Below are 47,812 nucleotides of genomic sequence, written 5' to 3'. Positions count from 1 at the left end.
TACCAACGGCTAAAACGTTTTTCACTCATACCGCTGTAACGGTTCATATTTCTATAGGTTGCCTTGCCTTGAAATACGATTAGTGTCGCCAACAATGCCGCTATAAATGTGCGTTGAGGCTTATTAACATTGGACATTGAGCGTAAAACCGTTTTTACTATGCTTTCCAAAGATAGATTCCTGTGACAATACGACTTTGATAACCGCATTCTCGCAGTTTCTATCTTTGGTACAACCTACCACTCTCAGCCAAAAACTGTCTACAGTATTGTAAGTTGATTGTTATTCTTATGTTGAGTGTGATCTAACAGTCTTAAAAGCTTTTTGGTTGAAACATTTGTGCAATATATTTAATTTGCCACAAAGTCTGATTAATACCTGTCGAACACGCTGTGAATCCCTCCTTGGAAGCTCGGCTGCCGCTTCCTTGCGGCAGACGGTTCACAGGTATTATCCAGACTTTGTCTAACCCCTGCATATTTGGAAGATACTACAAAAATGCGATGATTAGGTGTGTTGGTGTTGAACTGGTTGGTAAAAAATAGACTGTTTATTTTTGTAAATAAATATTAACAACTAAGCTTTCTAAAGCTGTATTAATCTTAGTAAAACAGATAGTTGTTTTACTCTGAGGTGCCTTATGAAAACTATTTCATTGTTTAACCATAAAGGGGGCGTAAGCAAAACAACCACGTGTTTTAATTTAGGATGGATGTTAGCCTCAAAAGGCCACAAAACATTAATAGTTGATGCCGATCCACAGTGTAATCTAACGGCCTTAGTGCTTGACTACAGGGATATTGAAGATAAAGAAATATATTATAAAAATAATTTTGGTTGTGATATTTACTCAGGAATAGAATCTATAATTAATGGGGAAATAAGGGCTGTAGAAGCTGCTAAACCTAGTATTACTCCAAATAATAGTTTAAGCCTGCTGTGCGGAAATATTCGTTTAGCAGAAGCTGAAACACAAATGAGCGTAGCTCTAAAAGCTAGCCAATCTATCCCTGCAATAAGGAATATACCAGGAAGTATCGGTGAACTAATAAAAAAAACAGCTAAGCAACATGATTATGAATATATTCTTATTGATATGAGTCCAAGCGTTGGGGCTCTAAATGAGTGCTTACTTATGGTAAGTGATTATTTCATAATACCTGCATCCCCTGATTTTTTCTGTGCTCAAGCTATAAAGTCATTGACAAGCGTTCTCCCTCAATGGAATGCAGATATTGAAAAGTTCAGAGATAGTACACTTCAATATGCATTTCCTAAAGAACCACCGAAATTTTTAGGATATATTGCACAAAGGTACAAACTTTATAGTAAAGCTCCTGCTAAGTCCTTTCAACGTTGGATCGATGAAATAGATGAGCTAGTATCAAATACTCTGGTTCCATCCCTCAGAAAGGTAAATATGACAATTGATGAGGCTTCTTTTAGGGATACTCTTCCTAATAATAACTTATACAACCTAACAAATATATCTGATTTCAACTCACTTATTGCGCAGTCTCAGAAACATAACGTACCGATATTCGCTTTGACTGATGATCAGATAGATCAACAAGGCAATGTTTTAAACACAATGAAAATCAACAGGGAAAACTTTAATACTTTATTTTCATCTCTAGCTGAATCAATCATAAATATAATTAAATTGAATCAAAAAATATCCATTTCAAAGTAAAAAGTATTAACTTTATATTACTTGCCTAGACCAGTGAAAATTAGCTGTACTATATCAATGTATGTTACGGATAAGACAAAAATTGGGTAATGCTCGTCGAACTGTTTGCCGCAAGGATGCGGTAATCAAGCCTCCAGGGAGGGATTCACGGTGTGTTCGACGAGCGTTATCCAGTTTTTGGCCAAAAGGTGATTTAAAAACACCACAAATAGCTTTAAGTCCATGAAACGTAAAAAAACACAGCAGTATACCGTTACTCTAGAATATTAAGGGTATTTTTTAGCAAATTCTTGGTAGTTGAAGCCCGTAAGGTACGTTAACTATTCTTCTGGCACCATACCGGGTTTTTAAATGTAAGTGGTTAATTGAAAATGCTGTAACTTCACCAACGATTTGTGCATGTTGGCCTAAGGGATGTTGCTGCATTAACTGTAAAACAGTTTCAGCGTGTTGATGGTCTACAACAAATACTGCAAGTCCTTCATTGGCTAAAAACAAAGGATCAAGGCCAAGTAGCTCACAAATTCCTCGGGTTTGAGACCGGACAGGTAAGGCAACTTCGTCTAATTCAATAGTGATATTTGAAGCTTGAGCAATCTCAGAAAGCACACCTCCGATCCCTCCTCTCGTAACATCGCGAATACAGCGAATATCATGAGTATGTTGCAATAATAACTGATTAATCAGAGGGTATAAGGCAGCACAATCACTTTGTAAGTCTGAATGTAAGCCCAGGTTATCTCGTGCCAGCATAACAGTAGCACCATGATCACCAATAAAACCACTCACTAAGATTTTATCTCCTGGCCGAGCATTTGCTGCGCTTAATTGAATGGACTGAGGTATAACGCCAACACCTGTAGTATTAATGAATAATTTATCAGCCATCCCTCGTTCAACGACTTTAGTATCACCGGTAATAATGGAGACACCCTGCTCTTTAGCTGTTTTTGCCATTGAATATACAATTTCTTCAAGTAAAGTTAGTGATAACCCTTCTTCAATAATAAAGCCTGCACTTAAATAGAGGGGTTGAGCACCACCAACAGCTAAGTCATTTAGCGTGCCACATACTGCTAATTTGCCAATATCTCCTCCAGGAAAAAACAAGGGGGAAACGACATAGCTATCAGTGGTGAATGCCAAACGATCACCTTTAGCATGTAGTTCGGCAAGAGGTATTCGCGCTTGGTCTTCTTTTTGCCTTAATGGTTTATCGTTAAATGCTTTAAGAAAAAGTTTATCGATAAGTTGCTGCATGACCTCACCACCAGCACCATGAGCAAGAGTAATGATTTGGTCATTGCTCATGATACTACCCCTGTTTTGCCTTTGTAGATGAGGAATAAAAAGCAGCACAAGCGCCTTCCGAAGATACCATAAGACCACTCTGGGGGTGGTGGGGAGTACATTTATTACCAAACCAAGGACAGTGCTGAGGTTTGAGTGATCCTGTTAAGACTTTTTTACAGTAGGTTGGATCTGACTCTTGCTTTGTGCAATATTTTTTTTCTAAAAGCAAAGTTGCATCGAGTGACCGGTATTGCGGGCGAATGCTAAGCCCTGATATTGGTACTAAGCCTAAACCTCGCCATTTTGCATCTACTCCAGAAATAAAAACTTCATTGATAGCCTGCTGAGCAGGTTGATTGCCGGTTGCGGATACAACATGAGAATAAGCATTTTGAACAGCATATTTCTGCGTTGAAAATTGTTGAACTAATTTGTACAGAGCATGCAGTATATCTACTGGTTCAAAGCCAGCTATAACCAGTGGTTTATGGTATTTTTGGACAATGGGTTTATAGGCTTGTACGCCAATCACCATACTGACATGCCCTGGTCCTAGAAAACCATCCAGCTGGATTTCCTGTTGCTTAAGTAGTGTCATCAGCACAGGTATAAGACAAATGTGGTGACATAATACTCGAAAATTGCTGATACCCTGTTGCAAAGCCATTTGGAGAGTACATGCTGTACTGGGAATTGTGGTATCAAAGCCAATAGCAAAGAAGACAATTGTTTTATTAGGATAACTTTTAGCAAGTTTAAGCGCATCTAAAGGTGAATAAATGGTGTTAATTTGAGCTCCTTTTGCTTTGGCATCGAGTAAGCTGTGCTGACTTCCAGGTACCCGCAATGGGTCTCCAAAGCTAACCAGAATATGATTGCTATATTCCGCTAACGCCACCGCTTGATCAATGGCATGTGTGGGTAACACGCATACTGGGCATCCTGGCCCGTGAATTAGCTCGATAGACGACGGGAGTAGTTGATTAAGCCCAGTATTCACAATGGCATGAGTATGCCCGCCACATACTTCCATGATCTGTAAAGGGCGCCCTAAACGTTCTGCTACAGGCGCTGCTTTTGCTTGGATACATTTAATGAGTCGATTAACACGGTGAGGGTCACGAAAGTTCATTGCCTGTTTCATAACAACCCCCCTTAATCGTTATTTGCATCAATACCATCAAGGGATGCTATAAGTGCTAGGGTATCCAGTGCTTCTTGTTGGTCAATAATTGCCATTGCAAATCCAACATGTAGAAGCACCCATTCTCCTATTAAATTATTAATAGATTTGCCTTGTAATGACAATAATGAAACACAGGCTTCTCTGCGGACACCACCGGTTTCAACTAGGGCTGTGCCATTCTCTTTATCAAGAATGGAGATAACTTTTGCTGGAATACCTAAGCACATAAATGTCCATTGTTTTTAATTTCAGTTTGGGCTAGAGCTACAGCAATTTGCCCTAGCGCTATACCACTATCATTACAGGGTATTTGTTGTGAGGTATAAACAGTAAACCCCTCAGATTCAAGCTTGTTCTGTAGTGTCGAGAGTAAAAAAGCATTTTGAAAGACGCCACCACTTAGTGCAATAGTATGAAATAGTTTTCCCTGCTGCTGAAGTGAGATTATTGTTTGAAAAACACCCTCTACAAAGCTGTTGAGGAATATAAATGCTAACTTAGCTTTCTTTTCTTTATTATTTAGCTGCTCTATTAAGCAATACCAAAGTGGAGAGGAATCTAATAATAAGCGTTTGTGCTGCGGGATAATTTTAAAAAGCTCAGTAGGTGTCGCCTGACCTTTATAGTACGAAGCAAGCGCTTCCAGCTGCATGGCTGCTTCACCTTCAAAGGTCTGTTCATAGGGCGCAATATTTAATAATGCCGCAACAGCATCAAATAGCCGCCCTACTGAGCTGGATAAAGGGAATCGATGTGAGAATTTTAATAGTGTATCTATTTCTTCCTGAGCAATGTTTTGAGTAGTTAAAATGTTTTTAGCTTTCTGTAAACAGTCACTTTGAGCTAATAACGCAATTAAGTTGCGCCATGGTTGTTTGTTGGCTTTATCGCCGCCTAACAGTGGAAAAGGCTTTAGGTTGGCGACACGCTGAACGGAAGCGTAATCCCCCAGTAAAAATTCACCACCCCAAAATGTGCCATCATCACCAAAGCCTAGTCCATCAAAAATAATGCCTAACACAGGTTGATCGGGTAAAACCTGATTTTCAAAGAGACAGGAGGCAAAGTGAGCATGGTGGTGTTGAACCTGGATAATAGGCGTTTGATATTTTTCTGCGATTTTTCTTCCGAAATGACTGGAATAATAGTCGGGATGAGAGTCAACAACGACAGCTTGAAGGCTGTTTTCTGGTAATTTTAATAAAGTTTGCATCTCTTCAAGGTTTTGTTGCATGGCCTGTAAACAGGCTGAGTTTGCAAGGTCACCTTGATATGATGACAGAAAAACGTTGGCTCCTATCGTTATACCAACGCAGTTTTTTAAGTCTGCGCCTAGGGCTAGTAAGTATTTTTCTTTTAATAAACCATGGTCAAGCTGATCAGGTATTGGTAGTGAATCAGGCACAAAGCCTCGTGCACGACGCATCAGCCGAGGTTTATTATTGATAATGTTGATCACTGAGTCGTCACATCGATGGTTAATGTTTCGATCGTGGAGTAGCCATCCATCCGCAAAAGGTTTTAACTGTTGTAATGCGAGATTATTGGTTATACATATAGGTTCCCCTGGAGGATTGGCTGATGTCATAACCAATGGTTTTTTGATCAAATCAAGCAATAGCCAGTGTAAGGGAGAATAGGCAAGCATGACACCAAGAAGATGTTGTCTTGGGGCAATCTCAGCAGGTAATGCTTGAGTTAAGTATGTTTTTGAGAGGAGTACTATCGGAGCCGGTTTACTTTCGAGCAGCTTCAGACATTGCTGCATAACATTTGATGTGCAGGAAAAGTAAGAATGTATGTGTTGTCTATCTTTAAACATAATTGCGAGTGGCTTGCTGGGGCGTTGTTTGCGTGTGCGCAACAGTCTTATCGTTGACTCATTAGTTGCGTCGCACACTAAATGAAAGCCGCCAATACCTTTTATAGCAATAATTTTTCCTTGGATTAATTGCTTAACACATATTTTCAATGAATCCAATATTGTACGATGGGTCTTACCTTCTTCTCTTTGCTTGATGTTTTGTTGAAACCAAATAGCTGGTCCACAGGTTGAACAGCAAATTGGTTCCGCATGAAATCGTCGACTTAATGGGTTGTTATACTCAGCCTGGCAGTCAACACACATGGGAAACGCTGCCATAGAGGTATGTGTTCGGTCATAGGGTATATCATGAATTATGGTATAGCGTGGACCACACTGAGTGCAATTAATCAGCGGGTACTGGTATCGACGATCAGTTGGATTTATTAACTCTTGAATGCAGGCTGGGCAAATAGCTAAATCAGGCGGAAAAGAGAGCGTACATTCTTCCCCCTCAGACAAGCTGGGTAATATCGAAAAGCCATTAGGTTGTACTAAAAATTGATAGGGCTCTCGCGTTATACTTTCAATAAAGCCTGGACGAGGACACTGCTGAATAAGCCGCTGAGAAAAATGTTCAACCAGTGAAAAATCAGCATTAAGTTTTATTTCTACACTGACAGCGGTATTTTGGACGCTCCCACATAACCCAAGTGATGTCGCTAAACGAAAAACAAACGGACGAAAGCCAATACCTTGTACTCTGCCTTTAACATCCAGTTGAAAACCATTAAGTTTTGATGTCACAACGTATGTGATTTACCTTTCACTGTGGGTGGACTGTAGGTTTGTTATTTTCTTATGGTATTAGTGCTGTTTGCGCCATTGCCAAACCATGAGTGTGATTAACCCAAATAATAAAATAAAGATCAAACCATGCTCTGGCTCCACTAAGTAATGTAACCATGCATTTAAATCAAAAAGACCATGATTGGGGTGACCAAGGGCAGGAAAGGATAAAATACATAATACACTTAAAATAATTACTTTAATATTCACAGTAGCAATCCTTGCATATTTTTTCATGAGTATGTTGACAACTTTCCTAATGGATACCTCTAATAGGTTGATCATACGATACATGTAGCTTATTAGTATTATATTTATTGTTAATTTTCCCAAAGGCTGCATAACGCTCGCCGTACATGCCGTGAACCCTTCCCTGGAGGCTTGATTGCCTCGTCCTAGCGGCAAACAGTCCGGCGAGCATTATCCAGCCTTTGTCTTGTTAGATTGTACATCGAAGTATCGTTATTATTTACTTACATATCATTTTATACAATTTCGCGCAAATGGTGGGCAGTCTATGGGAGACCGCTTCACTGAGCTGGTGGTTATATGCATTAAAATTACAACCTGCAATCGTCACTATATCAATACAAGGTGTTGGTGCGTCCGATAGGGTCAACAGCTCAAGCAATGAGGTGACATTACCACCATGTTCAAATGCTCGATTATTTACTTGGGTTTCTGAAAACAGGTGGGGATCGATATTAAGATAACACGTTAATTGCCCTGCTTGTGATGGGTTATTCACTGCATCGATCATAATGACTTTATGGCAGTGAAAAAAACAAGGAATTAGCGTTATTCCTCCTGTTCCACCATCGATTAACTCAATATGAGGTGGCCATGTATACTGATGTTGCAACCGGTTAAAAATATGAAAACCAATACCGTCATCGCCATGAAGAGGATTCCCCAAACAAATAATCCGAACTATCTTTTCTTTAGTCAGCACTTGATGTTGTGTCTAAAAAAGTCTTTGTTTAAATCCAACTTTGCCCAAGGTCTGTATAACTCCCATCCTTTATCTTATACCCTTCACGAATGATTTCTAGGTTTTGTTATCTTCACTCCTCACTCCAATCACCTATTAATACAGGCTCATGGGTAATATAGGCTCATGGGGCTTCGTCACTCGATGGCCGTACCTAAAAACCATTCGTATTGGGTATATGTCCTACAATATTATAAATCTTAGTGTCTATTTAACCGTGACTGGATGATTGCAGAAAGTGAGTTTGCAGCGTTTGAATTTGTTTGTGAAACAGGCGCAGGGAGCGCCGCTAGCAGTAAAGACCAGGGATGGTCTTCTGCTGCGAGAAGAACACACTAATTCATATGCTACATTAATACTGTGTATCCACCATGAACTATAAACTGGATTGTCGTTCACTGAGATAACTTACCATGGTATTTAATGTGGTGATTTTATTGTAATCCATTTCAGGAATATTGATATTCAACTGCTTGGCAATAGACTCCAAGAGTCGTAAGAAATCCATGGAGTCTAAATCAAGCTCATCGCGCATATCTTCATCTGGGTCTAAATCATCAGTATCACTATCGGGTGCAATGGCTTTAATTCGTTCCAAAAGAAAATGTGTTAATGCTGCTTTATCTTTCATACTAGTTGCTCCGGCTTTTGCAATAGTTTATTAATTTTATTTAATAAGCGTGCGCCATCATGTCCATCAGTAACTCGATGATCAGCAGCAAGGCTGATACTGACAATAGTCACCGGTTTAATATGCTGGCCTTCGACCCAGGCGACTTCACGGACACGGCCGATGCCAAGCAATGCCACCTGGGGTGGAAAAATTACGCCTAAAATAGAATCACTTCCTCGGTCACCTAGGTTAGAAATCGTGATGGTGGCATCTTGCATTTCAGACATTTTTAAGTGCCCTTCTCTGGCCCGAATAACCTGGTCCTTTAATTTATCCATCATAGACACAGGTGACAGTGCCTCTGCATTATGAATAGCTGCCACCATCAATCCACCTTGACGCAGGTTAATTGCATTACCTAAATGCACCTGTTCAGCAGGCTGAAACTGGTTATTTTGATAAAAGCCATTAAAAGCAGGAAACTTCTGTAGTGCTTTTGCAATGGCGCAATATATTAAAGCATTAATAAGTATGCGGCTTTCAGGTTGCCGGTCTTCATTGTACTTTTTTAACCACTGTAAGGCATGGGTTAAAGAAATGTCATGGCTTAAATAATAATGAGGAATTTCACGCTTGGATTGGCTAACCACTGCAGCAATTGCTTGACGCATTTTTAGTGTATTAACGTCTTGCTCGATGCTGCGAGGTGCTGCTGTGGGTGTAGTGACGTTTAATTGCTGTTGATCAGCTTGAATGTAACGCTCAAGATCTGCCAATACTATTGCACCATTGGGTCCCGAACCTGCTGGTAATGCACCCCAGTTAATACCCTGCAGCTCAGCTTGATAACGTGCAGCTGGAGAGATTAAGGGGGAAGTCTGATGTCCCTGATTTGCAGATAAAGCAAGGTCTGGCTGACTCGCAATGGTTGCTGTTGTCTCTGGTGGTGGTGAACTGATATGAGCCGCTTGATCAGTTTGTAATGGGGTGGCTGACTTCTCGACAAGTGGTGCCTTTACTGGTGGCGCTTCTACTGCAACATCACCTAGTCGCCTTAATGTTGCAATAGGTTCACCAACAGGCACTTCACTACCAGGCTCAATAAGTAGCTGCTCAATAACACCATCATCAAAAACTTCCATATCGATTAAGCCCTTCATGGTCTCAATCGTGGCAATGATTTCGCCTTTATGTACGGTATCACCAGGTTTTACATTCCACTCTGTTAGTTTGCCCTGCTCCATATCTGCACCGAAGGAAGGCATAGTGATGGTTTTCATCGATACATGATCTGCTTTGCTGTTGTCACAATCTGTTCAACCTGTGGGGTGGCGGCTTCTTCTAGGTGCTTTGGATAAGGTATAGGTACTTCCTGACTACAAACACGTTGCGGAGGAGCATCTAGCGTCCAAAAACAGTGTTCTGCTACCAGTGCACATATTTCTCCGGCAAGGCTACCTGTTCGCCATCCCTCATCAACCACGAGCAACCTATGGGTTTTGTTAACTGACGCAAATAGTGTTTCAGTATCAAGTGGCCGTAAACAGCGCAGATCGATGACTTCGGCATTTATTTGTTGCTCAGCCAGAGCGTGAGCAGCCTCTAGTGCTTTAAGCAAAGAACCGCCATAACTGACCAGGGTGATATCTGGGCCTTGTTTGCGCACCACAGCTTGGGCCATTGCCGGGCAGTCAGTGGGGTTGGGCACAGGTGCTTTGTGGTTATACAGCATGACATGTTCAAACAGCATGACGGGATCAGGGTCGGCTAAAGCCATCGCCAGCATATAACGAGCATCTGCTACGGTGGCTGGTGCGATCACTTTGATGCCTGGCACATGGGCATACCAGTTTTCCAAACTATGGGAATGCTGTGCCGCCAGCTGCTTGCCAGCCCCTGTAGCCATCCGAATGACTATGGGTACACTAATCTGTCCTCCTGACATATGCCGGAGAGTGGCGGCATTATTGACAATTTGATCGAGTGCTAGCAGGCTAAAATTAACGGTCATCACTTCCACAATAGGTCGCATACCGCCCATGGCTGCTCCGATACCTGCCCCAACAAACCCTGACTCGGATAATGGTGTATCAATGATTCGTGACTCACCAAACTCCTGCAATAGCCCTTTGGACACGGCATAACAGCCCCCATAGTGACCGACATCCTCACCCATCAGGAACACGTTTGCGTCATGAAGCATTGCTTCACGAATCGCTTCGCGCATGGCTTCCCGATAAGTTAACTGTTCTTGCACCGTATTATGCATCAGGCTGACTCCTGATAGACATCACGACATAGTGCACTGTTTGGCTCAAGCTCAGATTGCTCTGCAAATGTGACTGCCTCTTCGATTTCTTGCTGAACCTCTTTTTCAATCTGCTGCCACTCGGTTTGGTCTAACTTGCCATTTTGCTCCAGCCACTGTTTCAGTTGGACAATAGGTCCTTTTTGTTGCCAGCTTGAAACTTCATCAGGCGAACGATAGAGCTGAGTATCGAACATCGAGTGACCACGAAAACGATAGGTATGACACTCAATTAAATGGGGACCTTCTCCCTGGCGGATGGCGGAACAGCATTTTTGTGCGGCGGCTTCAACATCAACTACATTCATACCATCCACCTCAACGGCGGCTAAACCATAGCCTTGGGCTTTTTTAAAAATATGTTGCTCTGATTCTGAGATGGAAAGCGCTGTTCCCATGGCATACATGTTATTTTCACAGACAAATAACACTGGCAATGACCATAGCTTGGCAAGGTTCAGGCTTTCGTGAAACTCACCTTCAGCAGCAGCACCCTCGCCAAAAAAGCATACTGTCACACGGTTACGATTTTGCATTTTATCTGCCAGTGCCAATCCCACAGCCATTGGTAATGCGCCTGCAACAATAGCATTGCCCCCATAAAAACGTTTGCTGGCATCAAAAATATGCATTGAGCCACCCCGGCCTCGGCTACTTCCCGTCATTTTGCCAAACATTTCTGCCATGACAGCATTCATACTCAGCCCTTTAGCCAGTGCATGTCCATGCTCTCGGTAAGTGGCAACCACTGCGTCCTCATCTTGCAGTACTTTCATCACCCCAACAGCGACAGCTTCTTCGCCAATATAAAGGTGCAAAAAACCACGTATTTTCTCCTGCATATACAACTCAGCACACTTTTCTTCAAAGCGGCGAATACGCACCATTTGTTTTAATAAAAAGTGCAGATGTGTTTTATTGATGTGGGGCTTAGTGTTAGCCGTGGTCATGCTTTATCCCCTGAATTTTGCATATTTTGCTGAGGATGCTCATCACTTTCCAGGGTCGAAATATCACCTTCAGGTAAGCCAAGTGTACGTGCTTTAAGTAACCGACGCATGATTTTGCCACTACGGGTTTTAGGTAAATTGTCTTTGATATGGATTGCTCTGGGGGCCACTGCAGAGCCTAGCTTTTTTCGGGCATGGGCCATCAAGGCTGTAGTCAACTCGTCATTTGCATTGAAGCCGGGTTTTAGTGCGACAAAGGCAACCACTACCTCCCCCGCTACCTCGTCAGGAATGCCAATAACGCCGGCTTCGGCGACAGCTGGGTGTTCCACCAAAACGCTTTCCACTTCAAAGGGACCAATTAAGTGGCCCGCGGATTTAATCAGGTCTTTACTGCGGCCCACAAACCAGAAGTAGCCATCATGATCTTCGTAGGCTAAGTCACCGCTCAGATACCAGTCAGCGTTAAAGCATTTTTGGTAACGCTCTGCTTCATGTAAATAATCACGAAACATCGAAGGCCAGCCAGGTTTAAGGGCCAGCTCGCCAATTTCACCATGCTGTTTCACTTCAGTGAGCTGTCCTTGTTCATTTATGCTGACAATGGCTGCATGAATACCTGGTAATGGGCGGCCCATTGAGCCTGGCTTCACAGGTTCAGCAGCAAAATTAGCTAGCATGATGCCGCCGGTTTCTGTTTGCCACCAGTTGTCGTGAAAGGGTTTACCAAAAACCCGTTGGCTCCAGGTCACCGCTTCAGGATTGAGTGGCTCACCCACGCTGGCTAGAAATCGCAAGGCACTGAGGTTGTACTGTTGAATCAGTGCTTCGCCTACTTTCATCAACATTCTTATTGCTGTAGGCGCGGTATACCAGACATTGACTTTTTCCTGCTCCAGAATTTGATACCAGCGCTCAGGGTCAAACTCTGCTTCATCGACAATTAATGTCACCCGGTTACACAGTGGTGCAATAATGCCGTAGCTGGTACCGGTTACCCAGCCGGGGTCCGCGGTACACCAATAGCGATCCCCTGGATGTAAGTCCAGGGCATAAAATCCTGAGTGCTTATGATGCACAACGGCGTTATGGACATGAACAGCACCTTTGGGCTTACCTGTTGTACCACTGGTGAAGTGTAATAATGCAGGTGTTTCCTCAGACGTTTCGCAGACTGTAAACTGATCATCCGCCTGGGGGAGTTGGCTATCAAGATCGATGCAACCTTCAGGGCATTGCCCCTCACAGTCATAAAGCAGTACATGTTTTAAGGTGCTCAGTTGTTTTTGCCAAGCAGCAACTTTCTTTTTATAAAGCTTCAAGCTACTGACCAGGATACTGGCATCACCAATGGTCATTCGAGACTGAATGGGTTCAGGACCAAAAGCAGAAAACAGAGGACAAAAAACACCACCCATTTTTAGCGTGCCTAAAATAGCAGCATAAAGTTGTGGAGTTCGCCCAGCTAAACTAAAAATACGATCACCTTGTTTAACCCCTAACTTTACCAGCAAGTTAGCAAAGCGATTACTCACAGCTTTTAAGTCAGTGTATGTATACGTTTGACGATCACCTTTTTTGCCAAGCCAAATGAGAGCATGCTGTTCACCGTGGCCTTCTTCAACATGTCGGTCAACCGCCTCAAAGGCAATGTTAATGCCTTTGCCATACCCTTTGATATTGGCTCGTGCCTGAGTCCAGCTAAATGACTGATAGCAGCGATGGTAGTCAGTTAGATTGGGTGTAAGACTGAACTTTTTCAGGTCCTTGTGAATAATTGGAACGTCCATAGATACCCTTTATTTATGGCCCATCCTTAATACCGTATTGCAGAGCCATTTATAGACTTATCTTGATTCATTATCCTAAATCTGACACTTTACAAGATGTTTACCGTCTTATTTTTTTAAGGCTCAATAAGGATATGAAACATCACATCGTTACCCTAGGCTTAGCGCCATTTTTGGTTGCTCAAGGCTTATATGTAAGGCAAAAAACACCTCGCTTACCTGAACCGGTAGGTCCACGGCAAGGTAAACAGGGAACAGGGCCTGCATTAAAATTGCTCATACTCGGTGATTCTTCTGCTGCGGGGGTGGGTGCACCTTCTCAACAACTGGCGCTATCAGGACAACTCGTTGAAATACTCAGTGCGTCGTATAATGTTTCATGGATGCTTGAGGCTAAAACAGGCTATACAGCAAAAGATTTGATTGACCTATTATACGATATGCCACAGAGTCCGTTTGATATTGTAATCGTTGTGGTGGGCGTTAATGATGTGATTAAAGGTACCAGCCAAACACAATGGCAGAAGCAATTGGACCAGCTTATTCAACTATCAATAGAAAAGTTTGGTTCACCTAGACTATTTTTTTCTGGTTTACCACCTATGCATTTATTTTCAGCACTACCCTTCCCATTAAAGTGGTATTTGGGAAAACGTGCACGTTACTTAGACGATATATTATCTAAGCATCTTTATCATTATTCGAATTGCCAGTTTTTGCCTATAAATATGCCCTTTGAGCCAGCTTATCTCGCTACAGATGGTTTTCACCCGAGTCCTAATGCATATACAGTTTGGGCTGAGGCTCTTGCTATAGAAATTGTAAAAGAAGCTCTTTAAACATAGCTTCATACAGTGCTCCAGGCACATGTTTCACAAATTAATTCAGGCATGGCAACCCACTTTTTACTACAGCTATACCTCAATTATTTTTGAGGTATACACTCGTTGTACCTTGATTTAGGCAAATATACCCTTCACGAATGATTTCTAGGGTTTGTTATCTTCACTCCTCACCCCAATCACCTATTAATATAGGCTCATGGGGCTTCGTCACTCGATGGCCGCACCCTTGTGCCCTTGGGGTATAAAAACCATTCGTATTGGGTATAAATATCTTGTTTTGGTATATTAGCTGAAACTACATGGCTTACATTTATTCAACGAAAGTACTAAAATATTTCTTTTGAATTATAAGCTGTGGGAGGTTTTTTATATAGGGAAAGTTAGCCGAATTATTCAGCACAAAATTGTATCCTTTATAGTGTTAAACACTAAATTTGATTGATGATTGCATAGATTATACTGATAAGGGTATGCGCCTAATACGCAACAAAATTAACTAGTATAAAAATTAATCAATAAATTTATGCGTCACGTCTTTTATAAAAACGGATTTTCGTTAAGACTAAAGGGTGACCGCAATGAAAAAAGTATCAATTCTTTCCTCAATTTTATTGTCAGCTATAGTGAGCCTACCAGTATCGGCAGAATGTACTCGGGATGCATGGAAAATGGGCTGGACTGGCGCCAAGGTGACATGTGGTGAACTCGTTAATGGTTGGGTGGGAATGCGAGCTATGCGCCCACGTTCCTGCTCATTTCAGGATGTTGTTGACTGTAAACGAGCGATGGCAAGCTATCTTGATGAAACCCATGAAGGCTACGTTTGTAAAGGGTTAATTGATCAAAAAGCACCAATCTATGATGATAATGGAGACTATATTGGTACCGCTGATCGACTATGGATTCAAACCCAAAAACATATTTGTAATATGTAAGCTTTTCTTTTAATTGTTAATAGAGCCTCACATTGGTGGGGCTTTGTGTTTCTATAAAGTTATTTTGTGCTTGTTTTGTATATAGTGGACTGGTTTCGTCCATTCTGTTTGGATTGATAAAGTGCTTGGTCTGCTCTCTCTAGCCAGTCTTTATAATCCTTAATTTCTGGTTCTATTTGAGAAATACCTAGGCTGATAGTGACACTTATGTCTCGTCCTTCATGGGTTACTATAGTCTTTTCAATAGACCGTCTGAGCCGCTCAGTAAAGTAGAGGGCACTCGGAGAGTCAGTGTTGACTAAAATAACAGAAAATTCTTCACCTCCATAGCGACCGCCAACATCTGAAGTACGTAAATTCTCTGTCAGCTTTGTCGCAACAGTACTTATCACAGCATCTCCAGCGGGATGGCCGTAAGTGTCATTAACCTTTTTAAAATGATCAATATCAAACATGACGAGACAGCTGGCCTGATGGGTGCGCACAAATCGAAAAAACTCTCGCTGCAGACAATCCTCCCAATAGCCACGGTTAAATAACTTGGTTAGGCGATCGGTACGGCTTAACTCTTCAAGCTGGTGATTTGCTTTTTCCAACCCGCTTTTATTAATAGCCATGTCAGTAACATCATAAATGATAAGACATATGTGGTTTACTTCACCATTGGCAGACACCAAAGGACTCACTGTAATATTTTGATACATAAAGGGTTCAGTACCTGTTATGGGGCGGTAGTTACGAAAGCGAAACAGGTAAGGACGTTGTTCCCAGGTCGTAAAGGTTTTATTTTTTAACAGAAATACCGGTTCTGTTTTATTTCTGAACCACTTTTCATGGATTTCTTCAAAAAGCGAAAAGAGAACTTGGCCTTTTACTTTAAGAGGGCCCATTCCACTGTGGTTTTCCATAAAACTATTCCATACTTGGACTCGATATTCATGGTCCAGTACGACGAGTCCTACTTCAATATCTTGAAGCATTCCCATCATCCAATGGAGTTCTTTGAATCCTAGTAAGCTGTGGTCAACCATGTAGCCCCTTACTCCAATAAATATGCGATTTTTTGTCTAAGTGATGTAAGCGAGTCTTCAGTAAATAAAAGCAATAGGTCACAATTAATATTGTAGTTTTCGATTGAGTAGCAGATTTCAATGGTTAAGGTTTGTTTCCAATAACATTCTCCTTGCTTTATTAACTCTCCTTCTTTGACATGTTGTCCTAACACAATGGGGTGCCCTTGACTAAAATTGACATCCAGTTGTTCACTAAATCCTTTTACACATGCGCCAATCAGGATACTGGCCACATCCATAATTAACTCTAACTCCATTTTTTCATCTCGTTCGCCCTGATATTTTGTCAGCTTAGCCATATCCTCAAAGCTGGAGTCGTAAAATAGCAGTAACGCTTCACCCGCTATTCCTGAACCAATAAAACCCTGGCACACCGCAGAAAAAGTATCAGTATCCGCTGAAGATTGCAGTGCCATCGTAAGTTCAGAAACTTCCAGCGTGTTGACTTTAGGGATAGGCATAACCACAAAAACATGCAGTAGTCGAGCAAGTAAATCGGCAGCGCGTCCCATTGCAACATTGGCAATTTCTCGATAACAATCCATTTCATTTATCTGGCCTGGTTGCGTTGAAGCCGCTTCTGTTACTTTGGATTCCTGATTCTCAGCGAGCAATCCATACTGCGTTAATAAGTGCTCAATATCTTCAGCAGAAACGGGCTTTTTAATAAATTCTAGTGCTCCAAGATCCATGACCCGCTTTCTCGCATCAGGTTGAATATCACCTGAAACGACGATTGTGATAACGGTAATCTTCTGCTCTTGAATTTGCTGTAACACACCATAACCATCAAGTTCAGGCATATTTAAATCAAGAAAAAGGATATTGATGGAGCCTTCCTGTAAAATGGTCATGGCTTCTTTGCCATGTTTGGCAAACTGAATATCAGCATCCCATTTTTCTGGCAGAGCACGGGCCATTTGTTTCCTTGCAACACTGGAATCATCACAAATTAATACTTGATGAGTCATTGGTTAACCATTACAACTGATGTTTTTGTTACAGTATAGCTGCAAGCATTTAAGTAAGCTGGACAATTTATGTTATTCGGGGAGGGAGTTGAGTCGTAGAACGGATGAGAATTTGTATTCTTATTGAAGAAAGCACCATTAACTTAAGAGGTAGTGGTTTGCTTTTTCTGGGGCAAAAGGAAATGATGCAAATCCAATTTTTGCTATACCCAATCAGGCCAAGCCACTATCTACCCTGCCTTTGGGTTACATCAACAGTATAGAGAGAAGTAGTTAGCAGTTATGTGATTCTTTTAGAATGAGTATGAAAAGCTACGACACTAATTGTGACCTATATGCTGTATATTTTATCTATATCTTTTAAAATACGCCGCGCAACAGTAAGTACTACACCTCAATCATACCTATAAAAATCAAATTAATTCGCCTGTTTTTAGTTAGTATTGAAATTACTGCTAATTATATTTTTGGCGAATATGAAATTGCATTAAATAAAAGAAGAGAATGTATAGTGAGCTTTTTAGACTCAGCTATATCCTTTAAACCCTGCGTTTTGGATATATAAGCTCAATTTTTGGTGAATAACTACAGACAAAATAATCATGTAGTTAGTATCATGGCCTGTTATGGACGGCAGTTGTAAACAATGTGGAACTTTCTTAAACGCTGGATTTTAAATAGCCATTTATCGACTACATTGGCTTTGCTTTTTTCCTTTAATGTCTATGGATTGAGCTTTGATTCTCAATCGGCGACCAATTCACATTTTAATAGTGATCAAAAGCAAAACTCTTTTGATATTAGTTATGATAATCATTTTTTATCCAAAAACACTTCACAACGAAGTGAAATTTTTGACCTTGATGAGTGGGTGCATGGTTTAAAAATAGATTTTCAATCACGTTATTATTTAAATTTTATTGGAGTAGATGTATCTCTTGGTAGTGCGACCTATATCAACAATGGTATAGCCCAGGGTGGGAATAATAGCAATGGTTCAGGGAGCAATAATGTGGGGGTTGGTCAAAATCAGCAGCCAGGAACGGTTGAGGGAACCGGGGGGGAGCAAACATTTAATTATGTGAATGCAAGTTATGAAAGCCTGACAGGCGCATTAGGTGATGAAATTAAAACATGTAGTGCTAACCCAACTATAGGTTGTCAAAACATAGTGAATTCCACCAGTCAAGAGCGCGTTGACTACCTCCGTCAACCACAATTGGGTAACTCTTCTGTCAATGAAGTCTCTGCGGTAACCCAGGCTTACACGAAAATGCGTTTTGGCTCTGAGCAGCAACCATTTAATCTTCGTTTTGGCTTACAAAGTCTACATTTAGAAACGTTTTCTACTTCTGGGTCTTATGTGCTGCCTAGCTCGGTATTTGGTACGTTAATAAGTACTAACCTGTCTGGTGCTGATGTGTATTATGGGCGTTTTAATCAATATCATCAGCGAGGCTCAAGTCAGTTTATTCAGCCATTTACCAGCTACTCACAAGAACAGAGAGTGAAATACATTGATGTATTAGGCACCCAGTATACTTTTGAAAATGGCTTGGTAGGCCAATTTGAGATGGGGCGTGCAGGTAATCAGCTAAAAAAATACTTTGCCAAGCTTTATTACCTGATGGATGTAGCTGAAGGCATTTCATTGTCTCTTGATGGTCGGATCGGGTTAGCACAGGGTAAACAAGCCTATGGTTATTATGACTGGCTTTCCCCTCTCAATCAGTTTTTCTATGTCCAGCATGAAGATTACAAAAGTCGTTATTACAATGTCACTGCCGCATTACATACACAAAATAGCAAGCTCTACTTTGGCGTGAATAAAACTGAGTTAGCTGATTGGGGAAGTGGTTATTTTTATGATGACCAAAGTGCATTTAACTCCACATTAGCTTTGTATAAAAATTATAACCATAAAAATGAGTTAGCCTGGGTCATTGGCTTAGACTATGACTTTTCAGGTATAAAGCTACCAGGTCTTAATCTGGGAATTCATTATGCTCGAGGGAAGCGACCGGGTGAAGATATTGTCCTCGAACTGGATGAAAAAAATACTGAACAGGAAGTGGGTGGTTATATTGCTTATACCCTTCAGTCTGGCCTGCTTGAGGGCTTAACGTTAGGATGGCATTTTGCTCGGTGGCAGGGCTTTGAAAATAATGAAGAAAGTAGTCGTTTTCTTTTGACGTATAATTTGGCTGATTTTTAGGCAGTTTGAGTGAGTCAAGACTTAAACTTGCGATTGATAAAAGATTTGCCTAGCATATAGATCCGTCACATGCCGTATATACCCTTCGCGAATTCTGTTGCCAGAGATGAGTGAAGGGTTAACGATTATTGGCTTTAAGGATCACATGGATAGGTGTATAACATGAAGTTAACGGTCTTTTTGCAAGGTCAGCTCCGTCATCTCATTGGTAAAGATGAAGTTGTTTTGTCACTTCCAACCCCTTCTCTCTCAGTGGCATTACATATGCTTTGTGAGCTTCCATTTGGCAGTCGCTTATTAGCGCAAGACGGCTCAATTTCTCCTAGCATCCTTTTTTTTCTTGGCGATCAGCAAATATGTGCAACTGATGATGTATCGTTCAAGCATGGAGATACGCTTACCCTGCTTTCTCCTATTTCTGGGGGGTAATGCCATGCAGCAAGAAAAGATTGACTTGTCTGATCAGACCAAAACATTGCCTGAATTGACGCCAGAAGAACATGCGATCTATGAATGGCAGATGTGGACGCCGGGTTTTGGTGAGTTAGGGCAACAAAAGTTAAAGTCCACGTCAGTACTGATTTCTCGAGTGGGAGGACTAGGCTCGATAGTTGCTTACCAGCTTGCTGCTGCAGGCATAGGTAAGTTAGTGCTGGCCCATGGTGGCCAAATTAAACCCTCCGACCTTAACCGACAGATTTTGATGACCTATCAAGGACTAGGCCAATCCAGGGTTGATTCGGCTAAAGAGCGGTTATTGCAGTTAAATCCCCGGCTTGATATTCAAGCATTTGATGAAAATATTAGCCCGGAAAACTGTGAGAGCATAATGGCCGAAGCAGACTTAGTCATTGATTGTGCTCCGCTATTTGCTGAGCGGTTTGCCATGAATGATGGTGCGCTTACTAAACGCATTCCGCTGATTGAATGTGCAATGTATGAGCTTGAGGCACAATTGACCACCATTATTCCAGGGAAAACGCCGTGTTTGCGCTGTATTTACCCTGAAACACCACCCTTGTGGAAACGGGAGTTTCCTGTTTTTGGTGCGGTTTCTGGGACGGTAGGTTGTTTGGCGGCTATGGAGGCCATAAAGCTTATTAGTGGACTAGGCACTCTACTCACTAACACACTGCTTACCATCGACTTACGAACCATGACAACGCGTAAGCTGCAGCTTAAACGAAGTCAACAGTGTCAATGTCAAGTGCTCACCAGCGCTCCACTTAGGTAGATTTTTATATAGTAGAATTACGCATATAAGGTGTCTTTTTATATTTCAAACTTATTGGTAATGGCTGGTGACTAACTTCACAAACAAGTTAATTACGCATTTGAGGTTGCAGCATAACACCGTATAGTGAGCGCCAATCATTTATGACGGGATATGTCATATTAATAAGACGCTTAGAGGTCGATGGATCATGTTAATGTCATCAAAAAAGCTTAAAACTATAGACTATATTACTGCTTTGACAGTACTTTCCCTTGCCCTCACCTTTGCTTATTCTTCTATGTCAGTTAACTCTTTACAGTCATCAGCATTAAGCTTTAATTTAGCTTTGGATACTGTATCTCATCAGGATACGGCCGTTCAACCATTAGCTTCCATCAATGCTGAAATACCAACCGATTTATTTGGCGTAATCACCCAAGAGAAAAAAATAAGTACACCCAAAATAGAGCCTAAAGAGACTAAGCTTGCGCTTACATTAGAAGCAGTGTTTCATTCCTCGAAAGAGGCAGATTCTGTTGCTGTTGTTAAAGTGAATAAAAATGAAGAAAAGCTGGTTAAAGTGGGAGACGAATTACAAGCAGGTATAATTGTCAAAAATATTAATAAAAATCAAATCGTTTTTTCCCATAAAGGAATCCTGGAACGCTTAGCTATGGCAGATTATGATCATGGAAGCCATGCTGGTTCAATGGTCGCTTACCAGTCTACAACAAATGCAAAGAGAACAGCACAAGCGTCATTAAACCTTGCAGGTAAAATGACTCAAGAAGAAAAAATACGAGCGCGTTTGCTTAATCTTCGTTCTAGCCTTTAGTCTACAGTTAAACGCTTATTAAACAGGCCCTAATAAAGCACCACGCGAATATTCACCTTACCACTTTGCTGACGGTCAACAGAAAGGCTTTTAATAACTAGCATATCTTGCTGTGTTAACTGCTGAAGCCAGCTCATACTTGCATTAAAAGGGACATTATTGAACCACACAGTGAGTTGCTCTTCAGCAGGTTCAACTCGTTGAATCGTTAATTTTAATGCCTCTGCTCGTTTGATTATCTGTTGGCGTTTTTGGGTAAGACTTACCAAATGTTGCGTTGTTTTTTGTTGTTGACTGATTTTTACTAATTGTTGTTTGTGCTGTAAAACATAATGTGCATTTTCTTGCCATGACTGCCACTCTTTATTTGCTGAGTCTACAGCATTAAATGAAGGTAGAATGATGTAGTCAATTAAAATATAAAGAAAAATAAAAAAGCCTAGAAACCTTAAGGCATTTTTTTCCTGTAGTGAGAGTCCACTCCAGTACGCTTTAATCATAGCACCATACTCATGTACACAATGGCTTTAACGCCTTCATTTTGCTGGTTTGCGGACTTGAGCTCTATAGACATATTTTGTTGCTTACTGGCTTGCTCGATAAACTGATCAATAGTTTTAATCGTACTTGCTTGTAGCACCACATTGATTCCACGGTCTTCATGAAAATTAAGTGACTGTAATGAAACACTGGTTTTAGGTAATTGTGTTATTGAATGTTGAATGTGCTTTAACAAGACAAATAACGGCTGCTTTTTGGGACTTCTGCGATTTATGAGTCGTTCTAGCTGTAACTTAGGCTCGGTAAACTCAATGTCGGGAAAAAGCTTGCGAGAAAATTGTATGGTTTCATCTTGTAGAGCGATTGTTTTTTGCTTAATTTGATATGCCTGCCAGTAATTAAAGCCAGTGATCGCCAATAAAACAATGAGTGAAGCCACCAGTGATGTGCGAAACTGTCTTATCAATGAAGGTGTTACAGTGCCTTCACCGGAAAATGGTTTTACTAAGTCTGATCGATGTTTAGCATACATATCCAGCAGTTGTTGGAAGTACTCATTATCGTCCAAAGCAACAGGCACAGTATTTTCTAATTCAGCAAATAAACCTAGGAGTTGTTTGTCTTTGGGTAAACAAGTAAACCCTTTACTGCAGTTTATAATATAGTGGTTGTTTAGCTGGATTAGCTGCCACCCTAAAAGACAGGTAAAGGGTGATTCTGGCAGTACTGTGCAATTTGGTAACGGCACTAAGGATAGCAGTTGTTCAAGACAGGATTTTTCTATTGCACAAATACATAAATAGGTTTTATCGGCGCTGTAGTATATAGAAAAAACATAGTGTTCAAGGGTGCCACATAGTTTTTCCTCAATTAAAAATGGTGCTGCTTGAATATTGTGCTTTATGTTTTTTGAGGGAGGCTCACTAAACCAAACAATGGTATGGGGGAGAGGAAAAAAAATAATTACTTCCTTTAAGGTAGCTAAGGTTACATTCTCACTTAGTTCGCTCAATAAGCATTGGTTATACTGTATTTTCTTATCATGCCGATCATCAATAGCATAGAAAACCGGTTGTTCAATGAGTTCATTGAAAGGTTTAGGCTGTAAGGGAAAACGAATATAAAGCTTGCTCATGATTCGTTAACGATCCTGAGTTACTCGCATAACTTCTTCAAGTGTCGTAATTCCCTGCCTCACCTTACCTAAACCATCATCTCTAATCGATAAACTATGCTGATGAGCATAGGCTTGCATGTCTTGTTCTGCGGCCTGTTCGTAAATCATTTTTTGCAATACGTGATCTACCATAATAATTTCATAAATGGCAAGGCGCCCACGAAAACCTGACATATTACACTGATCACAGCCTACTGGAATGTAAAGAGCAAAGGATACATCAGTATCTGCAAGTCCGAATTGTTCACGGGCCAAAGGCGATGCAGGTTGTTGTTGCTTGCACTGATCACATAAGCGCCTCACTAGCCGTTGCGCAATTAAACCAATTAAACTGGTCGCTAATAAAAATGCTTCAATGCCCATATCACGCAATCGCGCGATAGCTCCAATGGCTGTGTTGGTATGTAAAGTAGATAAGACTAAATGACCTGTTAAGCTGGCTTGGACAGCAATATGGGCCGTTTCACCATCACGAATTTCTCCAACCATAACTACATCAGGGTCTTGTCTTAAAATTGAGCGTAACCCTCGTGCAAACGTCATATCTGTTTTGGGGTTCACCTGGGTTTGGCCAACACCTTCAAGATAATACTCAATAGGGTCTTCTACGGTTAAGATTGTCCGACTTTCTGTGTTTAAAGTGCTAAGTGCGGAATAAAGTGTGGTGGTTTTGCCTGAACCTGTTGGCCCTGTTACCAGAATAATGCCATGTGGCGCGTGGAGTAATTTACTAAAGTCCTGAAATGGCTGTTGCTCCAAGCCAAGGTTGTTGATATCCAGTCGACCAGCTTGTTTATCCAGCAAGCGGAGGACAATACGCTCATTAGCAGTTGCTGGTAATGTTGAAACCCGGATATCTACTTCACGACCGGCAATTTTGAGGGAAATTCGGCCATCTTGCGGAATGCGCTTTTCAGCAATATCGAGCTTGGCCATAACTTTAATACGTGAAATCAGCAAGGGGGCCAGCTGTCGTTTAGGTTCAAGAACTTTACGCATTACTCCATCAACCCGAAAACGGATAACAACACGTTTTTCAAAGGTTTCAATATGAATATCGGAGGCTTGCTCATGGATAGCTTGCGATAGTACCGCATTAATTAAACGAATAATCGGGGCATCATCCTGTTGCTCTAAAAGATCTTCACTTTCTGGCACTTGATCCGCCAGCTGCGCCAAATCCACATCATCTCCCAACTCTTCCATGGCCTCACGGCTTTCTGCGGGACCTTGGTATAGCTTACTTAGTAATGCAGTAAAGTTTGCTTCTGAAACCTGGGCATACCCTAAAGCTTGCGTATTGGGCTGCGGGTCGTGTCTTAACTCATTAATAGCAATACGTAGTAGTTCACTATGCACCGCAGGACATAAAAATGCTTTGTACGTACACAACAGTGGCGCCGCTTCAGCCTGCTGAATAAGCAATACACCATGCCGTTTAGCGTAACTGTAGGGTACGACAGGATCTTGAACGTAACCTGACAGTGCTGCTGGGTCAATTTCATGGATCATGGTTTATTATTCGACTTAGTAGAGGCGTTATTGGAACTCCTATAAGCATTACCAAACCGTGATGCTTCAAAGCGTTTAAATACCTCATCCAAACGCTGTTGGAATGGTTGATTATTTGATTTTAGGTTCTGATAGCGAGTCTGTGTGATGTGTTTAACTTGTTTCTTGTTTTGAATAATCGTCGGGCGAAGAAATACCATTAAATTACGTTTTGATTGTTTAGTGCGTTCGCTTTTAAATAAATAGCCAATCACCGGTAAATCCCCTAAAAAAGGGACTTTGACTTCATCCTCCTCCTGCTCGTCACTGATTAAGCCTCCAATAACGAGCACAGTGCCACTTTCGACTAAGACACGGGTTTTGATAGAACGCTGGTTAGTAATAATATCTGATGCTTGGGTGGAATCCGTGACACTGGATATTTCTTGGAAAACTTCAAGAGTGACGGCATCACCTTCATTTATTTGTGGTGTAATTTCCAATTGGATACCGACATCTTTACGCTCAATGGTTTGGAATGGGTTGGATGTACTGGATGACTCGCTGGTGGATCGTCCTGTTACAAAAGGAACGTTCTGCCCTACTGTGATTTTAGCTGTTTCATTATCCAGGGTTGATACGGTTGGGGTTGATAAAATATTCACGGCATCATCACTTTGCAGTGCACGAACCAGAGCGCGCAGTGAACCATTATGGTAGATACCCAATGACAGCCCTGAACCCAGGCTCACAGGATCACCTGGAAAAACATCTAATGATTCAATATTGTTGAGTGGGTTGCGAGTTCCACCAAATACACCCTCATTATTTAATGCACCAGGTGATGTATTCCACTGAATACCCAGCTCATGACTGGTTTCTTCTCCAACCTCTACGATCAGTGCTTCAACCATTACTTGAGCACGTCGAATATCAAGCTTACGTACCACACTCTTGAATTTTGCCATCAAGGGTGGTGGCGCAGTGATAACTAATGCGTTGGTACTGTCATTGGCTTGAATGGATATTTCCGCACGCTCAATACCAATATCTTTTTGTTCTTTTTTAAAACCTCCGGCCAGGTTTTGTAGTATAGGTGCCACCTCTGAAGCTTTAAGATAATAAAGATAGACGACTTCAGTATCACCACTGCCTGTTTGTGGCTTATCAAGTAAGGCGATAACATTTTTTAGTTGTTGTTTTTTTACCTGTTCACCGACAAGTAAAATACTGTTGGTTCTGTCATCTGCAGCAAAGCTAACCCCTAGTGCTTGGGAGGTATTTGCACCTCCACCTTTAGGTACCAGGTTAGTTAAAATGCCCACAATAGCCTTGGCTTCAGCGTGTTTCAATGTAATTATTTCAACATCTAGCCCCCCTTGTTGATCAATATGTTGGATAATTTTGAGTAGTTGATCAATGTTGGCTATACGGTCTGATAAAATTAAAGCATTACTTTCCGGGTATGCGACTAACAAGCCTGACTGGGGAATAAAGGGTTTTAATAAACTGGCAAGCTTATCAGCAGCGATATTTTTTGGTTTGAGTACACGTACTACCATTTGATCGTGTTGAGGAGATAACGGTGATTGGTCGATCATGGGCAGAGCTGAGTGCTTAGCCTGAGTATCAGGAATAATTTTGATGACCTGGCCAGTGGTAACGGCAGTAAAATTGTGTACTTGTAGGACAGATAGAAAAACTTGATAGGCTTCTTCTGGCGTTAAAGCCTCATGAGAAATAACATTGATTTTGCCTTTTACGCGTGGATCAATCACAAAGTTTTTAGCTGTGCGTTCAGCAATCCACTTAATAAACGTACGTATATCAGTGTCCTGCATATTGATAGTGACCGCTTCACTACTGACTTCAGTGTCAGTGTTAGCAGTAACCCCGACTAAAGGGTTTATCACAAAAAATGCACAAACTAATCCGCAAAAAAACTTCAAAGTACACAACTTCATAGAACTACATACCCTTTACCAGTAACATGCAGCACTTCATTTTGTCAGGGTATTGCCTGGATAAGCCATTGATTTCAGGTTAGCAATAAGGTTCTGGTATAGCCAATTAGTCAGTGTTGGTGTTGTGGGGTATTGAATGAGTGGTATACGACAATATTTGAGCTATGCGTCACTTTTATTATTGATGATTACTATTAATCAGTCTTACGCGAGTGCCTGGTATCAGCAGACGTATAAAGGTCAAGCAAGTTATTATCATGCTAATGGTACAGGTAACTGTAGCTTTTCACCCTCCCCGCAAAATCTTAATGTTGTCGCATTAAATAATCGTGATTACCAACGTTCTAACAGTTGTGGTGCTTTTATTGAAGTAGAAGGTCCCAAAGGTAAGGCTATTGTCCGTGTGGTTGATCGGTGCCCAGGGTGTAAGCCTGGTGGTTTGGACTTAAGTAAACAAGCCTTCCAACAAGTAGCGGATTTACGGCAAGGTCGTGTCCCCGTTCGCTGGCGATTTATACCTGGTAACGTCACTGGCAATATTCAAGTGAAGTTTACAAAAGGTACAGGGGGACGTTTTTTAGCACTGACTGTATTAAATCATAAGTACCCAGTACGTTCAGTCGCTTTACGCAATGGACAAGGCCAGTGGTTTGAGCTTCAACGAAAGCCTTACAATATATTTGTTCGCCGTGCACGCTTTGGTCAAGGCCCTTTTACTCTGAGGTTAACAGATATACGTAATGAAGTGCGTCTAACACCAATACATATCAAACGTGGACAACATGTAACAACAGAGGTGCAGTTTTAACTATAAAATATTGTTTCTTATCCCATTTGCAGGTTAAATGTGCGTTGCAAGGATTGACGATAACTGTCGTATAAAAGTTGTTCAATAATAATAGCCCCATATGAAAAGAATAATGGGCGACCCTGCTTGGGAGAATAATAATGACACCGTTTATTGCAGAGTTAATAGGAACGTTCTTTCTTATACTACTAGGTGCAGGCGTAGTTGCAAATGTGAGTTTACAGAAAACCATTGGCCATAATGCAGGCTGGATTGTCATTACATTTGCATGGGGGTTAGCCGTTTTTACTGGCGTAATTGTTGCCGGACCTCATAGTGGCGCTCATTTAAATCCTGCTGTAACAGTTGGTTTAGCCATTGCAGGGTTGTTTCCCTGGTCATCTGTTATAACTTACTGTATTGCACAAATGTTAGGTGCTGCCTTAGGAGCTTCTGTCGTCTGGTTAATTTATAAAGACCACTTTGACGCCACTGAAGATGACCAAACCAAACTGGCTGTTTTCTCGACAGGGCCTGCCATACGCAACCTTCCCAGAAATTTTTTATCCGAATTAGTGGGTACCTTTGCCTTGGTTTTTGTCATCTTATATATGGCAGGGCCCAGTCTGCAGCTGGATGGTTTGAGCCAGGCGAAGATTGGTTTAGGGTCTATAGGTGCACTTCCTGTGGCATTATTAGTAGTGGTTATTGGTATGTCACTGGGAGGAACAACTGGCTATGCGATTAATCCCGCCAGAGATCTAGCGCCACGTTTAGTATATTCAGTTTTACCCATTGCAGGTAAAGGCAGGAGTAACTGGAGCTATGCGTGGGTTCCAGTGTTAGGACCTTTAACGGGAGCTGGGATCGCCAGTATGCTCTATTTGCTGCTTTCCCATTAAACTAAGTTAAAGTTAAGTCTTCTCTTCTAACAGTAACCTCTGACGTTAATACTTATGGCTAGAGGTTACTGCACTTCCGGCAACTTTTGCTCAAAGCCTGCATAACTCCCATTGAACTACAGACTTTGCTTACCACGGGTATACATTGGAATATTAAGCACGCAGCCTATTGTATACTCTTTATCTGTATTTAACTCTTTCGATAGCACTTGCCTCAGTATAAATAACTTTGTTAAGTTAGCCGGCACAGTACACTCTGTTTATAAAATTGACTTTGATAGAGATTTCCCTGGTCATGCCTTCTTCCCTCGACTCGACTCGTTTTGCTGCTGTGCACAACAATCCTGATCAAATCAATCTTATTGTGGTGCTAGGACCTACCGCTTCAGGTAAAACACATTTAGCAGTGCAATTAGCAGGTTGGTTGCAAGGAGAAATTATTTCAGCTGACTCACGACAAGTGTACCGTGGTATGGACATTGGCTCAGGTAAAGATCTGGAGGAATATGGTTCCTGTCCTTATCACTTAATTGATATTGTGAACCCTGGTGATGAATACAATGTTCATCGTTATCAACGGGATTGCTTTAGTGTTATACAAGGCTTATGGCAAAAAAACTCCTGGCCTGTGATGGTTGGTGGTACAGGTTTATATATTGAGTCAGTGATCAACGGTTATCGCTTTGTTGATATTCCAGAAAATCCAGAACTTGATGAGGAGCTTAAGGATCTTTCAATTGAGCAATTACAGCAACGACTGTTTACATTAAGTCAACATCGCCAGCAACCATTACATAACTCGTCTGACTTACAGCACCGTGCTCGCTTGGAACAAGCGATTAAAATTGCAGAGGCTGAATTGGCAGGCTTCTCAGTACCTAAATTACCCACCATTAATCCATTATTAATAGGGGTACGTTGGGATCGACCTACTCTACGTAAGCGTATTACTGAACGCCTAATGCAGCGGCTCAACAATGGCATGATTGAAGAAGTGGAAGGCTTACTGCAACAGGGGGTGACCCACGAAATGCTGGATTGGTGTGGTCTTGAATATCGATTTATCAGTTTATATTTGCAAAACCAGTTGAACTTTAATGACATGAAGCAAAAGCTCAACTCGCAAATCCATCAGTTTGCTAAACGACAAGATACCTGGTTTCGTCGTATGGAGCGTCAAGGGTGGACTATTCACTGGCTAGATGCCAAGCAGGATATTACCCAACAACTGCAGGCTGTTTTAACGCAAAATCAGTTAAATATGCCTTAAGTATCAAATAAAAGCCTAAGCTTTTGATGTGGACATAACAGCGCTTTATCATTTAATAAATATTTTTTATTGATTAAGTGTATTCAAGTAATCATGCCCCTAAGTAAAGTTAAAAAGTTTGCTTTACTTAGTCCTTAGAATTCTTTATTTAATTATTTTTTGTATTAAAGTTTTAACTCATGTTTTTTATCTGATTTTATTAAGTAAATTCTTTTCCTAACTCTCGACACTCCTGGTGCTGAGGACACATCACCAGATGGTCGTTGACCATACCTACCGCTTGCATAAATGCATAGCAAATAGTGCTACCAACAAATGAAAAACCGGCTTTTTTAAGTGCCTTGGACATTGCGTCAGACTGGGGAGTATTTGTGGGGGCTTGATCCAAGCTTTGCCAATGGTTCTGAATAGGTCTTCCATCGACAAATTGCCAAAGAAACTCACTGAATGATACGTTACTGGATTGGATAGCCAGAAATCCGCGCGCATTTTTGATGATTGATTCAACTTTAAGCCGATTTCTGACAATACCTGGATTTTGTAAAAGTTGCTCAACTTTCTGTTGATTATAGTGAGCGATGATTTCTGGGTTGAATTGATCGTATGCGGTTTCGTAATGTTGTTGCTTTCGTAAAATAGTAATCCAGCTTAATCCGGCTTGTTGTCCATCCAAGCAGAGTTTGGCAAAGAGTTCTTGATCATCTTTAATGGGACGTCCCCAGACTTCATCGTGATAACTGACATAGAGTGGGTCGGTACCACACCATGGGCAACGTTGAGGCTCATTGCTTGCAGCGATGAATGCCTTTGAAGCTTTAGATTTTTTATGCGTCGTTTGTTTTTTCATTATTTTCATCAACCAACTGATTACTGCAATAGTCGCCTAATTGGGTCAACGTAGAGATACAAGCTTGCCCTGACTGGTTTTGCTCAGCACAAAATGTCGTCGCCCAAGTCACCATGGTTACACTACCCTCTTGGTATGGGATTGATTGACAAAAGACTTGAGTATCCTGGGTATTATCAAAGCATACTTGCATAAATAGTTGTGCTTTTATTAAACAACTCATACCAAATGAACCACAATCACCAGCTTGCTTGGCAGACTCTGTTGCACAGTCTGATGCTGTACGGTTTTCTGCAAATTGAGTTGCATAATCCATCATCTCAGTAAAGTCATCTTCCTGACTTTTAATCCAGGACGTAAACCACCAAACACCAATACCTGCTAATACCACAATGACAAGCAAGATACCTAGGATCCACTTAACCATATTGCCTCTTGTATCTGTTTTGATGGATTGACATATTTGTCATGAGCATGTTGTATACGGCTAAATCAGACGCTTTTTATATCAGTAAAGTGAAGCTAAGGCGAATTAATGAGTTACCTTTTGTGGAAACATATTCATTTAACCTGTGTGGTCCTAACCTTTATTTCATTCAGTGTACGAGCCTATGGCATGCTGACGGTATCGCCTTGGCTCAATAGCCGTATAGCACGAATTTTACCACACATTATTGATACAGTGTTGTTAGTGAGTGCCATCGTTTTGATGATAATACTTCATCAGTATCCTTTTGTTTATGGCTGGCTAACGGCAAAAGTCTGTGCATTAATTGTTTATATTCTATTAGGTACAGTTGCGTTAAAACGAGGTAAAACCTATCAGCTAAGGCTGTTTGCACTTATTGGTGCATATTTAGCCTTTTTTTATATAGTGGCTGTGGCATTAACACGTAGCCCCAATTTAGGTCTACTGCCACTCTAAAAAGCAAAAGGCGACTGCAGGTAAGCTGCAACCGCCTTTTATTGTTGCTTTAAAACACGTTAGTTACGGCGTGGAGGTCTTGCTGTACTATAGCGACGTTGCTGTAGTGGAGAATGCGCTAAACTATCCCGTTTGTGAGAAATGGTTGCCGCTTGTAAATCACTGGCTACATAACGGTCAGCTGCAATCATAGGACTTGATTGTGTAAGTTTGCTATCGCGCCACGTAGTGAATTTATCACCAAAGTGTTCACCCAATTTTCCTAAACGCTCTTTGTAGATTGCTGAGTCTTTTTCACGTAAAGCACTGGCCAGATCTAAGTATTGTGTAGGAGTGTTTTCATCTAAATACCAGTGGAGTAAGTAAGACCAGCGATAGACCATATCATCACCCTGATCATACGACGTTTGTGCGATATCGGTAAAACCTGGACGGCGTGCAGGTGTATAACGTTGCATAACACTCATACCACGTTTGTTGCTTTTACCATGGGCCATATATTCTGCCAAGCCTTCTGCCCACCAGGTGGTCAATTGCAGTGGGTGATGACCAAAACGACCATACTGGTTGAAACGGCTATCCAGATAGTGCACATATTCATGACGTAAATTCCAGACTTGCCATTCACTTAAGTCATGGCGTTCATAAGCATAGAAACGTGCCTGATTACCTTTTTTAGAAGGATCACCCTCTATATAGATACCTCCATTGTCAGTGGACACCTGGAAAAGCACACCACCGTATTTATGCCAGTCATCTGGACTGTCAAAAATCACCAGCTCTAAGTTTGAGTTATAGTCATCAGCAACAGGCTGCTGTTTAGTTGAGCTGGTGAACTTCTGATGGAAGGTGGCTTCCATATCTTTTAGTTCACTACAGATGTAGCCCAGTTGTGCTGTGGTTAACTCTTGCGCTTTGACTTTAAGTGTGGAGCTACAGGTATGCTCAACGGGTAGTATTTCATCAACTTTGTATATATGACACAGACCAGAGAAGTCTTTTTCGCAAGCTTCCTCTGCCGTAGTATTACGATCATAATAACGTGTTTTATTTACGTAGTAGACGTAAAAGTTACTTTTTAACTCTTCCTGGTCTGCATAGTGTTGATATTGGCGTACTAAATTTGCTGCATAATTATCAAGTTGTTTATTCCAGTCGGAATCATCACGTAAATACAAATTTCCCAGAGCTTCAATGGCATTAAAGAGTACAAATGCATCTTTACCTTGCCAAAGCCCTTGTTCGCTCCCCCCTAGTGTAGCAACAAGCTCCGCCAGATTGGCTTGTTTAACCTTTTCTTTCACTGACTTATAAGCAGTTTCGCGCATATTTTTCGAGTGATAACCCAACTCATCAACAATATTAAGGGTCTCGAAAATGCTGTCGGCATGGCGCTTAATCTTACTGATGCCGTCCTGCTGAAAATGAGTCAATAGCTGAGCAACAACATCAATATGTGATAAGAGTTGTTCTGCGATGCGAGCTTGTCGGAATAAACCGCTTAGTGCGACAACGTAACCTTCTTGAACGGCAGCTGCAGATTCCTGGTTAGTATAAAAGTCCGACATTTGTGTTACAGCCAGAAGCGCATTATTAAGTAACGCTAAATCTGCAACAGGTATTTCCTTCATATTGCCATAGTAATTGAAGGCACGGATGTAATAGAGCAATTTGTCTAAATCACCATCTGTGGTATCACCGTTGCGTGCAAGAAAGTCGATAGCAAGTGCTACATCATGCAAGCGATTAGTGGCACCATGGTTAAATGTTGGAGAAAAAAAGTCATTACTTAGCACTTCTTTTACATTGGCAGAGAAATCGTCTTTTGATCGATACTGGTCAATAGGTTTTTCGGGGGGGTTGGTAGTAGGTGTTGATGGTTTATTTGGTGATTTATTACCAACTGTAGGCTGCTTAGGTTCTGTTGGCTGTTTTGTTGTTGGTTTTTTAGCAACAGGTGTCGTAGGTTGTTTTGGGGTATTTGGATTATTGGTGGTGGGTGTCGTGGGCGATACAGGTTGTGTAGGTTTGCGGTCTACATAATTAAGCATCAATTGTACGGTGGCAATTTTAGATGTGCTTTGACCATCCGACACTTGAAACTTAAATTCATCATAATTCGCTTGGTTACTTTGAGGAGTATAGGTATAGCGACCGGTTTTACGGTCAAGTTTAAGCTTTCCATGTTTAGGTGCTTGTACTACCTGAAAAGTCATTTGATCCCGGTCTTTATCTTGAGCCCAGACATGGCTGTGATGAGGAGCAAAAGACGTCAGTTGTTCAGCCTGCCCCCTTGCTTCAGGTGCTTGGTTGTTACTGTTATTAGTGTTGTTTGTATGTTTAGGGTTGGTGGGCTGTTCTGGCTGTTTCGTATGGGTGGTTGGTTTATTGGTTTGCTTAACCGTAAAGTTAAGTTGGACGGGTGCTGATGCAGACCATTGCTGTCCATCAAATACCCGAAAAGAAAACTCGTCATAATCTGTGGACTGACTTGGCTCATAGGTATAACGACCAAGTTTTGGGTCTAATGTAACCTTACCATGCCGTGCAGGTTTGACGATTTCAAATGTCAGTGTTTGACCTTCTGGGTCTTGTCCCCATACCCAGCTTTGATGCTTACCTGCTTGACGAATGGTTTCACTTTGACCGCGCACTTCAGGTGCCTGGTTAGCAGCCCATACTGCTACAGATAACTGACTAAGACCCACTAATAACACTGTGGATATTGATTTATGTACCATGATGCAATTCCTGCTATTTCTATCTATACCCTTTGTTAACGATTTAACACATCGTTAGGAGTATTTTGGGCTTGTAAATATCTAGAAAAGAGTGCCAACCTAAGTCTATTCTACATAGAGCTAATATAAGTAAGTAGGCGACACTGACTTGGCAAGTTAATCAAATCACAAAAAAAATGTAATCTATATATTGTAAATGCTGTGAAATACTTGTTATTTTGTATCCGATAACACATTAAGTTGCACATTTTAAGGTACATATGTACTGGAATTTTGATTGTGTCATGGATAACAAATGACAAGAACGGAACGCTAGTGATTACTCTTTAGTATTTTTTGTTCAAAAAAACAGCATTTAGTATTAAAGCAGTACATAAGAAGTATACGATAATGCCTACTGAACTATAATATTTGTAAACAACAGTACAGATTTATAGATAATGAAAACAGTCGCTATTATGCAGCCTTATTGGTTACCTTATATAGGTTACTGGCAGTTAATAAATGCTGTAGATGTGTTTGTTTTATACGATACTGTTACCTACATAAAGCAAGGTTGGATCAACCGAAATAGATTTATTATAAATGGAAATCCACAATGGGTTACATTACCTATAAGTCATGCAAGTAGCTATTCCTTGATTAAAGACATAAAGTTAGTCAGCAACAATAAACGTAAAGTATCAAAAACTCTTTTTCAAAGCTATGCTCGTGCACCATATATTAGTCAGGTCAGCTCCACTCTATATGCATGTCTGGAATACTCTTCTGATTATTTGGTTGATTATATTTACTTTACACTTAATAAAATCCTAACTTTATTAAACATAAAAAAGAAAATTATCTACTCATCAGATATTGAGCACGATATTACATTAAATGGAGAGGATAAAATCCTAGATATTTGTCATCAACTTGATGCTCAATGTTATATTAATATGTCTGGTGGTTACAAACTCTATAAGTCATCATCCTTTAAAAAAAGCGGTATTAAATTACTTTTTTTAGAGAAAAAACTATTTAACTATAAACAATTCAATCACACTCAAGCCTTTATCGATAACTTATCAATTTTGGATATACTTATGAACAACTCCATTGAAGATACTATTGGTTTTTTATCGCACTATAGCCTTTATGAGTAGTAAATTATCCTTTGGTGGCTATTTGGGGTTTGAGTTAAGGCATACCTCGAGCATGCTTTATGATGACCTTCTCAGCTTTCATTTAGCACGGCACGCTGTGTATTGGGTAGTAAAGCAAAAACGTTGGAAAGAACTTTGGTTACCACATTTTATTTGTCCTGAGATAATAAATTGGCTTAATAGGTTACCTATTAAGTTAGAGTTTTACTCATTGACTCCATCATTTAACATTACTCCACTTCCCAGGCTTACTGACCAAAGTGGCTTACTTTGGATCAATTACTTTGGTATATATAGTGAGTATGAAAAAACATTATTTAATCATTTTTCAGAAGAGCAGTGTATTATTGATAATTGTCATGCACTGTTTAGTACTCCAAGCTTGAAAGCGGCTACTATTTATTCACCCAGAAAATTTTTGGGGGTTCCTGATGGTGCTTGGTTAGCTGGAAATATGGAGTCACAACAGTTTAAGTTATTACCTCAAGCAACTTCATGGTCAACATGTGATTATTTATTAAAACAAATTGATTTAGGATCTGAAGCAGCCTTTACTGACTACCAGGCACATGAAAAACAGTTAGGACAAGCTCCTCTCCAGCAAATGTCTCAGTTAACCAAGACATTACTATGTGCTATTGACTACTCAAGTATTCAAAAGCGACGGGAAGATAACTTCGAGTTTTGGAGCCAGCATTTGCAGTCAATCAATCGTATCGTTATTCCTCAGCAGACATGTGCTGCTCTATGTTATCCATTGCTTGTTCATACACCAAAGTTAAAGTCTTTTTTAATTCAGAATCGTGTTTATCTACCTACATATTGGCCTGGACTTGACACCTCTGTACTTCCTTCCTTTGAAAAGGAGCTTATTAGTAAGCTTTGTTGTCTTCCCGTTGATCAGCGTTACACTGAACATGATTTGGCAAAAATATACCAATTAATTATGGAGTTTGGTTTATGAATTTAGTGGGTAATTTAGTAACACTGCGTGCTATTGAAAAAGATGATTTATTGTTATTACACCAGTGGAGCAATGATCCTGAAATATGGCAATGGTTAGCAGGCTGGCACTTTCCTTATACACAAGACTCTATATATCAGTGGTGGGAATCGTTAGCATCTGATAAGCAGCGAGTAGTTTTTGCTATTGAGTTAAGGAGCAATGAAAATAATTTAGTAGGCACTACTAGCTTATCTAACATAGATCTTAAAAATCGTAATGCCTTTCATGGATTATTGATTGGAAGTACTAAAAATAGAGGTCAGGGTATTGGCTTTGATGCGTTATATACATTGATGAAGTTTGCGTTTAATGAACTAGGGTTACAGCGTATTGATACAGATATAGTTGAATATAACAACCACTCTCTTGCTTTTTATACTGGAAAATGTGGTTGGTGCCTTGAAGGTAAAAGAAAACAATGGTACTACAGAAAGGGTAAATATTGGGACAAATGTCTAGTAGGTATCACTCGGGATCAATTTTATGAATTTGAACAATCATTACCAATAAATAAATAATTTTTTAACAAGGAATATTTTATGGCTGATGATGAACAATGCTTAGATGTTAACCAAAAAAAATTTAATGATGATGGTTTTTTTATATTAAGAGACTGTCTTCAGGAGGATACTACTTTTAAGTTAACCCAAGGTTATGAAAGAGTTAAGCCTGTTTATAAAAAAATTCACCAGCATGCTAACTATGATCAACGGGGTGATGGGGTTTGTCATCACATTATTATTTTTGGTTTTCCTTTTTTGTCATTACTTGATAGTTTACCTTTAACATTATTAACCAAGCTTCTTGGAGGGCCTTGTGTTTTAAACTCATTCAGTATTTTTGATAATAATCATGACGTTTATGTTAGAAATATTCATCAGGACTCAAAGTTAAATTATTTACCCTTTCCCGCTATGCTTAATGTGCTTATACCTCTTGATACTTTTACATCAGATATCGGAGGTACTTATATATTACCTAAAGCTAAAATGAATCAGGCTATGCCTGATAGTCAAACTTTTTTTAAGACTGCAGAGCTGCTATTACCAAAACAAGGTGATATGCTTTTTTTTGATGGATATTTGTGGCATTGTGCTGGAGAAAATATCACAAATTTACCTCGTCGTGCAGCTACACTTACATTTACTCGCTCCTTTATTAAGCCTCAGTTTGATTACTGTCGAGCTTTAGGATATGACTTTTGTTTAAGCTTGTCAGAAAATGCAAAGCAACTGCTGGGCTATAATGCTCGGGTACCTTCTCAGCTAATGGATTGGTATAGACCTTTGGAGCTACGCTTTTATCAACGTGATCAATATTAAAGGGTTTATTTGTTGATTTTAATGGGTATCTAAAATGTTAGGATGGTCTATATTACATTTAGATTCACTACTTTGATAATGTTTTTATGGCGCGAATACGTCTTACTGGTAAGATCTATGTAAAAAGAAGATAAATGAAACGGTTAGGAGTTTACTTGTGAGTTCATCTTTTCAACTTGATGATTCTCGAATATCACTGCGCTGGGCAAAACCAGAAGACATCCCTCTTATTCACTCCATGATTAAAGGCTTAGCTGACTATGAGCAGCGCCCACATGATATGATCGCTAAGCCAGAAAACCTGCATGACTGCTTATTTGGAGAGTCTCCTCTTGCAGAAACAATTCTTGCATTTAATCAAAGTCAACCTGCTGGTTTTGCTTTATTTCAAACCTTATACAGTACATTTTTAGGGAAGCGTTATATCTATTTAGAAGATATTTTTATTCTCCCTGAGTTTCGTGGCAACGGTATAGGTAAACATCTGTTTACTTCACTAGCGAGAGTTTGCTTATCGCGCGGTTACGCCGGTATGGAATGGAGTGTACTTGATTGGAATGACCCGGCTATTAGCTTTTATAAAGCCATTGGAGCTACTAAAGCATCGGGGCATTTACATTATGCGCTGACCGGTAATGCTCTTCGTCGGCTAAGTAAATAAAGCCGATATATCCTCTTAAAAGTTTATTTAATCCTATTGGCTGTAACAGCAAGCTATAAAAACAAGGTGTATTGCAAATACACCTTGCTCTACTATATAACATTTACATGTAACACTTACTGCATACAGGCTTTTTTCCGCTGAGGACACCAAACCAACAAAACTGACAGCATAAGGCCTAAGCTCAATGGTTCACTGACCACACTTGCGGTGAGCAACTGTACCTCATCAATGAGTAACTGGCCTTTACCAGGCATACCAAATCCTTGATAGCCAAATGCCTGGTTAAAAGGGGTTCCATCGCTGTCAAAGGTGTATGTAAATGTATGCCATTTTCCAATTTCACCTGTCAGATCTAAGCGTTCAGATACCGATATACCATTGTCCAGCATAAGAAAAGTAGCTGCGACATTGGCATCAGTAATTAACCATTTAAACTGAAGCTTATCACCAGCATGCCACGTCAGCATATTGTTGAGTAAGGCACTGCTAGTAGGCAGGCTAGCCATATACGCCCCTTCCACAGCTTTGTAATGCCTTCCATCTTGCGATATTACATCTTTAACAGCAGCTACTGGTTCCGGGTTAGCATCATAATACCAGCCATCATCTATATCTGCTGACTCAAAACCACCATTTCGAATAATCCCAGCCTGTACTGTTGATGCACTCAAAAGTGCTACAGCAATAACCACAAAGCTGGCAAGTTGTTTTTTCATGATCCTATCTCAAGGTAAAAAGTCCATATTGAATACATGAAACCAACCCAGGTAAAACGCCACCCGCCCCTGCCAGCATTTAATTTTTATCGTCATCCTTGTTGGCAATAATATAGTATGTGGCTTCATCCCTGATGTTGAACATGTAACCACGCAGTTTTACTACCATTGAATTTTTAAAAGTGTGCAGGCAACTTATTACAGCTTTTTATACAGCTTTGTTTATATACCCTTCACTCACTATCTTTATAATTCAGTAGTAGTACTACGCGTGTCAGTATTTCATAAGTTGTAGGAAAAAACTGTCGTAAATTCCACATTTTAGCCTTGATACTTAATAACTTGCTTAAATAGTTAATATCAGTGCTTGTGGCTAAGTTGTTATTTAAAGGTGCGCTGTCAACTCGCCTCTTAAATCCTGTTGAATTAACTGCTCTACTTGCTGAGATGAATAACCTTTACCAAATAAGTAGAATAATTTTGTGAGCGCTGCTTCAGGCGTCATATCATAGCCACTCACCACCCCCGCAGCAGCCATACCTGTTCCTGTCGCATAACCTGTGATATTTACACGTCCCGACCAACACTGCGTGCAATCAACTAATACCACACCTCGTTGATGTGCTTCTTGCAGTGCTGCCACAAACTGAGGATCTGCACTAGGCCCATTACCCACACCATAGGCTTGTATCACTGCCCCTTTGAGGGGAGCCTGTAAAAAGTTACTGACGACCTCTGCCGTGATTCCAGGAAAAAGCCAAAGAATCCCTACATAAGGATCCATCTCTTTGTGTAGGCTTAAGCCACCATGTTCAATTGTTGGCTCTGCGCGAACTAGTTGTTGGTTAACTTCAATATTGATACCGGCAACAGCCAATGGAGGATAATTGGGCGAAGCAAAGGCTGACAAATTATCACAATGCGCTTTAACTGCACGACAACCACGGTATAAATACTGATCAAAGTAAAGTGATACTTCAGGAATTGATTCATGAGCTGCGATGAGGAGGGAATTGGTTAAGTTACGGATTGCGTCTGTCCGAGGTTCAACCATAGGTATCTGCGAACCTGTAAATACGACAGGTTTATGTAAATTTTCCAACATAAAGGATAGTGCAGATGCACTATATGCCATTGTATCCGTACCATGCAAAACAATAATCCCATCATAGTCATCAATGCGCTGTGCTACCTCTTCAGCAATCATCATCCAGTTACGTGGAGTCATATTTGACGAGTCTAACAAGGGTGAAAATTCGTAGATGTCATACTGAGGCATAATATCACTATGAAAAACCGGGTTATTTCGCATCATCTCAGCTAAAAAACCCGGTGCCGGTGCCCAACCACTGACCGTCTTTTTCATACCAATGGTGCCACCAGTATAAGCGATAAAAACTTTCTTCTTGCAAGACATGCATTGCTCCATGATTAATGACTTACCATTGTGTCACTGACACGTAAGACATAACCTCGTCACGGTTATTATGGCGCGCATTGTAAAGAGGCTAATAATAAATTCCTACCCTCTTATGAAAGGCTGTATGCCAAGTCTATACCTGAACTGCTCGCCCCAAATAAACCGAGCCTTCATTCACACGGATCGCCAACTCTGGCAGAATTTTTAACAATACGGCTTGTGGCGACAGATTTTGTTCTCGAGCATGATCCAGACGATGAAACAAGTCTTGTAACTCTCCCTCCAGAACATGAACGCCATCACCCGCTAATGTAAAGAAGAAGTCATTACCATATTCTTCTGGCTCATATTCAATAGCATTAAAGTATGAAAAAAAACGCTGAGCACCTGCCTTTGCTAGCGCTTGAATTAAATCACTTGAAGCAATTCGACCACTGTCCAACTCCCACCAAATACATGTCAAACCACTCTCTCCTACTGACTCTATGCAATCCGGACAAGGTACCTCAGCAATTTCAAGAGGACGAGGGTTTGTTTTTTCTGAACTGTTTTTATGCTGTAACTGATGTAAAAGCACTGCCACGCGGTTACGTGTGACGTCATCATTAAAAAGTGCATGAAGGGCCACTGATAATGCAGACATAATGAGAGTCTTCCCTATTTTCAATTTTTTGTGGTAAGTAGACGTCCCTGTTCAACAACTAAGAATTTACCGCTTTTGTTTATTAATGACTATATCTGCCGTGTAACAACTATGCATTTCCTGTAAATTTGCCATAATTACACTCGCTACCTCATCAGGATTCATATAGTGTGAATACTGATCGTGGTTAACGCTATGCGCTTGCCAAAAGTCTGTTTTCATACCACTGGGATACACACCCACTACTTTTATATTAGTATCAGCAAGTTCAGCTCGTAAGGCCTCAGTAAAGCCTCGACATCCCCACTTCATTGCACAGTAGACTGTTTCATTGGCTTTTCCTATTTGAGCAGCACTGGACATCACATTTATCAGTACTCCTGCTCTATGCTGACGACACATTAAACCTATTGCAGCTTGTGCTACTAGCATCATGCTGAGCAAATTATCATTTACCATTTGTTGTATCGCTGCTTGATTATACTCCCCTATGGGACCAAACTTGCCCGAACCTGCACAGCAAAAAACCTTAGTAAATGGCGCTTGCCAATTAGCCAGTGTAGAAAATATTTGCTTCACATCCTTTTCACACGATAAATCCACTTGAAAGGGAGTAACCTGCTTATACTGTGCTGCTAGCTTCTCAAGCTTACTCTCAGTTCGTCCTAACGCAGCTACATGATAACCCTGGGTGGTTAACTGTGCTGTTAGCGCAGAGCCTAGACCACTTCCAGCCCCTGTAACAATTGCATTTTTGTTTTCCACTACTGACATAAAAAGGCTTCCTCCACTTACATTTCAGTCAATCTGTCCGTGCAAGGTGCTTTACTTCCTTTCTTCTTTTTCTACGCTATGCCACAGCTTATGTATAGTTATTTCTGTATCAATTAATCCATTATAAAACTACTTTCTGGATCAGTAGATCTACGTTACTGTTTCGTGAATTCAACCAATAGCTGTTCGCTAATCCCTTATTGCGTTAGTGAAGGAAGGTACATTACTCTACATCACGCTTCACTTCCCTAGAAAAACTGCTATGGACCTGTTTTAGATAAGCACTAAGTTTTCATCTATTTCATCCATTGTTAAATTAAATATATCTTTACAAATACCTCGCCTTTTTTACGTTAGCATCTTCTAAGCAACAAAAAAGATGCTTTGTCTTCCTTTGTAATATTTCTGTTACAAAGCTAAGTTTAGTTGAGTATATCCTTACACTTTGTTTCTTAGCTCATCCTGCTTAATTGCGATAAATCAAGTATTTTAAGGGTAACGGTGCCTACACTGAATTTACTAAATTAAGCAGCAATCAAGACTGTATATAACAATATCCGCAGCATGCCTTGCCCAAAAATGGCTTTTAATCCGTGTGGGTATGGAAGGAGATGTTAATAATGCCCCAAGCAGTTTCTGCCAAGAAAATTGTCCTTAAAGCCCCCTTTACGGGATATTTACTTCCCATTACCGAAGTACCAGACCCTGTGTTTTCACAAAAAATGGTTGGCGATGGTATTTCAATTGACCCTGTCACTAATTGCTTACTGGCACCTTGTAGAGGTGAAATAAGTCAGCTTCACTCAGCAAATCATGCAGTCACCATTGCCACTGACGACGGTATCGAAGTCATGATACATATCGGCTTGGAAACGGTAATGCTGAAAGGAGAAGGCTTTAAACCGCTCGTAAAAAAAGGCGATAAAGTAAAAGCAGGTGATGCTCTGATTGAGTTTGATATGGATATTGTAGCGACTAAAGCTGCAAGCCTACTCACTCAAATTGTTATCACAAATAGTGATCAGGTGGCTAAGTTTCAATACGCCGAAGGTCCTGTTGAAGCTAACCGTGACACCGTATTAACTCTTCATCTAGGAGAATATACTGAATCTGCCGCCGCAGCTCCTAGTGAAACGGTTACTACTGAGTCTTTTCTAATCCCTAACCCTTCTGGCTTGCATGCCCGCCCCGCGGCAGTGCTTAGCAGTATTGCTAAAAAATATAAGTCAGCCGTTCATCTCCATAAAGGAGACCAGCAAGCTAATGCCAAGTCCGTTGTAGCCATTATGGGACTGGATGTTGGCAACAATGAAATCGTTTACCTTTCTGCCTCTGGTGAAGATGCTGAAGCAGCCTTAGCAGAAGTCAAGAATGCCATGTTAGACGGGCTGGGAGAAAAAGGTGCGGAACCTGTTAAGAAAAAGCGGGTACCACATGGTGTCAAACCTCTCCCTGAAACCAGCAATGATCCTAACCTGCTATGTGGAGTAAGCGCCTCTCCAGGCCTGGCTCATGGCTTTATCGTTCAGAAAAAACAGCAACAATTTGACATTCCAGAAAGAGGTGAAGCACCTGCTATTGAACGTCAAATGTTACAAACGGCTATTGAGCATAGTAAGCAACAGCTTTTAGCTCTCCAGCACAAAATGGCTGCCGATGGTGATGCTGAAAATGCCAAAATATTTGAAGCCCATTGTGAGCTGTTAGATGACCCTGATTTACTTGATATCGCTAATGACGCTATTGACCAAAGCAAAAGTGCTGCTTTTGCCTGGCAAGGTGCTGTCAATACGCATGTTAAAGTACTGTCCTCTCTTAGCAATGACTTAATGGCTCAGCGTGCTAACGATTTAAGAGATGTTGGTCGTCGGGTACTGAGTTGCCTACTGGGTGAAGAAGAAAGCCATATAGAGCTACCTGAGAATGCTATCTTAGTCGCAGAGGACTTAACGCCATCCGACACCGCAAACTTAGACCGTAGCAAAGTTATTGGACTTTGTACCGTACTGGGTGGAACCTCCTCACACGCAGCGATTATTGCCCGCTCTCTAGATGTGCCCTATGTTGCTGGTCTGAATGAACGCTTACTTGAAGTGGCTAACAACACTCCAGCGATCTTAGATGGTGGTAAAGGTGAGCTTCGCCTAAACCCTGATCAAGCAACAATTGATGAAGCTATTGCCCGCAAAAAGGCTATTGCTAAGAAGCGTCAAGCAGACTTAGCAGCAGCAAATGACCCTGCAGTAACCACTGATGGCCACCGTATTGAAGTGGCGGCTAATATTGGTAATGAGCAGGAAGCTGTTGAAGCCGTTAAAATGGGCGGTGAAGGCGTTGGTCTATTACGCTCTGAGTTTCTTTATCTTGACCGCACTACCGAGCCTAGTGAAGAAGACCAATTCACTATTTATAGCAACATCGCTAATACCCTTGGAAAGAATCGTCCACTTATCATCCGTACGCTGGATGTAGGTGGTGATAAACCCCTACCCTACCTGCGCTTACCTGACGAAGAAAACCCCTTTTTGGGACAGCGTGGTATCCGGATTGGCCTTGCCTACCCAGATATTCTCCGTACTCAGATTCGGGCAATCTTAAAAGCCGCTAACGGCTGTAAGATGCGCATTATGTTTCCAATGATTGCTAACCTTGACGAACTCCGCCAAGCAAAAGCAATGATTCGGGAAGAACAAGAGAAACTAAATGTTGGCTCCGTTGAAATAGGAATCATGGTTGAAGTGCCTGTTACTGCAGTGATGGCAGAGCAGTTTGCCCGTGAAGTTGACTTTTTCTCAATCGGCACCAACGACCTTACTCAATACACCCTCGCGATGGATCGGGGACACCCTGAACTGGCAGCGAAAATTGATAGCCTCCATCCAGGTATTTTGCGCCTGGTAAAACAAACGGTTGAAGGTGCTCACCAGCATGGCAAATGGGTAGGAGTATGTGGTGCTGTTGCCTCTGATCCTCAGGCAGTACCTCTACTTGTCGGGCTAGGTGTTGATGAGTTGAGTGTCAGTGTTCCTTGTATACCTGAAATAAAAGCTCAGATTCGAGGCCTCAAACTTGCTTACTGTCAGCAGTTAGCAGAGAAAGCCCTCAATCTAGAGTCTGCAGCCGAAGTAAGAAAAATTAATTTAGAAAAATGAAATGAGCAGTACAAAACAATTTAAATAAAAAAGCAGTTTCCTTGAAAAAGGAAGGAGGACACAATGATTGACTTCAAGTCTTCTTTTGCATTCTTGCAAAAGATCGGTAAGGCGCTGATGCTACCAGTATCAGTACTACCGGTAGCAGGTATTCTGTTAGGCGTCGGTGCCGCAGATTTCACTTGGTTACCAGAAATGCTTTCCAGTGTAATGGAGCAAGCGGGTGGCGCTATTTTTGGCAACCTGCCACTAATCTTTGCCATTGGTGTAGCATTAGGCTTAACCCAGAATGACGGGGTTGCCTCTCTAGCAGCCGTTGTAGGGTATGCTGTACTTCTAGGTACGATGGGTGTTATCTCTGGTGCTAATGGTGTTGAAACCAAAGCCATTATGGGGATCAACTCCATAGATACTGGAGTATTTGGTGGTATAGCCATAGGTGGTATTGCGGGAGGCTTATTCAACAAGTTCTACCGCATAAAGCTTCCCCAGTACTTAGGCTTTTTTGCCGGTAAGCGCTTTGTGCCAATCGTGACCGCATTTGCTGCCATCGCATTAGGTGCAGTCTTAAGCTTCATTTGGCCTCCCATTGGCGGCGCGATCAAGAGCTTCTCTCACTGGGCAGCGAGTGAAAGCCCTGGACTTGCCTTCACCATCTACGGGGTTGTCGAGCGCTCATTAATTCCTTTCGGTTTACACCATATCTGGAACGTACCTTTCTTCTTCGAAGTGGGTGAGTTTGTTAACAGCGCAGGTGAAACTGTTCGTGGTGAAATCCACCGTTATATCGCTTATGATCCAACCGCAGGAAACTTAGCGGGTGGCTATCTGTTCAAAATGTGGGGTCTACCTGCAGCTGCTATTGCTATTTGGCATACCGCTAAGCCTGAAAACCGTGCCAAAATTGGCGGTATCATGATGTCAGCCGCGTTGACTTCATTCCTGACAGGTATCACTGAGCCTATCGAGTTTGCCTTCCTGTTTGTTGCTCCTGTTCTATATGCTATCCATGCTTTATTAGCTGGTGCAGCTTTCTACACTTGTATCGCTCTGGGTATCAAACACGGTACTACCTTCTCTCATGGCTTGATTGATTACATAGTACTGTTTAATCAATCTTCAAATGCACTGTGGTTCTTAGTAATTGGACCTCTCTGGGCAGCTGTTTACTACTTCGTATTCCGCACAGTAATCGTCAAATTTAATTTGAAAACACCTGGTCGTGAAGATGAAGTTGTGGGGCATACTCTGGAAGAAGCTCATGCAGATGGAGCCTTTGCCTTCTCTAAACAGCTTGTTATCGCTTTCGGTGGTAGACAAAACATCACCAGCCTTGATGCATGTATCACTCGTCTACGCATCTCAGTCAACGATGTAGCGAAAGTTGATCAAGCTAAACTAAAAGCCTTAGGTGCTGCTGGCTGTGTTGTAGTCGGTAACGGGGTTCAAGCAATCTTTGGTCCTCAGTCTGAGAACTTCAAGACAGATATGGAAGAATATCTGAAAAACTCATCAGCCGATGATGAAGTTGTTACACCTGTAGCTGCAACTTCAGCTGAAGGAGTACCCACCAGCCCAAAGGCGCATGACCCCAGCGTACCAGAAAAAGTTAAAAACTTTATTCTAGCGTTGGGGGGAGCCTCCAATATCAGTAACGTTGAATGCTGTGCAACAACACGTCTACTGATAGAAGTAAAAGATGGTAACGCTGTTGATACAGCTACCCTTGAACAAGCTGGTGCAAATGGGGTTGTTAAACTTGATAACAACAAATTGCACTTACTTGTTGGCTTAAATGCTGAAGCATTTGCCAAAGAAATGAGTAACCAACTCGTATAACTACTTGGAGCATTAACCTTTGAGGGGCATTTGCCCCTCTTTTTTTTGCTTACGTATTTTTATGCCACCTCATTTGTAATTTCCAAGTAAATGTGATTACATAATGGTGTTCATTTGTTAGGTCAAATATATTAAAGCGGGTGAAGTCTATTACTCCATCCGTTATTTTTTTATTCATATTTTATCTTTCCCTGGTTATCTCCTTTCTCCTAATCTAACCCTAATAGTCAAAATGGAATCAAAGAAAGCACCTGATTAATCACAGGGAGCAATCGTGCGTATTCCAGAAAATATTTCTCAAGAAACCTATTGCCAACTCTGGCTCACAGCGAATCAACAGCGCTTCACTAAAAGTTATAGCGTTGCCAATATTCCCATCATTGTTTATCAACAAGTTTTTTGTCCAAGCACGGAGCTGACCCACTCTACTAGTTTTCTATTAACTAAACTGCCTGACCTCTCTGAAAAAGTTGTGCTTGATCTTGGAACTGGTAGTGGTATTTTAGCGCTTTACTCAGTATTTCAGGGGGCCAGAAAAGTCGTTGCTTGTGATATTGACCCAGTAGCCATTGCAAACTGCAAAGAAAATATTGCCCGACACCAAGTAGATAATATTTGTGTTTATCAGGGTTATCTCTTTGAAGCATTACCAGCAAACAGTAAGCTTTTTGATGTAGGCTCTATATGGATTCCTAGGGGGTTATATCAATAGCTCTATTAGATCATTAAGTAAGCTTTTTCCTCGGCACTTTATATTGTACACAAACTCAAATAATGCTAAATAAAAAGGTAGTTTTTCTTGAGAAATACCTCGATGAGGTCTTAACCATCAGCGTAGTAATGACCAACAACCTTCAATGGTGTTAACATGTACTTCGTGAAAACCATCCCCATCTTCATCACGAGCATACTCCCCTTTCCCGTGACAAACGGTTTTATGTTGATATCCCCAACTCTTT

Annotated in this window: 43 protein-coding genes; 19 read left to right on the top strand and 24 right to left on the bottom strand. The window is 41.0% G+C overall.

All coding sequences use genetic code 11. The features are described 5' to 3' along the window. Positions 1-640 precede the first annotated feature (640 nt). Positions 641-1,693 carry a ParA family protein gene (locus F607_RS0108590; protein ID WP_027707775.1) on the top strand — a complete coding sequence of 351 codons (1,053 nt, stop codon included), beginning with the start codon at positions 641-643 and terminating at the stop codon, positions 1,691-1,693. A gap of 279 nt (positions 1,694-1,972) precedes the next feature. Here the strand turns inward: F607_RS0108590 and hypE are convergent, their stop codons facing one another. The 11 genes from hypE to acsA form a co-directional block, all read right to left on the bottom strand. After that, positions 1,973-3,004 carry a hydrogenase expression/formation protein HypE gene (gene hypE / locus F607_RS0108585; RefSeq protein WP_027707774.1) on the bottom strand — a complete coding sequence of 344 codons (1,032 nt, stop codon included), beginning with the start codon at positions 3,002-3,004 and terminating at the stop codon, positions 1,973-1,975. Positions 3,005-3,008: 4 nt separating this feature from the next. Continuing rightward, complete coding sequence (gene hypD, locus F607_RS0108580; protein WP_027707773.1) at positions 3,009-4,130, bottom strand: hydrogenase formation protein HypD; 1,122 nt, start codon at positions 4,128-4,130, stop codon at positions 3,009-3,011. Positions 4,131-4,141: 11 nt separating this feature from the next. Further along, entirely contained in the window at positions 4,142-4,399 is a 258-nt protein-coding gene (locus F607_RS0108575) for a HypC/HybG/HupF family hydrogenase formation chaperone (protein ID WP_027707772.1), read from the bottom strand. Continuing rightward, a complete protein-coding gene (hypF, locus tag F607_RS0108570; protein WP_027707771.1) occupies positions 4,390-6,783 on the bottom strand; it encodes a carbamoyltransferase HypF in 2,394 nt (797 codons plus the stop codon). The genes F607_RS0108575 and hypF overlap by 10 nt, the downstream gene beginning before the upstream one ends. Before the next feature lie 60 nt (positions 6,784-6,843). Next, complete coding sequence (locus F607_RS28770) at positions 6,844-7,035, bottom strand: hypothetical protein (protein WP_133296078.1); 192 nt, start codon at positions 7,033-7,035, stop codon at positions 6,844-6,846. 259 nt (positions 7,036-7,294) lie between these two features. Further along, positions 7,295-7,777 carry a hydrogenase maturation protease gene (locus F607_RS32675; protein WP_084611166.1) on the bottom strand — a complete coding sequence of 161 codons (483 nt, stop codon included), beginning with the start codon at positions 7,775-7,777 and terminating at the stop codon, positions 7,295-7,297. Positions 7,778-8,192: 415 nt separating this feature from the next. Then, positions 8,193-8,447: an acyl carrier protein gene (locus tag F607_RS0108550; RefSeq protein ID WP_027707770.1), complete on the bottom strand. Its 255-nt coding sequence runs from the start codon at positions 8,445-8,447 to the stop codon at positions 8,193-8,195. Then, the gene (locus F607_RS0108545) at positions 8,444-9,709 is read right to left on the bottom strand and encodes a dihydrolipoamide acetyltransferase family protein (RefSeq protein ID WP_027707769.1); all 1,266 of its coding nucleotides are present in this window, start codon (positions 9,707-9,709) and stop codon (positions 8,444-8,446) included. Before F607_RS0108545 ends, F607_RS0108550 begins: the two co-directional genes overlap by 4 nt. Further along, positions 9,706-10,698 (bottom strand): alpha-ketoacid dehydrogenase subunit beta, encoded by a 993-nt coding sequence (locus tag F607_RS0108540; protein ID WP_038290660.1) that lies wholly within the window; start codon positions 10,696-10,698, stop codon positions 9,706-9,708. Before F607_RS0108540 ends, F607_RS0108545 begins: the two co-directional genes overlap by 4 nt. Further along, the gene (gene pdhA, locus F607_RS0108535) at positions 10,698-11,687 is read right to left on the bottom strand and encodes a pyruvate dehydrogenase (acetyl-transferring) E1 component subunit alpha (protein WP_038290659.1); all 990 of its coding nucleotides are present in this window, start codon (positions 11,685-11,687) and stop codon (positions 10,698-10,700) included. The genes F607_RS0108540 and pdhA overlap by 1 nt, the downstream gene beginning before the upstream one ends. Beyond that, entirely contained in the window at positions 11,684-13,477 is a 1,794-nt protein-coding gene (gene acsA / locus F607_RS0108530; RefSeq protein WP_027707766.1) for an acetate--CoA ligase, read from the bottom strand. Before acsA ends, pdhA begins: the two co-directional genes overlap by 4 nt. 134 nt (positions 13,478-13,611) lie before the next feature. Here acsA and F607_RS0108525 point away from each other — a divergent pair, with 134 nt between their 5' ends. Beyond that, positions 13,612-14,316: an SGNH/GDSL hydrolase family protein gene (locus F607_RS0108525; protein WP_027707765.1), complete on the top strand. Its 705-nt coding sequence runs from the start codon at positions 13,612-13,614 to the stop codon at positions 14,314-14,316. Between the two features lie 584 nt (positions 14,317-14,900). Beyond that, positions 14,901-15,257, top strand: coding sequence for a hypothetical protein (locus tag F607_RS0108520; protein ID WP_027707764.1), 357 nt, complete (start codon positions 14,901-14,903; stop codon positions 15,255-15,257). Positions 15,258-15,316: 59 nt separating this feature from the next. Here the strand turns inward: F607_RS0108520 and F607_RS0108515 are convergent, their stop codons facing one another. Further along, on the bottom strand, positions 15,317-16,288 hold the full coding sequence (locus F607_RS0108515) for a sensor domain-containing diguanylate cyclase (RefSeq protein WP_027707763.1): 972 nt from the start codon (positions 16,286-16,288) through the stop codon (positions 15,317-15,319). Between the two features lie 8 nt (positions 16,289-16,296). Continuing rightward, positions 16,297-17,301, bottom strand: a complete 1,005-nt coding sequence (locus tag F607_RS0108510) for a response regulator (protein ID WP_027707762.1) — start codon at positions 17,299-17,301, stop codon at positions 16,297-16,299. Between the two features lie 646 nt (positions 17,302-17,947). Here F607_RS0108510 and F607_RS0108505 point away from each other — a divergent pair. The 4 genes from F607_RS0108505 to F607_RS0108490 all read left to right on the top strand — a co-directional run bounded on the left by F607_RS0108505 (position 17,948) and on the right by F607_RS0108490 (position 21,567). Further along, positions 17,948-19,516 (top strand): OprD family outer membrane porin, encoded by a 1,569-nt coding sequence (locus F607_RS0108505; protein ID WP_027707761.1) that lies wholly within the window; start codon positions 17,948-17,950, stop codon positions 19,514-19,516. A 162-nt stretch (positions 19,517-19,678) separates the two neighbouring features. Continuing rightward, positions 19,679-19,945, top strand: coding sequence for a MoaD/ThiS family protein (locus F607_RS0108500; RefSeq protein WP_027707760.1), 267 nt, complete (start codon positions 19,679-19,681; stop codon positions 19,943-19,945). Positions 19,946-19,949: 4 nt separating this feature from the next. Next, positions 19,950-20,750 (top strand): HesA/MoeB/ThiF family protein, encoded by an 801-nt coding sequence (locus F607_RS28760; protein ID WP_051311149.1) that lies wholly within the window; start codon positions 19,950-19,952, stop codon positions 20,748-20,750. Between the two features lie 196 nt (positions 20,751-20,946). Next, positions 20,947-21,567, top strand: coding sequence for a type II secretion system protein N (locus tag F607_RS0108490; protein ID WP_038290656.1), 621 nt, complete (start codon positions 20,947-20,949; stop codon positions 21,565-21,567). A 29-nt stretch (positions 21,568-21,596) separates the two neighbouring features. Here F607_RS0108490 and gspM read toward each other — a convergent pair whose 3' ends face one another. The 4 genes from gspM to gspD are packed head-to-tail and all read right to left on the bottom strand — an operon-like array spanning position 21,597 to position 26,700. Next, entirely contained in the window at positions 21,597-22,067 is a 471-nt protein-coding gene (gene gspM / locus F607_RS0108485; RefSeq protein WP_027707758.1) for a type II secretion system protein GspM, read from the bottom strand. Continuing rightward, positions 22,064-23,203 carry a GspL/Epsl periplasmic domain-containing protein gene (locus F607_RS0108480; protein ID WP_027707757.1) on the bottom strand — a complete coding sequence of 380 codons (1,140 nt, stop codon included), beginning with the start codon at positions 23,201-23,203 and terminating at the stop codon, positions 22,064-22,066. Before F607_RS0108480 ends, gspM begins: the two co-directional genes overlap by 4 nt. A 6-nt stretch (positions 23,204-23,209) precedes the next feature. Then, positions 23,210-24,757 (bottom strand): type II secretion system ATPase GspE, encoded by a 1,548-nt coding sequence (gspE, locus tag F607_RS0108475; RefSeq protein ID WP_051311147.1) that lies wholly within the window; start codon positions 24,755-24,757, stop codon positions 23,210-23,212. After that, positions 24,754-26,700 carry a type II secretion system secretin GspD gene (gspD, locus tag F607_RS28755; RefSeq protein ID WP_051311145.1) on the bottom strand — a complete coding sequence of 649 codons (1,947 nt, stop codon included), beginning with the start codon at positions 26,698-26,700 and terminating at the stop codon, positions 24,754-24,756. Before gspD ends, gspE begins: the two co-directional genes overlap by 4 nt. Positions 26,701-26,836: 136 nt before the next feature. Here gspD and F607_RS28750 point away from each other — a divergent pair, with 136 nt between their 5' ends. From F607_RS28750 to miaA, 3 genes are all read left to right on the top strand, one after another. Continuing rightward, complete coding sequence (locus tag F607_RS28750; protein WP_051311143.1) at positions 26,837-27,508, top strand: expansin EXLX1 family cellulose-binding protein; 672 nt, start codon at positions 26,837-26,839, stop codon at positions 27,506-27,508. A 140-nt stretch (positions 27,509-27,648) separates the two neighbouring features. Beyond that, positions 27,649-28,389, top strand: a complete 741-nt coding sequence (locus F607_RS0108460) for an MIP/aquaporin family protein (RefSeq protein ID WP_027707755.1) — start codon at positions 27,649-27,651, stop codon at positions 28,387-28,389. A gap of 295 nt (positions 28,390-28,684) precedes the next feature. Next, positions 28,685-29,659 (top strand): tRNA (adenosine(37)-N6)-dimethylallyltransferase MiaA, encoded by a 975-nt coding sequence (gene miaA, locus F607_RS0108455; protein ID WP_051311141.1) that lies wholly within the window; start codon positions 28,685-28,687, stop codon positions 29,657-29,659. Between the two features lie 199 nt (positions 29,660-29,858). Here miaA and F607_RS0108450 read toward each other — a convergent pair whose 3' ends face one another. Together F607_RS0108450 and F607_RS0108445 are read right to left on the bottom strand one after the other, a co-directional pair. Continuing rightward, on the bottom strand, positions 29,859-30,506 hold the full coding sequence (locus F607_RS0108450) for a DNA-3-methyladenine glycosylase I (protein WP_157365407.1): 648 nt from the start codon (positions 30,504-30,506) through the stop codon (positions 29,859-29,861). Continuing rightward, positions 30,484-30,933 (bottom strand): hypothetical protein, encoded by a 450-nt coding sequence (locus tag F607_RS0108445; protein WP_027707752.1) that lies wholly within the window; start codon positions 30,931-30,933, stop codon positions 30,484-30,486. The genes F607_RS0108450 and F607_RS0108445 overlap by 23 nt, the downstream gene beginning before the upstream one ends. Before the next feature lie 108 nt (positions 30,934-31,041). On the opposite strand from F607_RS0108445, the gene F607_RS0108440 reads away from it, so the two are divergent. Next, entirely contained in the window at positions 31,042-31,431 is a 390-nt protein-coding gene (locus F607_RS0108440; RefSeq protein WP_027707751.1) for a SirB2 family protein, read from the top strand. Between the two features lie 59 nt (positions 31,432-31,490). On the opposite strand, the gene F607_RS32670 is transcribed toward F607_RS0108440, so the two are convergent. Beyond that, a complete protein-coding gene (locus F607_RS32670; RefSeq protein WP_051311139.1) occupies positions 31,491-34,172 on the bottom strand; it encodes a collagenase in 2,682 nt (893 codons plus the stop codon). Positions 34,173-34,612: 440 nt separating this feature from the next. On the opposite strand from F607_RS32670, the gene F607_RS0108430 reads away from it, so the two are divergent. The 5 genes from F607_RS0108430 to F607_RS0108410 all read left to right on the top strand — a co-directional run bounded on the left by F607_RS0108430 (position 34,613) and on the right by F607_RS0108410 (position 38,306). After that, complete coding sequence (locus F607_RS0108430) at positions 34,613-35,317, top strand: WbqC family protein (protein WP_027707750.1); 705 nt, start codon at positions 34,613-34,615, stop codon at positions 35,315-35,317. 52 nt (positions 35,318-35,369) lie between these two features. Then, entirely contained in the window at positions 35,370-36,281 is a 912-nt protein-coding gene (locus F607_RS0108425; RefSeq protein ID WP_157365406.1) for a hypothetical protein, read from the top strand. Further along, complete coding sequence (locus F607_RS0108420; protein WP_027707748.1) at positions 36,278-36,841, top strand: GNAT family N-acetyltransferase; 564 nt, start codon at positions 36,278-36,280, stop codon at positions 36,839-36,841. Before F607_RS0108425 ends, F607_RS0108420 begins: the two co-directional genes overlap by 4 nt. A gap of 21 nt (positions 36,842-36,862) precedes the next feature. Then, positions 36,863-37,645, top strand: a complete 783-nt coding sequence (locus tag F607_RS28740; protein ID WP_051311135.1) for a phytanoyl-CoA dioxygenase family protein — start codon at positions 36,863-36,865, stop codon at positions 37,643-37,645. A 157-nt stretch (positions 37,646-37,802) separates the two neighbouring features. Continuing rightward, on the top strand, positions 37,803-38,306 hold the full coding sequence (locus tag F607_RS0108410) for a GNAT family N-acetyltransferase (RefSeq protein WP_211233616.1): 504 nt from the start codon (positions 37,803-37,805) through the stop codon (positions 38,304-38,306). Between the two features lie 116 nt (positions 38,307-38,422). On the opposite strand, the gene F607_RS0108405 is transcribed toward F607_RS0108410, so the two are convergent. The 4 genes from F607_RS0108405 to F607_RS0108390 form a co-directional block, all read right to left on the bottom strand. Next, positions 38,423-39,025: a hypothetical protein gene (locus F607_RS0108405; RefSeq protein WP_027707746.1), complete on the bottom strand. Its 603-nt coding sequence runs from the start codon at positions 39,023-39,025 to the stop codon at positions 38,423-38,425. A 385-nt stretch (positions 39,026-39,410) separates the two neighbouring features. Next, the gene (ansA, locus tag F607_RS0108400) at positions 39,411-40,442 is read right to left on the bottom strand and encodes an asparaginase (RefSeq protein ID WP_038290654.1); all 1,032 of its coding nucleotides are present in this window, start codon (positions 40,440-40,442) and stop codon (positions 39,411-39,413) included. A gap of 136 nt (positions 40,443-40,578) precedes the next feature. After that, complete coding sequence (locus F607_RS0108395) at positions 40,579-41,088, bottom strand: hypothetical protein (RefSeq protein WP_027707744.1); 510 nt, start codon at positions 41,086-41,088, stop codon at positions 40,579-40,581. 66 nt (positions 41,089-41,154) lie between these two features. After that, a complete protein-coding gene (locus F607_RS0108390) occupies positions 41,155-41,862 on the bottom strand; it encodes an SDR family NAD(P)-dependent oxidoreductase (protein ID WP_027707743.1) in 708 nt (235 codons plus the stop codon). A gap of 620 nt (positions 41,863-42,482) precedes the next feature. Here F607_RS0108390 and ptsP point away from each other — a divergent pair. From ptsP to F607_RS32665, 3 genes are all read left to right on the top strand, one after another. Further along, positions 42,483-45,014, top strand: a complete 2,532-nt coding sequence (gene ptsP / locus F607_RS0108385; protein ID WP_038290652.1) for a phosphoenolpyruvate--protein phosphotransferase — start codon at positions 42,483-42,485, stop codon at positions 45,012-45,014. Between the two features lie 63 nt (positions 45,015-45,077). Beyond that, complete coding sequence (ptsG, locus tag F607_RS0108380) at positions 45,078-46,853, top strand: PTS glucose transporter subunit IIBC (protein WP_027707741.1); 1,776 nt, start codon at positions 45,078-45,080, stop codon at positions 46,851-46,853. A 274-nt stretch (positions 46,854-47,127) separates the two neighbouring features. Next, positions 47,128-47,565: a 50S ribosomal protein L11 methyltransferase gene (locus F607_RS32665; RefSeq protein WP_027707740.1), complete on the top strand. Its 438-nt coding sequence runs from the start codon at positions 47,128-47,130 to the stop codon at positions 47,563-47,565. Positions 47,566-47,812 lie beyond the last annotated feature (247 nt).

The sequence above is a fragment of the Zooshikella ganghwensis DSM 15267 genome, assembly GCF_000428585.1.
GTDB classification, from domain to species: domain Bacteria; phylum Pseudomonadota; class Gammaproteobacteria; order Pseudomonadales; family Zooshikellaceae; genus Zooshikella; species Zooshikella ganghwensis.
The sequence above is the reverse complement of the archived record's forward strand: the minus strand, read 5'-3'. Positions and strand labels throughout refer to the sequence as shown.

Coding starts and splice junctions, on each gene's coding strand:
- hypE (WP_027707774.1), bottom strand. CDS start 3,004: ATGAGCAATGACCAAATCATTACTCTTGCTCATGGTGCTGGTGGTGAG.
- miaA (WP_051311141.1), top strand. CDS start 28,685: ATGCCTTCTTCCCTCGACTCGACTCGTTTTGCTGCTGTGCACAACAAT.
- F607_RS0108450 (WP_157365407.1), bottom strand. CDS start 30,506: ATGAAAAAACAAACGACGCATAAAAAATCTAAAGCTTCAAAGGCATTC.
- ptsP (WP_038290652.1), top strand. CDS start 42,483: ATGCCCCAAGCAGTTTCTGCCAAGAAAATTGTCCTTAAAGCCCCCTTT.
- pdhA (WP_038290659.1), bottom strand. CDS start 11,687: ATGACCACGGCTAACACTAAGCCCCACATCAATAAAACACATCTGCAC.
- F607_RS0108500 (WP_027707760.1), top strand. CDS start 19,679: ATGAAGTTAACGGTCTTTTTGCAAGGTCAGCTCCGTCATCTCATTGGT.
- ptsG (WP_027707741.1), top strand. CDS start 45,078: ATGATTGACTTCAAGTCTTCTTTTGCATTCTTGCAAAAGATCGGTAAG.
- F607_RS0108420 (WP_027707748.1), top strand. CDS start 36,278: ATGAATTTAGTGGGTAATTTAGTAACACTGCGTGCTATTGAAAAAGAT.
- F607_RS0108575 (WP_027707772.1), bottom strand. CDS start 4,399: ATGTGCTTAGGTATTCCAGCAAAAGTTATCTCCATTCTTGATAAAGAG.
- F607_RS0108430 (WP_027707750.1), top strand. CDS start 34,613: ATGAAAACAGTCGCTATTATGCAGCCTTATTGGTTACCTTATATAGGT.
- F607_RS0108390 (WP_027707743.1), bottom strand. CDS start 41,862: ATGTCAGTAGTGGAAAACAAAAATGCAATTGTTACAGGGGCTGGAAGT.
- F607_RS0108460 (WP_027707755.1), top strand. CDS start 27,649: ATGACACCGTTTATTGCAGAGTTAATAGGAACGTTCTTTCTTATACTA.
- F607_RS0108445 (WP_027707752.1), bottom strand. CDS start 30,933: ATGGTTAAGTGGATCCTAGGTATCTTGCTTGTCATTGTGGTATTAGCA.
- hypD (WP_027707773.1), bottom strand. CDS start 4,130: ATGAAACAGGCAATGAACTTTCGTGACCCTCACCGTGTTAATCGACTC.
- F607_RS0108395 (WP_027707744.1), bottom strand. CDS start 41,088: ATGTCTGCATTATCAGTGGCCCTTCATGCACTTTTTAATGATGACGTC.
- F607_RS32670 (WP_051311139.1), bottom strand. CDS start 34,172: ATGGTACATAAATCAATATCCACAGTGTTATTAGTGGGTCTTAGTCAG.
- F607_RS0108490 (WP_038290656.1), top strand. CDS start 20,947: ATGTCATCAAAAAAGCTTAAAACTATAGACTATATTACTGCTTTGACA.
- F607_RS0108550 (WP_027707770.1), bottom strand. CDS start 8,447: ATGAAAGATAAAGCAGCATTAACACATTTTCTTTTGGAACGAATTAAA.
- ansA (WP_038290654.1), bottom strand. CDS start 40,442: ATGTCTTGCAAGAAGAAAGTTTTTATCGCTTATACTGGTGGCACCATT.
- F607_RS0108515 (WP_027707763.1), bottom strand. CDS start 16,288: ATGGTTGACCACAGCTTACTAGGATTCAAAGAACTCCATTGGATGATG.
- gspD (WP_051311145.1), bottom strand. CDS start 26,700: ATGAAGTTGTGTACTTTGAAGTTTTTTTGCGGATTAGTTTGTGCATTT.
- F607_RS0108480 (WP_027707757.1), bottom strand. CDS start 23,203: ATGAGCAAGCTTTATATTCGTTTTCCCTTACAGCCTAAACCTTTCAAT.
- F607_RS0108425 (WP_157365406.1), top strand. CDS start 35,370: ATGCTTTATGATGACCTTCTCAGCTTTCATTTAGCACGGCACGCTGTG.
- F607_RS0108405 (WP_027707746.1), bottom strand. CDS start 39,025: ATGAAAAAACAACTTGCCAGCTTTGTGGTTATTGCTGTAGCACTTTTG.
- F607_RS28760 (WP_051311149.1), top strand. CDS start 19,950: ATGCAGCAAGAAAAGATTGACTTGTCTGATCAGACCAAAACATTGCCT.
- F607_RS0108590 (WP_027707775.1), top strand. CDS start 641: ATGAAAACTATTTCATTGTTTAACCATAAAGGGGGCGTAAGCAAAACA.
- acsA (WP_027707766.1), bottom strand. CDS start 13,477: ATGGACGTTCCAATTATTCACAAGGACCTGAAAAAGTTCAGTCTTACA.
- F607_RS0108440 (WP_027707751.1), top strand. CDS start 31,042: ATGAGTTACCTTTTGTGGAAACATATTCATTTAACCTGTGTGGTCCTA.
- gspM (WP_027707758.1), bottom strand. CDS start 22,067: ATGATTAAAGCGTACTGGAGTGGACTCTCACTACAGGAAAAAAATGCC.
- F607_RS0108510 (WP_027707762.1), bottom strand. CDS start 17,301: ATGACTCATCAAGTATTAATTTGTGATGATTCCAGTGTTGCAAGGAAA.
- F607_RS28740 (WP_051311135.1), top strand. CDS start 36,863: ATGGCTGATGATGAACAATGCTTAGATGTTAACCAAAAAAAATTTAAT.
- F607_RS0108540 (WP_038290660.1), bottom strand. CDS start 10,698: ATGCATAATACGGTGCAAGAACAGTTAACTTATCGGGAAGCCATGCGC.
- F607_RS0108545 (WP_027707769.1), bottom strand. CDS start 9,709: ATGAAAACCATCACTATGCCTTCCTTCGGTGCAGATATGGAGCAGGGC.
- F607_RS0108505 (WP_027707761.1), top strand. CDS start 17,948: ATGTGGAACTTTCTTAAACGCTGGATTTTAAATAGCCATTTATCGACT.
- gspE (WP_051311147.1), bottom strand. CDS start 24,757: ATGATCCATGAAATTGACCCAGCAGCACTGTCAGGTTACGTTCAAGAT.
- F607_RS0108520 (WP_027707764.1), top strand. CDS start 14,901: ATGAAAAAAGTATCAATTCTTTCCTCAATTTTATTGTCAGCTATAGTG.
- F607_RS0108525 (WP_027707765.1), top strand. CDS start 13,612: ATGAAACATCACATCGTTACCCTAGGCTTAGCGCCATTTTTGGTTGCT.
- F607_RS28750 (WP_051311143.1), top strand. CDS start 26,837: ATGAGTGGTATACGACAATATTTGAGCTATGCGTCACTTTTATTATTG.